Source organism: Streptomyces sp. CC228A, from assembly GCF_021390935.1.
Taxonomy (GTDB): domain Bacteria; phylum Actinomycetota; class Actinomycetes; order Streptomycetales; family Streptomycetaceae; genus Streptomyces.
The window spans coordinates 461,374-519,044 of the sequence record NZ_JAJPUI010000004.1; the positions used below are offsets into that span (position 1 = coordinate 461,374).

At 74.7% G+C, this 57,671-nt stretch carries 44 protein-coding genes, 3 pseudogenes and 1 riboswitch (2 of these 48 only partly in view); of the genes and pseudogenes, 17 read left to right on the top strand and 30 right to left on the bottom strand.

Going from position 1 to position 57,671, the window contains the following annotated elements; all coding sequences use genetic code 11:
* Positions 1-1,330 (bottom strand): annotated as a pseudogene (locus L6E17_RS31490) (hypothetical protein) (its annotated part extends 473 nt beyond the left edge of the window); the annotation flags it as partial.
* A gap of 62 nt (positions 1,331-1,392) precedes the next feature.
* Entirely contained in the window at positions 1,393-2,622 is a 1,230-nt protein-coding gene (locus tag L6E17_RS14950; protein ID WP_236241258.1) for an MBL fold metallo-hydrolase, read from the bottom strand.
* A 191-nt stretch (positions 2,623-2,813) separates the two neighbouring features.
* Between L6E17_RS14950 and L6E17_RS14955 the strand changes: the two genes are divergently transcribed.
* Together L6E17_RS14955 and L6E17_RS14960 are read left to right on the top strand one after the other, a co-directional pair.
* Positions 2,814-3,365: a carboxymuconolactone decarboxylase family protein gene (locus tag L6E17_RS14955; protein WP_236241259.1), complete on the top strand. Its 552-nt coding sequence runs from the start codon at positions 2,814-2,816 to the stop codon at positions 3,363-3,365.
* Positions 3,366-3,530: 165 nt separating this feature from the next.
* Positions 3,531-4,116, top strand: a pseudogene (locus L6E17_RS14960) (TetR/AcrR family transcriptional regulator); the annotation flags it as partial.
* A 388-nt stretch (positions 4,117-4,504) separates the two neighbouring features.
* Here the strand turns inward: L6E17_RS14960 and L6E17_RS14965 are convergent.
* Together L6E17_RS14965 and L6E17_RS14970 are read right to left on the bottom strand one after the other, a co-directional pair.
* Complete coding sequence (locus L6E17_RS14965) at positions 4,505-5,281, bottom strand: SGNH/GDSL hydrolase family protein (protein WP_236241354.1); 777 nt, start codon at positions 5,279-5,281, stop codon at positions 4,505-4,507.
* A gap of 206 nt (positions 5,282-5,487) precedes the next feature.
* Complete coding sequence (locus L6E17_RS14970) at positions 5,488-6,447, bottom strand: LysM peptidoglycan-binding domain-containing M23 family metallopeptidase (protein ID WP_236241260.1); 960 nt, start codon at positions 6,445-6,447, stop codon at positions 5,488-5,490.
* A 4-nt stretch (positions 6,448-6,451) separates the two neighbouring features.
* Positions 6,452-6,610: riboswitch (cyclic di-AMP (ydaO/yuaA leader) on the bottom strand.
* 1,200 nt (positions 6,611-7,810) lie between these two features.
* Between L6E17_RS14970 and L6E17_RS14975 the strand changes: the two genes are divergently transcribed.
* Positions 7,811-8,623, top strand: a complete 813-nt coding sequence (locus L6E17_RS14975; protein WP_236241261.1) for a tyrosine-protein phosphatase — start codon at positions 7,811-7,813, stop codon at positions 8,621-8,623.
* 13 nt (positions 8,624-8,636) lie between these two features.
* Here L6E17_RS14975 and L6E17_RS14980 read toward each other — a convergent pair whose 3' ends face one another.
* The 17 genes from L6E17_RS14980 to L6E17_RS15060 form a co-directional block, all read right to left on the bottom strand.
* Entirely contained in the window at positions 8,637-8,786 is a 150-nt protein-coding gene (locus L6E17_RS14980; protein ID WP_236241262.1) for a DUF6126 family protein, read from the bottom strand.
* Positions 8,787-8,838: 52 nt separating this feature from the next.
* Positions 8,839-9,522 carry a helix-turn-helix domain-containing protein gene (locus L6E17_RS14985; protein ID WP_236241263.1) on the bottom strand — a complete coding sequence of 228 codons (684 nt, stop codon included), beginning with the start codon at positions 9,520-9,522 and terminating at the stop codon, positions 8,839-8,841.
* 65 nt (positions 9,523-9,587) lie between these two features.
* Positions 9,588-10,973: an aspartate aminotransferase family protein gene (locus L6E17_RS14990; protein ID WP_236241264.1), complete on the bottom strand. Its 1,386-nt coding sequence runs from the start codon at positions 10,971-10,973 to the stop codon at positions 9,588-9,590.
* A 400-nt stretch (positions 10,974-11,373) separates the two neighbouring features.
* Positions 11,374-12,396: an adenosyl-hopene transferase HpnH gene (gene hpnH / locus L6E17_RS14995; RefSeq protein ID WP_236241265.1), complete on the bottom strand. Its 1,023-nt coding sequence runs from the start codon at positions 12,394-12,396 to the stop codon at positions 11,374-11,376.
* A gap of 5 nt (positions 12,397-12,401) precedes the next feature.
* On the bottom strand, positions 12,402-13,046 hold the full coding sequence (locus L6E17_RS15000) for a 1-hydroxy-2-methyl-2-butenyl 4-diphosphate reductase (protein ID WP_236241266.1): 645 nt from the start codon (positions 13,044-13,046) through the stop codon (positions 12,402-12,404).
* Positions 13,046-14,914, bottom strand: a complete 1,869-nt coding sequence (gene shc, locus L6E17_RS15005; RefSeq protein ID WP_374109054.1) for a squalene--hopene cyclase — start codon at positions 14,912-14,914, stop codon at positions 13,046-13,048. The genes L6E17_RS15000 and shc overlap by 1 nt, the downstream gene beginning before the upstream one ends.
* A gap of 494 nt (positions 14,915-15,408) precedes the next feature.
* Entirely contained in the window at positions 15,409-16,467 is a 1,059-nt protein-coding gene (locus tag L6E17_RS15010) for a polyprenyl synthetase family protein (RefSeq protein WP_236241355.1), read from the bottom strand.
* A 38-nt stretch (positions 16,468-16,505) separates the two neighbouring features.
* Complete coding sequence (gene hpnE / locus L6E17_RS15015) at positions 16,506-17,903, bottom strand: hydroxysqualene dehydroxylase HpnE (RefSeq protein WP_236241356.1); 1,398 nt, start codon at positions 17,901-17,903, stop codon at positions 16,506-16,508.
* A 23-nt stretch (positions 17,904-17,926) separates the two neighbouring features.
* Complete coding sequence (hpnD, locus tag L6E17_RS15020; protein ID WP_236241357.1) at positions 17,927-18,847, bottom strand: presqualene diphosphate synthase HpnD; 921 nt, start codon at positions 18,845-18,847, stop codon at positions 17,927-17,929.
* A 35-nt stretch (positions 18,848-18,882) separates the two neighbouring features.
* On the bottom strand, positions 18,883-19,800 hold the full coding sequence (gene hpnC / locus L6E17_RS15025; protein WP_236241267.1) for a squalene synthase HpnC: 918 nt from the start codon (positions 19,798-19,800) through the stop codon (positions 18,883-18,885).
* 304 nt (positions 19,801-20,104) lie between these two features.
* The gene (locus L6E17_RS15030) at positions 20,105-20,902 is read right to left on the bottom strand and encodes an ABC transporter ATP-binding protein (RefSeq protein ID WP_236241268.1); all 798 of its coding nucleotides are present in this window, start codon (positions 20,900-20,902) and stop codon (positions 20,105-20,107) included.
* Positions 20,895-21,821 (bottom strand): ABC transporter permease, encoded by a 927-nt coding sequence (locus tag L6E17_RS15035; RefSeq protein ID WP_236241269.1) that lies wholly within the window; start codon positions 21,819-21,821, stop codon positions 20,895-20,897. The genes L6E17_RS15030 and L6E17_RS15035 overlap by 8 nt, the downstream gene beginning before the upstream one ends.
* Before the next feature lie 60 nt (positions 21,822-21,881).
* The gene (locus tag L6E17_RS15040) at positions 21,882-22,754 is read right to left on the bottom strand and encodes a glycosyltransferase family 2 protein (RefSeq protein WP_236241358.1); all 873 of its coding nucleotides are present in this window, start codon (positions 22,752-22,754) and stop codon (positions 21,882-21,884) included.
* A gap of 37 nt (positions 22,755-22,791) precedes the next feature.
* Positions 22,792-23,571 carry a CDP-alcohol phosphatidyltransferase family protein gene (locus tag L6E17_RS15045; protein ID WP_236241270.1) on the bottom strand — a complete coding sequence of 260 codons (780 nt, stop codon included), beginning with the start codon at positions 23,569-23,571 and terminating at the stop codon, positions 22,792-22,794.
* Positions 23,549-24,610, bottom strand: coding sequence for an iron-containing alcohol dehydrogenase family protein (locus L6E17_RS15050; RefSeq protein WP_236241271.1), 1,062 nt, complete (start codon positions 24,608-24,610; stop codon positions 23,549-23,551). The genes L6E17_RS15045 and L6E17_RS15050 overlap by 23 nt, the downstream gene beginning before the upstream one ends.
* Positions 24,598-25,347: a sugar phosphate nucleotidyltransferase gene (locus L6E17_RS15055; RefSeq protein ID WP_236241272.1), complete on the bottom strand. Its 750-nt coding sequence runs from the start codon at positions 25,345-25,347 to the stop codon at positions 24,598-24,600. The genes L6E17_RS15050 and L6E17_RS15055 overlap by 13 nt, the downstream gene beginning before the upstream one ends.
* Positions 25,344-26,846, bottom strand: coding sequence for a DUF5941 domain-containing protein (locus tag L6E17_RS15060; protein WP_236241273.1), 1,503 nt, complete (start codon positions 26,844-26,846; stop codon positions 25,344-25,346). The genes L6E17_RS15055 and L6E17_RS15060 overlap by 4 nt, the downstream gene beginning before the upstream one ends.
* 1,080 nt (positions 26,847-27,926) lie before the next feature.
* On the opposite strand from L6E17_RS15060, the gene L6E17_RS15070 reads away from it, so the two are divergent.
* Both L6E17_RS15070 and idi read left to right on the top strand, forming a co-directional pair.
* Positions 27,927-28,868, top strand: a complete 942-nt coding sequence (locus L6E17_RS15070) for a cation diffusion facilitator family transporter (RefSeq protein ID WP_236241274.1) — start codon at positions 27,927-27,929, stop codon at positions 28,866-28,868.
* A 224-nt stretch (positions 28,869-29,092) separates the two neighbouring features.
* Complete coding sequence (gene idi, locus L6E17_RS15075; RefSeq protein WP_236241275.1) at positions 29,093-29,698, top strand: isopentenyl-diphosphate Delta-isomerase; 606 nt, start codon at positions 29,093-29,095, stop codon at positions 29,696-29,698.
* 365 nt (positions 29,699-30,063) lie between these two features.
* Here the strand turns inward: idi and L6E17_RS15080 are convergent, their stop codons facing one another.
* Both L6E17_RS15080 and L6E17_RS15085 read right to left on the bottom strand, forming a co-directional pair.
* Positions 30,064-30,543, bottom strand: coding sequence for an ATP-binding protein (locus L6E17_RS15080; RefSeq protein ID WP_236241276.1), 480 nt, complete (start codon positions 30,541-30,543; stop codon positions 30,064-30,066).
* A 92-nt stretch (positions 30,544-30,635) separates the two neighbouring features.
* Positions 30,636-31,310: an HdeD family acid-resistance protein gene (locus L6E17_RS15085; RefSeq protein WP_236241277.1), complete on the bottom strand. Its 675-nt coding sequence runs from the start codon at positions 31,308-31,310 to the stop codon at positions 30,636-30,638.
* An 83-nt stretch (positions 31,311-31,393) separates the two neighbouring features.
* Here L6E17_RS15085 and L6E17_RS15090 point away from each other — a divergent pair, with 83 nt between their 5' ends.
* The 5 genes from L6E17_RS15090 (at position 31,394) to L6E17_RS15110 (ending at position 38,122) form a co-directional block, all read left to right on the top strand.
* Positions 31,394-32,137, top strand: a complete 744-nt coding sequence (locus L6E17_RS15090; protein WP_236241278.1) for an enoyl-CoA hydratase/isomerase family protein — start codon at positions 31,394-31,396, stop codon at positions 32,135-32,137.
* A 68-nt stretch (positions 32,138-32,205) separates the two neighbouring features.
* Positions 32,206-33,078: a hypothetical protein gene (locus tag L6E17_RS15095; protein WP_236241279.1), complete on the top strand. Its 873-nt coding sequence runs from the start codon at positions 32,206-32,208 to the stop codon at positions 33,076-33,078.
* A 105-nt stretch (positions 33,079-33,183) separates the two neighbouring features.
* The gene (locus tag L6E17_RS15100) at positions 33,184-35,589 is read left to right on the top strand and encodes a Tex family protein (RefSeq protein ID WP_236241280.1); all 2,406 of its coding nucleotides are present in this window, start codon (positions 33,184-33,186) and stop codon (positions 35,587-35,589) included.
* Between the two features lie 494 nt (positions 35,590-36,083).
* Positions 36,084-37,613 carry a hypothetical protein gene (locus tag L6E17_RS15105; protein WP_236241281.1) on the top strand — a complete coding sequence of 510 codons (1,530 nt, stop codon included), beginning with the start codon at positions 36,084-36,086 and terminating at the stop codon, positions 37,611-37,613.
* Between the two features lie 290 nt (positions 37,614-37,903).
* A complete protein-coding gene (locus L6E17_RS15110) occupies positions 37,904-38,122 on the top strand; it encodes a hypothetical protein (RefSeq protein ID WP_236241282.1) in 219 nt (72 codons plus the stop codon).
* A 94-nt stretch (positions 38,123-38,216) separates the two neighbouring features.
* Here the strand turns inward: L6E17_RS15110 and L6E17_RS15115 are convergent, their stop codons facing one another.
* The 3 genes from L6E17_RS15115 to L6E17_RS15125 form a co-directional block, all read right to left on the bottom strand.
* Positions 38,217-39,857 (bottom strand): ABC-F family ATP-binding cassette domain-containing protein, encoded by a 1,641-nt coding sequence (locus L6E17_RS15115; protein ID WP_236241283.1) that lies wholly within the window; start codon positions 39,855-39,857, stop codon positions 38,217-38,219.
* A 486-nt stretch (positions 39,858-40,343) separates the two neighbouring features.
* Entirely contained in the window at positions 40,344-41,744 is a 1,401-nt protein-coding gene (locus L6E17_RS15120; protein ID WP_374109060.1) for a M14 family metallocarboxypeptidase, read from the bottom strand.
* Entirely contained in the window at positions 41,650-43,884 is a 2,235-nt protein-coding gene (locus L6E17_RS15125; RefSeq protein WP_374109061.1) for a Xaa-Pro dipeptidyl-peptidase, read from the bottom strand. The genes L6E17_RS15120 and L6E17_RS15125 overlap by 95 nt, the downstream gene beginning before the upstream one ends.
* A 278-nt stretch (positions 43,885-44,162) precedes the next feature.
* On the opposite strand from L6E17_RS15125, the gene L6E17_RS15130 reads away from it, so the two are divergent.
* Positions 44,163-45,218 (top strand): LacI family DNA-binding transcriptional regulator, encoded by a 1,056-nt coding sequence (locus L6E17_RS15130; RefSeq protein WP_236241285.1) that lies wholly within the window; start codon positions 44,163-44,165, stop codon positions 45,216-45,218.
* Positions 45,219-45,408: 190 nt separating this feature from the next.
* On the opposite strand, the gene L6E17_RS15135 is transcribed toward L6E17_RS15130, so the two are convergent.
* Positions 45,409-48,213: a glycosyl hydrolase gene (locus L6E17_RS15135; RefSeq protein WP_236241286.1), complete on the bottom strand. Its 2,805-nt coding sequence runs from the start codon at positions 48,211-48,213 to the stop codon at positions 45,409-45,411.
* Between the two features lie 259 nt (positions 48,214-48,472).
* Here L6E17_RS15135 and L6E17_RS15140 point away from each other — a divergent pair, with 259 nt between their 5' ends.
* The 4 genes and pseudogenes from L6E17_RS15140 to L6E17_RS15155 all read left to right on the top strand — a co-directional run bounded on the left by L6E17_RS15140 (position 48,473) and on the right by L6E17_RS15155 (position 53,487).
* Positions 48,473-49,777 carry an extracellular solute-binding protein gene (locus tag L6E17_RS15140; protein ID WP_236241287.1) on the top strand — a complete coding sequence of 435 codons (1,305 nt, stop codon included), beginning with the start codon at positions 48,473-48,475 and terminating at the stop codon, positions 49,775-49,777.
* 455 nt (positions 49,778-50,232) lie between these two features.
* Positions 50,233-51,140 (top strand): annotated as a pseudogene (locus L6E17_RS15145) (carbohydrate ABC transporter permease).
* The gene (locus L6E17_RS15150; RefSeq protein WP_236241288.1) at positions 51,137-51,973 is read left to right on the top strand and encodes a carbohydrate ABC transporter permease; all 837 of its coding nucleotides are present in this window, start codon (positions 51,137-51,139) and stop codon (positions 51,971-51,973) included. The pseudogene L6E17_RS15145 and the gene L6E17_RS15150 overlap by 4 nt, the downstream one beginning before the upstream one ends.
* Before the next feature lie 140 nt (positions 51,974-52,113).
* Positions 52,114-53,487, top strand: a complete 1,374-nt coding sequence (locus L6E17_RS15155; protein WP_236241289.1) for a GH1 family beta-glucosidase — start codon at positions 52,114-52,116, stop codon at positions 53,485-53,487.
* Here L6E17_RS15155 and L6E17_RS15160 read toward each other — a convergent pair.
* Complete coding sequence (locus L6E17_RS15160; protein ID WP_236241290.1) at positions 53,459-54,334, bottom strand: oxygenase MpaB family protein; 876 nt, start codon at positions 54,332-54,334, stop codon at positions 53,459-53,461. The genes L6E17_RS15155 and L6E17_RS15160 overlap by 29 nt on opposite strands.
* A gap of 414 nt (positions 54,335-54,748) precedes the next feature.
* Between L6E17_RS15160 and sph the strand changes: the two genes are divergently transcribed.
* The gene (sph, locus tag L6E17_RS15165; protein ID WP_236241291.1) at positions 54,749-55,702 is read left to right on the top strand and encodes a sphingomyelin phosphodiesterase; all 954 of its coding nucleotides are present in this window, start codon (positions 54,749-54,751) and stop codon (positions 55,700-55,702) included.
* On the opposite strand, the gene L6E17_RS15170 is transcribed toward sph, so the two are convergent.
* Positions 55,678-56,466, bottom strand: coding sequence for a GNAT family N-acetyltransferase (locus L6E17_RS15170; RefSeq protein WP_236241292.1), 789 nt, complete (start codon positions 56,464-56,466; stop codon positions 55,678-55,680). The genes sph and L6E17_RS15170 overlap by 25 nt on opposite strands.
* Positions 56,467-56,831: 365 nt before the next feature.
* On the opposite strand from L6E17_RS15170, the gene L6E17_RS15175 reads away from it, so the two are divergent.
* Positions 56,832-57,242: a hypothetical protein gene (locus L6E17_RS15175; protein ID WP_236241293.1), complete on the top strand. Its 411-nt coding sequence runs from the start codon at positions 56,832-56,834 to the stop codon at positions 57,240-57,242.
* Positions 57,243-57,562: 320 nt separating this feature from the next.
* On the opposite strand, the gene L6E17_RS15180 is transcribed toward L6E17_RS15175, so the two are convergent.
* Positions 57,563-57,671 carry the 3' end of a helix-turn-helix domain-containing protein gene (locus L6E17_RS15180; RefSeq protein WP_236241294.1) on the bottom strand. 272 nt of this gene lie beyond the right edge of the window, so the window shows 109 of its 381 coding nt (coding positions 273-381); its start codon lies off the right edge, out of view; the stop codon is at positions 57,563-57,565.

Here is a 57,671-nt window from a genome sequence, read left to right on the forward strand (position 1 = left end):
TGAGCAGGTCGGGGTCCTCCACCTGGTTCTCCAGCTCGTCGAGGAGCTGGATCTGGCGGTGCACGAGGGACTGGAGTCGGCGTGCGAGGTTGGCGAAGACCTCGGCCTTCTGCTCGTTGCCGACGCTGCTGGAGAGCCGGGACGCCTGGACGGCGGCGGCGACGGCGGCGTCGTGGGAGCGGCCGAGCTCGTGGGCCAGCAGGTCGAAGGCGTCGCCGCCGGGGGCGGGCGGCGGGGTGCGCCGTACGGCGGGGCGTTCGCCGCGGCGCAGCTGCTCGACGGTGGTGTGCAGGTCCTGCTGTCCGCGGGCGGCGGCGCGGCGCAGGGCGTGGCAGCGGTCCAGGACGGTGCGGGAGGCGCGGTCGGCGCCGAGCGCCGCGGCGACGACGGCGCTCATGACGATGGCGGCGGAGCAGGCCAGGGCGATCCACAGCGGGGTCGTCGGCCGGGTGTCCGCTGAGCGGAGGGTGAAGAGCACCGCGGCCGCACCGCCGAGTGTCGCCACGACGGTCGGCAGGACGGCGGCCCGCAGCAGCTGCGGCCGTATGCGGGCCTCCGGGGGCGCGGTCGGGGTGTGCTGCGTGCAGGGATCCGGCAGGGGGCCGGCGTCCGGCCGGCCCTGCCGTCCGCCGCCGTCACGGCCGTCGGGTCGCGCGGTGGGTGCGCGGAGTTGAGACATCGGCGTCCTTGGTACGTGGATCCCGGGATCAGGCGGTTGTCGGCGTTCCGCGGGTCGGCCTCGGGGAGGGGTGGCACACCGCTCACCCGATGAACGCACCGTTGATCGCCGACCACACACCGTAGTCGCCCGGGTGGCGTGGGGAGCGTTGTTGCCCGACTTGGCCGCACAGGGTCCCGCTCCGGTGTGAGGAGTCGCACGGGAGGACGAAACCCGGTGCACGGCATGCGGACGCCCCGCGCCCCCGCCGGCACCGGTAGGCCACGGCGCGCCCCGGCGGAGGGGCCGGTCGGCGGGCGGCGGTGTCCCCCGCGGGCCGGGTGCGGGTACGCCGCCGGACCGAGCACGGCCGGGACGCCGGCATGGCGAGTACGGCCCCCGCCGAACGGCGGGCGGCGGCCCCGGGGCACGACGGGTGCGGGCAGACACCGCCAGGCGCAGGTACACGGCGGCGGCCCCGGGGCACGACGGACGCGGGCGGACACCGCCAGGCGCAGACGCACGGCGGCGGCCCCGGGGCGCCGATGTGCGAGGCCGACATCCCGGGCGTGCCGCTACGGGGGCAGACACCCCCTGGCGCCGCGCACGGGCGGCCCCAGACGTCGGCGTGCGGGGCAGGGTCCCCGGAACGCCGATGTACGGGCCGGCCATGCCAGGGCCGCCGGCGTGCCGCCGCGTACGCGCCCGAGGCCGCCCGCGGGCGGCCGGGCGCCTCAGGAGGCCGGCGTGCTCTGGGGAGCCGCGGTGGGCGTCGGATGCGGCGGGTCGCCCGCGGTGGAGCCGTCCGGTGGGGCGGCGCCGTGGTCCGGCCAGCCGGCGGACGGCGGGCGGGCGGCGGCGCGCCACCACAGGTCGTCAGGAAGGGCGGCGGAGCCGGGCTCGAAGGGCTCGCCGGGGCGGGGCAGCGCGATCCGCGACCCTGCCTCGGCGGCAGCCGCGACCGTGCCCTCCCCGGGGTCGGCCCACGGGTGCGGCGCCAGGTTGAAGGTGCCCCAGTGGATGGGCAGCATGACCCCTTCCCCGGCCCGGCCGCGTTGGAGGTCGGCGTGGGCGCGGATGCCCTCGGCCGGGGTCATGTGGGCATCGGGCCACGCCTCCGCGTAGGCGCCGATCTGGATCATCGTGGCGTCGAAGGGCCCGTAGGCGGCGCCGATGTCCCCGAAGCCGGAGAAGTACCCGGTGTCGCCGCTGTGGTAGATCCGGTGCCGGGGGCCCGCCACCACCCAGGACGCCCACAGGACCTGCTGCGTGTTGCGCAGTCCGCGCCCGCAGAAGTGGCGGGCGGGGGTCGCCGTGAGCGCGAGGTCGGCGATCCGGGCGGTCTCGCCCCAGTCGAGCTCCCTCAGCCGGGACGGGGCGACGCCCCAGCGCTCCAGGTGGGCGCCCACGCCCAGCGGTACCGCGAACAGGGTGCCGGTGCCCGCCAGCGCCCGGACCGTGGGCAGGTCGAGGTGGTCGTAGTGGTCGTGCGAGATGACCACGGCGTCCACGGGCCCCAGGGACGCGAGGGGCAGCGGCACCTCGTGCAGCCGGCGGGGCCCGACGAAGGAGAACGGCGAGCAGCGCTCGCCCCACACCGGGTCGAAGAGGACGCGGCGGCCGTCGATCTCGGCGAGGACGCTGGAGTGCCCCATCCAGGTGAGCCGCAGCCCCGAGGCGGGCGGCCGGGCGAGGTCCGCCGCGGTGTCCCGGTGCACCGGGACGGGCAGCACCGGGGCGCGCCGCAGCCGCTCCTCCTTGCGGAGGTAGACCTTCGCCAGGTCCAGGGCGGAGCCGGAAGGTCTGTGCCGTTCGCCGCCCGGGTTGCGGAACGCCCCGTCCACGAAGTTCGGGGAGCGGCGGATGCGCTCCAGCCGGGCGCCGGCGGGGTCCGCGCCGAAGGCGGCCGGACGCAGGGAACGCAACCGGGCACGCACCGCACCGAGAGGGTCGACGCCGGTCACAGCACCTCCAGGTGTCTCGGGTCATTCCATTATGGGCGGGGCCATGAACGGGGCCACCGACGGGCCGCTGTCACATCCGCGGCGGCTGTCCGGTCCAAGGGGGTGAGGCGCCGTCCCGGGGCGGCGCCCCACCGACCGATGTCCGATCCCACCGGTCCGGTTCGACCGGTCCGCTCCAGGAGGTGGCCGCCATGGCCCGTGTGTCCCTCACTCCCCCGCGTACCCTCGTCGTCCGCTGCGTCGAGTGGTACGCCCGGCGTACGTACGGGAGGGTCCTCGACCCGGTGGCCGCGCTGGGCCACCACCCGCGTGCGCTGCTCTCCTACCTGCGGTTCGAGCTGGGTGTGGCGCGCTGGAAGGGCCTGGACCCCGATCTGAAGGCGCTGGCCGTGATGGCCTCGTCCGCGGTGGTCGGGTGCAGCTGGTGCATGGACTTCGGGTACTGGGAGAACGTCCGGCGCGGCATGGACGCCCGCAAGATCCGGGATGTGCCGGTGCGGCGGGACAGCGACGTGTACACGCCGCTGGAGCGGGACGTGCTGGAGTACGCCGAGGCGATGACCGCGACGCCGCCCGACGTCACCGACGAGCTGTCCGGGCGGCTGCGGACGGCGCTGGGCGAGCGCGGCTTCGTCGAGCTCACTCTGATGGTTGCGGTGGAGAACCTGCGGTCGCGGACGAACTCGGCGCTGGGGCTGACCAGTCAGGGCTTCAAGGACCAGTGCGAGGTGGCCCGCGGGTGACGTCGCGGTGATCCTCCGCGGACGCCTCCGGTGAGGCAGCCGGAGTGCCTCCCGGGGTGTGCGCCGGGCCTGTCACGGGGGTGCGGGCCCGGCGCTGCGCGTCCGGGATACTGGCACGCGCGCCACGGCGCGTGGCGCGCGTACGACCGGAACGGCGGGGTGGCGGTGGCGAGGACGCGGCTGGGGGCGGCCGAACGGCGGGAGGAGCTGCTGCGGGCGACCGTCGCGCAGATCGAGGCGCGGGGGCGGCGGCGGTGCGGATCGCGGATGTGGCGGGCGAGCTGGGCGTGAGCGCCCCGCTGGTGCTGTACCACTTCTCGACCAAGGAGAAGCTGGTGGCGGCGGCGTTCTCGTACGCCGCCGAGGGGGACCTGGCCGAACTGCGCCGGATCCTGGGCCGGCCGGGGCCCGCGGCGCACCGGCTGCGCGCGGCCGTCCGCTGGTACGCGCCGAGCGGGCGGGCGAAGGGCTGGCGGCTGTGGATCGACGGCTGGGCCGCGGCGCTGCGGGAGCCGGCGCTGCGGAGGCTGGCCGCCGGGCTGGACCGGCAGTGGAAGGCGGCGCTGGCGCAGGTGTTCGCCGAGGGCGCGGCGGCGGCGAGTTCCGCTGCCCCGATCCCGAGGCGGCGGCCTGCCGGCTGACCGCGCTGCTCGACGGACTGGCCGTGCAGGTGGTGGTGTACGGGGGTTCGCTGTCCCGTGCGGCGCTGCTGCGCTGGGCTGACGAGGCGCTCGCCCGGGAGTTGGGCGTGCCCGTCGGCGGTGCGGCGGCGCTCGCGGGGGCGGACGCCGCGGCGCGCCCTGACCGGTCCGGCGGCGGCGGTGCGCAGGCGCCCGGGCAGCCGGACGGGGGTGCGGCTCGGAGCGACCCGGCGGGGCGCCCCGTCGGCCGTCAACGCGGGAGCGGGCGACCGCGCCTCCGTCCGAGACCTGACCCGGCCTCCGGGGCTGCGCGGGGCGGCTCCCTGCGAGCACGGCGGCCGAGGCGGCGCCAGTGGCGGGCGGCGGCCCGGCGTCACCTGGCCGCCCGCCCGTCCTGGCGCGCCCACCGGTGGTCCGCACCGGCGGGGCCGGGCTGAGCGCCGCCGCCTGCGGCCGCTCGACGGACAACGCGTGCGGCGGCCCGTGCCGGTGCACGGGCTACAGCGGCATCAGATCCGGGCGCTTGGCCGTCACGTGGTCGCCGGACGACTCGCCCCGCAGGCGGCGGCCGATCCACGGGACGAGGTACTCGCGGGCCCAGTGGATGTCGTCGCGACGCACGTCGAGGGTGCCGCGGGGCGGCAGCGGCGGCCAGGGCTGCTCGGGGTCGGCGGGCACGTCGATGCCGAGGACCTGGGCGGCGCGCAGGGCGACGCGGGTGTGGCCCTCGGGTGACAGGTGCAGCCGGTCCTCGTCCCAGGCGCGCCGGTCCTGGACGCTGCGCAGCGACCACAGGTCGAGTACGGGGCAGCCGTAGCGGTCGGCGACGGCCCGTACGTGCCCGTTGTACGTGGCGATCTTGCCCCGCAGGTGCTTGAGCAGGGTCACGCCCCGGGTGTCGAAGCCGGTGGTGACGACGAGGGTGCCGACGGCGGGCCGGAGGTCGGCGACGGCACGCTCGAAGCGGTCCGCCACGTCGTCCGGGTCGCTGCCGGGGCGGATGATGTCGTTGCCGCCGGCGCAGAAGGTGACCAGGTCGGGTGCCAGCTCCTTGGCCCTCGGGACCTGCTCCTCCACGATCTGGTCGAGCAGCCTGCCGCGTACGGCGAGGTTGGCGTAGCGGAACTCCTGGTCTTCGGGGATCCGGTCGGCGAGCAGGACCGCGAGGCGGTCGGCCCAGCCGACGAACCTCCCGTCCGGGCCGGGGTCGCCCACGCCCTCGGTGAAGCTGTCCCCGATCGCCGTGTACGACCCGATCACGTCGTTCTCCCCCATCGTCGAATCGTCTGCCACGGGAGCACATCATTCACCGCGCTATGTGACCTACGCGACCGTAAGGAGGGGTTGACGCGGCGTGATCTTTACCACCGCCATATCTTGGCCATGACCGGAATACGACGCTATGTACAGGCAGTGACGCCGCCGCCCGGCACCGTGGGGGTGCCGGGCGGCGGCGGGTGTGCTCCCGTGCGGGAAGGGCGTCAGATGGAGACGCCGTGGCTGCGCAGGTAGGCCAGCGGGTCGATGTCGGAGCCGTAGCCCGGGGCGGTCCGGATCTCGAAGTGCAGGTGCGGGCCGGTGGAGTTGCCGGTCGAGCCGGACAGGCCGATCTGCTGGCCGCCGCTGACGGTCTGGCCGGCGGAGACGGACAGGGAGGAGAGGTGGGCGTACTGCGAGTAGTTGCCGTCGGTGTGCTTGATGACGACCTCGTTGCCGTAGGCGCCGCTCCAGCCCGCGGAGACCACGGTGCCGGGGCCGACGGCCTTCACGGTGCTGCCGGAGCCGGCGGCGAAGTCGACACCGGTGTGGTAGCCGGAGGACCACATGGAGCCGGAGGCGCGGTACGGGGTGGTCACGCCGGCGGCGACCGGGGAGGTGTAGCCGGAGGCGGCGGGCGCGGCGGCCTTCGCCGGAGCGGTGGTCTTGGCGGCGGACCGCGAGGCACGCGTCTCGGCCGCGGCCTTCGGCTTGGCCTTGGGCTTGGGTGCGGCCTTGGCGGCGGCCTTCGGCGCGGCCTTCTTCTCGGCGCCGTACTTGGCGGAGTTCTTCGCACCGAGGGTGAGCTTCAGGCCCGGGTGGATGAGCGACGGGTCGTCACCGATGACCTGCCGGTTGTCGGCGTAGAGCTTCTTCCAGCCGCCCTTGACGTTCTTGTTGTGCGCGATCTTCGCGAGGTAGTCGCCGGCGACGACGGTGTAGACGCGGGGCGCGGGCTTCGCGGCGCGCTTCGCCTCGGTGGACTGGGCCGCCACCTGGGCGGCCTGCACGGCCTGCGCGAGCTGCTGCGGCGCTGCCGGGGCAGCGGCGGGCGCGGCGGCGTGGGCGCTGGTCGCGCCGAGGAGCGGCAGGGCGAGTGCGGCGGCGCCGCCCGTGCCTGCTGCGACGAAACCGCGGCCGAGGGCGAGGGACTTGGGACGGCGGTGCTTACCCTTCGCGGGCATGGCGAATTCCTCTCCGTCGCCTGCGAGGTGAGCTGTCGGGTTCGGGCTGGAGCTGCCCGGCCGCGCGGTGGCGCGACTTCACCCCGAGCCGTCCGGGAATTCCCGGCCGGCGAACTACCTGGTTCCCCCGCTCCTGCCACACGTGGGTGGGTGGGTGCCATATTCCGGGCGGTGGCAGGATTCGGCGGTCCGCCCGGATGGATCGTGACCGTAAACGAGGGAGGACGACGGGAACAAGCGACGGGTTTCCGCCATCGATTCACATGCGGGAATTCGCCGGGGAATTACGGTCACCCTCCGTGGATTACTGATCATGCATTCCCTTGCCACGCAGGGTATTTCACCCACCGCCGCGGCCACGGACCGTCACCTTTATGACGCTGCTCACGCGGCAGGCCCATCTCGCCCGCTACATGGGCACGTTACCCCCTAAGCGCCTTACCGACCTTAAAACCCATAGGCCACTCAAGCTATAGAATCCGGCAATACGGACAGAAGTGGCACCGTGCCACGAAATCCCCTGATGGCCCGTCACGCGATGGATGGGGCCCGGCGGCTCATGTCGTGACTAAACGCATAGAACCGACACAGAAAGGACAATGACACCCATAGGCGCCCGGTCCCCGGGAGTTCGGGGCTCCGACGGAGGCCCAACCTCCCCTGACGCGGCGTGAGGCACACCGCAGGGCGGCGGCTTCCGGTCGTAGCCCTCCCCGGGCAGCGCCGTCGGGTGCCCGTTCACCGAGCGGCGCCGTCACGTACCCCTTCACCGGGCAGCGGCGCCGGGCGGGCACGGGAAGGGCCGGCCGGTCACCGCGGAGGGTCCTGTGGCCGCGGCGCCCCGCCTTCCCCGCAGGGGCCTCCCACCGGGCAGGACCTCTCCCCGTGCAGGGTCTTCCCCGCCATCCGTCGCCCTGCCTACCGCGCGGGGTTCCCCCCTTCCATGCGGCGCCTGCCCGGCGCGCAGGGCCCCATTCGGCGTCACTCACCATGCAAGATCTCGCCGGTCATGCGGCACCTCGCGCCGTACAGGGCCATCCCCAGCGCCATACCGCGTCACCCCACCGTGCAGGGCCGTCGCCTGCCATGCCGCGCCACCCCGCCGTGCAGGGCCTCCGGCTGCCGTAGGAACGGGTTTGGCACGCCCTCGCCCTCCCGCCGCCCACCCCTCGGCCGCGCGGAGCACCGGCCGGCGGAGACCCCCACCCGGACAGCCGGGCCGCAGGCCGCGGGAGCCTACGCCCACCGGGGCAACGGATGTGCGACCTGCACGGACATGTATGGCCGGGGCAGCGATGTCGTATCGTCGGATCCGCGACATCGTCGGCGGCCGTCGCCGACGGCCGATGCCCTTGGAGCCGCCGTGACGCAGCAGCTGCCGCCCCTCCCGCCGACAGCGGAGCCGGAACTCAGCGGAGTACGCAACTTCCGGGACGTGGGCGGACTGCCTGCCGTGGACGGCCGGCGGGTGCGCCACGGGGTGCTGTACCGCAGCGGACACCTCGCGCACGCCACGGAGGAGGACGCGGTGTTCCTCGCGTCCCTGGACCTGCACACCGTGTTCGACTTCCGCAACGCCGCGGACCACGCGCTGGAAGGCCCCGACGTGGAGCTTCCGGGCGTGCGGAACGTGAACATACCGCTGTCCGACCCGGCCGACGGCGCGGAGTTCTGGCAGATGGTCCGCGACGGCGACATCCGGCAGCTGCGCGACCTGCTCGGCGACGGCAAGGCGGCGGCGCGCATGCGGTACGCGTACCGCCAGATCATGATCGAGCGCACCGCCGAGCACAGCCGTGTGGTGCACGCCCTCGCCGAGGACAGCGTGCCCGCCCTGATGCACTGCGCGGCCGGCAAGGACCGGGCGGGTCTCACCGTCGCCGTCGTGCTGCTGGCGGTGGGTGTGGAGCGGGACGCCATCGAGGAGGACTACCTCAAGTCCAACGCGCCGGGGCGCCGCTACAAGGTGCGGCGCAGCGACTCCTCCCCGGCCGGGATGTCGCCGGAGGTGATGGAGCTGCTGAGCCCGCTGTTCGACGCGCGCCGCGAGTACCTCGACACGGCGTACGCGACGATCGAGGAGACCTGGGGCTCCACCGAGCGGTACCTCACCGAGGGGCTGCGGCTGGACCCGGCGGTGCGGGAGCGGCTGAGCGAGCGGCTGCTGGGCGGCTGAGGCGGCGGGCGGGCTACTGGTTCTTCGCGCCGAACATGAACAGCAGGTAGAGGAAGGCCGCGAAGAGGTGGCCCGCCACGAGGTAGGCGAAGAGCCGCAGGATCAGCCCGCGCGGGAAGCCGCGGGTCTCGGTGTCGGGGTGGGGGACCTGGCGGTCGGACATGGAACCCTCCGGGGTGACGGGCCGGCCGGGCCGGCGCGGGGTGCCGCCGCGGTCAGTGGCGCCGGGCGGGGTCGCCGCCCAGGCACAGGTCGGCGGCGGCGCTCTGCATGAGCGTGTGGACGAACAGCAGCTCCGCCCCGCCCCGCGTCGCCGCGGAGATGCGGTGCGGGGTGAGCGAGTCGAAGTGCGCGCTGTCACCGGGGTCGAGCACGTGCACCGTCTCCCCCAGCGCCAGGCGTACGCGGCCGGTGAGGACGTGCAGCCACTCCTCGCCGGAGTGCACCCGCACCCGGTCGGGCTGCCCGGTGTAGGGGACCCGGACCCGCAGGGCCTGCATGGCCCGTCCGGCGGCGCCGGCCTGGCGGTAGGTCCAGCCGTCGGCCTCGACGGGCTCGGAGCGCCCGGCGCGGACGATCGGGTCCCGCTCGGGGGCCGTCTCGCCGAGCAGCTCGGAGACGGTGGTGCCGTACGTCCTGGCCAGTCCGAGCAGCATGGGCAGCGACGGCTGGCGGCGCGCGGTCTCCAGCCGGGAGAGGTGCGCGGGGGAGAGCCCGGCACGGGCGGCGGCGGCCTCCAGGGTGAGACCGCGGCGGCGGCGCAGCTCGCGCAGCCGGGGCGCGACGTCCGGCAGGGCGTCGGACGCCGGGACGCCCGGACCGGGGGCGCCGGGCGCCGCGTCGTGCGGCCTGGCGTGGACGGGCTCCGCGAGGAAGGGCGTACCTTCGGCGGTGGTCATGTGCCCATTGGGCCAGGAATTTTCCCCCAAGGCAATTTTCTTGCCTGAGAGGCAAAAGTCCCCGGTCAGCGGTTGGCGACCGCCTGCTTCACCAGCGTACGGCCGAAGTCCCACATGAGTCCCCCGCCGCTGTGCGCCTCGTCCATGACCTCGGTGAACGCCCCCACGAAGCGGTCCACGTCGTCCTCGCCGAGGACCAGGGGCGGAATCAGTTTGATCACCTCCAGGCGGTCGCCGGAGACCTGCGTGAGGATCCGGTGCCGCTGGAGCAGCGGCACCACGACCATCTGGGCGAACAGCCCCTTGCGCGCCGCCTGCAGCATGGTCCAGCGGCTGCGCAGTCCCAGCGAGGAGGGCCTGCCGAACTCGATGCCGATCATGAGTCCCCGGCCGCGGACGTCGTGGAGCATCTCGTAGCGGTCCGCCAGCGCGGCGAGCCGCGACTTCAGCAGGCCGCCCACCCGGCGGGCGCGCTCGACGAGTCCCTCCTGCTCGATGACCGCGAGGACGGCGAGGCCCGCGGCCATGGCCTGGGCGTTCGCGCCGAAGCTGGCGGAGTGGACGACGACGCGGTCCATCGAGGAGTAGACCTTCTTGAAGATCCCGTCCTTGCCGACGGTGGCGCTGACCGGCACGTATCCGCCCGACAGCGTCTTGGCCACGCACAGCAGGTCGGGCTCCACACCGTCCTCGTGCTGGTAGGCGTAGAAGTCGCCGGTGCGGCCGAGCCCGGTCTGCACCTCGTCGGCGATCAGCAGGGCGCCCCGCTGGTGCAGCAGCTCCTGGGCGGCCTTCAGGAAGCCCGGCGGGGCCTCCTGCACGCCCTTGCCCTGGATCGGCTCCACGATGAAGGCGGCGACGTCGCCCCGGCGCAGCTCCCGGTCGAGGGCGTCGAGGTCGCCCAGGGCGATCGCGGTGTCGGGCAGCAGCGGGCCGAAGCCCTCACGGAAGCCTGACTCCCCGTTGACGGACAGGGCGCCCGCGGTGAGCCCGTGGAAGGCGTGGCCGCAGTAGAGGACGCGGGGCCGCCCGGTGGCGTGGCGGGCGAACTTCAGCGCCGCCTCCACCGCCTCCGCGCCGCTGTTGCCGAAGTACACCCGGTCCAGGTGGGGCGAGTGGGCGAGCAGCCGCTCGGCCAGCAGGCCGGGCAGCGGGGCGCAGTCGAAGCGGGTCAGGTCGGGCAGCCCGGCGTCCAGGACGTCGTGCAGCGCCTTGCGGACGACGGGGTGGTGGCGGCCGACGCCCATGACGCCGAAGCCGGCGAGCATGTCGAGGTAGTCGTTGCCCTCGGCGTCCCACAGGTGGGCGCCCTCCCCCCGCTCGTACATCTTGTCGAAGCCGAGCGTGCGGAGCATACGGGGCAGTTGGTGGTTCAGGTGGCGGCTGTGCAGGGCGTACCGCTCCCCGCTCCGCTCCGCGAGCAGTCCGGCCAGGTCGAACTCGGTGTTCATGCGTCGCTCCGCACTCCGTTTCCCGCTTCGCTGCGCGGCTCCGCCGGCCGCGGCACGTGGTCCTTCGGGCGGCCGGGGGCCCCGGTGGTCGCTACGGCGGTGCCGGCGGGCCCGGGTCCCGCGGCGGTCGGCGCCCCGCCGGGTGCAACCCCGGGCAGGAGCCGCCGTGGCGGACCGTGCGGGCGCAGCGGTGCGCCGGCCTCGGTGTCCGCGGCCCGCGGTGCGGCCGCGGCCCGTACGGCGGCCGCGAGCGCGCGCCGCCCCGGCTGCCCGGGGGCGGCGCGGCGCACGGGCGCTCTCCGGAGGTGTCACGCTCGGGCCCCTTGTCGTCGTACGGCGCCGGTGCGGCGGACGGTGGTCGGTTCGGGTCCTGCCCGGGGAACGCGGGGGCGGCGCGCGGTCAGCTGCGGGTGCCGGACATGCTCTCGCGGGCGGCGCGCAGGGACTCGCGCAGGGAGCCCATGGTGGCCAGCACGGCGGTCGGCTCGTATCCGCAGTGCGCCATGCAGTTGGCGCAGCGTGGGTCCTTGCCGCGGCCGTACTTCTCCCAGTCGGTGTCCTCGACGAGTTCCCGGTACGTGGGGACGTAGCCGTCGCTCATCAGGTAGCAGGGCCGCTGCCAGCCGAAGAGGGAGTAGTTGGGGATGGCCCAGGCGGTGCACGGGAAGTCGGCCCTGCCTTCGAGGAAGTCGAGGAACAGCGGCGAGTGGTTGAGCCGCCAGCGCCGGCGGTTCCCTCCGGCGAAGGCCTTGCGGAAGAGTTCGCGGGTCTGCTCGACCCCGAGGAAGTGCTCCTGGTCGGGGGCTTTCTCGTAGGCGTAGGCGGGCGAGATCATCATTTCGTCCACCTTCAGGTCGTCGTTGAGGAAGTCGAGTACCTCGACGACGGTCTGCGGGGTGTCGGTGTTGAAGAACGTGGAATTCGTGGTGACCCGGAATCCGCGCCGCTGGGCTTCCTTGATGGCGGCGACGGCCTCGTCGAAGACGCCTTCCTTGGCGACGGATTCGTCGTGGCGTTCGCGGAGCCCGTCGATGTGCACGGCGAAGGCGAAGTACGGGGACGGGGTGAACTCGTCGAGTTTCCTGCGCAGCAGCAGCGCGTTGGTGCAGAGGAAGACGTACTTGCGGCGGGCCACCAGCTGGCGGACGATCTCGCCGATCTGGGGGTGCATCAGGGGTTCGCCGCCCGCGATGGACACCATGGGCGCGCCCGACTCCAGGACGGCGCCGACGGCCTGGGCGACGGGCATCCGCTGCTTCAGGACTCCGGCGGGGTGCTGGATCTTCCCGCAGCCCTCGCAGGCGAGGTTGCAGGCGTAGAGCGGTTCCAACTCGACGATGAGGGGGAACTTCTCACGCCTGCGGAGCTTCTGTCCGAGCAGATAGGTCCCGACCCGGACGGTCTGGCGAAGCGGCATGGCCATCTGGCTCACCTCCTGGGGAGCAGCAAAGAACGGTGCCATTCAAGGAATACGGGGCGTACGGCACGAAGAACACGGAAGGCCGATATTCCCCCGCGTACCGTCCCGATCCGGACCAGTTCGTGCTGCGGGGCGTCCACGACCACCCGGACGGCGGCAACCGGACGGGGGCCCGCGGTGAGCGCGGCGTGCAGGGTGGCGGCGGACTCCATGTCCACCGCGAGGGCGCCGGTGGCGTGCAGGGCGGCCCGCTCCCGGCCGCGGACCACGTGGTCCGTGCCGAGCAGGGGGCCGGTGTGGACGGTGCGGCCGGGCAGCGCACGGGCCACCGCCGCCGCCAGCGGCCCGGTGGCCGTACAGGGGGTGGTGCCGAGCGGCCCGCGGGTCTCGTCGGCGACGACCAGGTCCCCGGGGTGCATGCCCGGCGCGAGGCCCGCGCAGAACCCGGAGGCGATCACGGCGGCGCCGCGCAGCGGCCCGTCGGCGCGCAGCGCCTCCGCCACGGCCCGCCGGGCGTGGGCGGGTCCCATGCCGGTGCGCAGCACGGTGGCCGCTCCTGCGTCGGAGCCGCCCCGCAGGGCGAGCCGTTCGATGCCGAGCGCGCAGGCGACCAGGAGGGGCCCGGGCCCGGCGGCGTTCGGTTCCCGGGGCATCAGTCCTCCTTGCCGAAGGACGGCTCCCCGTGGAGGTACCGGCCCAGCGCGGTGAGCGGGAACACCTGCCGGTACAGGTGGTAGTTGATGGAGAAGTCCCAGGGGAAGCCCGTGCCGGTGAACTGCGGCTCGTCCCAGGAGCCGTCGGCGCGCTGGGTGCCGGCGAGCCAGCGCACGCCGCGCTCCACCGCCCGGGACTCGCGCTCGCCCGCCGCGAGCAGCGCCATGAGCGCCCACGCGGTCTGCGAGGCGGTGGAGGCGCCGCGGGCGATCCAGCTGCGGTCGCGGTAGGAGCGCAGGTCCTCACCCCAGCCGCCGTCCTCGTTCTGCACCGACTCCAGCCAGGCGACGGCGCGCCGGATCGCCGGGTGGGAGACGGGCAGCCCGGCGGCGGTGAGGGCGGGCACGACCGAGCCCGTGCCGTAGACGTGGTTGACGCCCCAGCGGCCGAACCACGAGCCGCCGGGCTCCTGCTCCGCGAGGAGCCAGTCGATGCCGCGGAGGGTGCGCGGGTCGCCGGCGAGGCCCTCGTGGGCGAGCATCTCCACGACGTGGGCGGTGACGTCGGCGGACGGCGGGTCGACGACCTCGCCGAAGTCGCAGAACGGCAGCTTGTTCGGCAGGGTGCTGGTGTTGTCGGCGTCGAAGGCGCCCCAGGCGCCGTCGCGGGACTGCATGCCGACGGTCCAGCGCACGGCCCGGGCGAGGGCGGCCTCCATCCGCGCCGGGTCGGGGTGCCGCACCCGGCGCAGCGCGAGGACGACCTCGGCGGTGTCGTCGATGTCGGGGTAGGTGTCGTTGTGGAACTCGAACGCCCAGCCGCCCGGCGGGAGGTGCGGGCGGCGTACGGCCCAGTCGCCGGGGCGGACGATCTGCTCGGCTAGCAGCCAGTCGGCCGCCCGGACGAGGGCCGGGTGGTCGGGGGGCAGTCCGGCGTCGGCGAGCGCGATGACGGCGAGGCCGGTGTCCCAGACGGGCGACTGGCACGCCTCGATCATGCGGACCCCGTCCTCCGGCCAGACGGCGAAGCGGTCGAGGGAGGCGAGACCCGCGCGCATCACGGGGTGGCCGAGGTCGTAGCCGAGCAGGTGCAGGGCGATGAGGGAGTAGACGGCGGGCGGTTGGATGCCGCCCCAGCAGCCGTCGTTCTCCTGCCGCTCGACGATCCAGCGGGCGGCGGCGTTCATGGCGGCCCGGCGCAGCGGCCGCGGGGCGACGCGGCGGTAGGCGTGCAGGGCCCGGTCCAGCCGCTGGAAGGCCCCCTCCCAGGTGGTGGCGGGGGCGAGCGGGCGGGGCGGGGCGGGGCGGCTGGGGTCGGTGTGCAGCTCGTCCAGCGCGAAGGGCGCGGGGCGCACGGGGCGCTTGGCGGACACGATGGTGAGCGGCACGATCGTCTGCCGGGCCCACTGGCCGAAGTCGTAGATGTTGAGCGGGAACCAGGGCGGCAGGTAGATCAGTTCGGGTGGCAGCTCGGGCAGGTCGTCCCACTTCCACCAGCCGAACAGCGCGAGCCAGATGCGGGTGAAGACGCGGCTGGCGGCGATGCCCCCGCCGTCGCGGACCCAGGCGGCCGCGCGGGCCATGTGGGGCGCGTCGGGCGGGTCTCCGGCGAGCCGCAGCGCCACGTACGCCTCGACGGTGGCGGACAGTTCGCCGGGCCCGCCGTGGAAGGTGGCCCAGGTGCCGTCCTCGCGCTGCCGGGAGCGGATCCAGCGGGCCGCGGCCGCGGTGGTGGGTCCGTCCCGGACGCCGAGGAACTCCCGCAGCAGCAGGTCCTCGGCGTCCATGGTGACGTTGGTCTCCAGGTCGCCCTTCCACCAGCCCTCGGCGTCCTGCAGGGCCAGCAGGTGCGCGGTGGCCCGCCGCACCGCGCGCTCGGCGGCGCCGCGTACGCCCCTGGCGGGCCCGTGGCCGGGGGTTCCGTGCGGGGCCGGTCGCCCGCGGACCGGTCCATGCCGTCGGTGGCGGCTGCCGGCTCGTCGCCCCGGGAGGCCGGCGCGGCGGTCCGGGCGGTCCCGGTGCCGCGGGCGGCGCCGGCCGGCCGCGGATCCGGGGAGGTCGGGTGCGGGTCCCCCGGCCGTGCCGCCGCGGGCGGGCCCGAGGTCGCGGGGCGCCGGCGGGAGCGCGGGGTCCCCGGCGGGGCGGGGGTCGAGGTGGTGTCGTCCGCTTCGGCGGCGGGCGCGGTCCTGGGGCGGGTGGCCCCGGCGCTGCCGTCGGTCGTCGCTGTCATGGCTTCCCCTTCGTGCAGTGAGTGCGCTGCTGCTACGGGTCTGCCGTCGGCCGGTGCCGCCGACGTACGTGGGCACCGGCCGCCGACCGCGAACTCATATGCGCGGGGACGTCATCCGCATCGCGATGGTGATCATCTCTTCCGTACGACGACGAAGTCGGCGAGCGCGGTGAGCTGCGCCCGCACCCGGGCCGGCATGTCGACCCGGTCCAGCGCCTCGATGGCCACGGTGTGCTGGCGGCGCGCCTCCTGGGCGGTCCAGTCGCGGCCGCCGGCCTCCTCGATGAGGGCCGCGCGGGTGGCGAACTCCTCCTCGGAGAAGCCGTCGAGGTCGGGGTTCTTGGCGTCCGCGGCGAGCAGTTCACCCAGCCGCTCGGAGGCGGGCCCGCCCGCGGCGAGCGCGGCGACCACGGGCAGGGACTTCTTGCGCTGCCGCAGGTCGCTCCACGTCTGCTTGCCGGTGGCGCCGGGGTCGCCCCAGATGCCGAGCAGGTCGTCGACGGCCTGGAACGCGAGGCCGAGGTGGTGGCCGTACGCCTCCAGGGCGTCCGCCGTGCGGTCGTCGGCACCGCCGAGGACGGCGCCGATGGACGCGGAGCAGGCGAGCAGGGCGCCGGTCTTGTTGCCCTCCATCTCCAGGCACTCCTCGACGGTGACCCGCTCGCGGTGCTCGTAGGAGATGTCCTGCGCCTGTCCGTCGATCAGCTTCCGCGTGGCGACGGTCAGCCGGCGGGTGGCGCGGCCCGCCTCGACCGTGCCGAGCTCAAGCAGGATCTCGTTGGCGAGGGCGAACAGCGCGTCGCCGACCAGGATGGCCTGCGCGGGGCCGTGCACCTTCCACACGGTGTCGCGGTGGCGGCGCTGCTCGTCGCCGTCCATCAGGTCGTCGTGCAGCAGGGAGAAGTTGTGCACCAGTTCCACGGCCACCGCGCCGGGGACGCCCGTCTCGGCGGGGGCGCCGGCCGCTTCCGCGGAGAGCAGGGCGAGGGCGGGGCGTACCGCCTTGCCTCCGTCGCCGTCGGCGGGCCGCCCGAGGGCGTCGATCCAGCCGAAGTGGTAGGCGGCGACGGTGTCCATGGGCTGCGCGAGCCGGTCGACGGCCGCGCGCAGCACCGGGGTGGCAAGGGTCCGGCCGCGCTCCAGGAGCGCGGTCACCTCCTCGGTGTCGACGGCGGGACTCGCCGGGGGCACAGTCGGCACGGTTTCTCCTCTGGTTGCGGTTCTCGGTCTCATACCGCCTCCTCAAGCGGGTGTACATGGGGGCGGCCGAGGGCCGAGAGGGCGGCGGACGCGGCGGTGAGGCCGCTGCGCACCGCTCCTTCCATGGTGGCGGGCCAGCCGGTGGCGGTCCACGCGCCGGCCAGGTAGAGGCCGGGGGCGTGCGTGCGCGCGCCCGGACGCAGCCGCCCGACACCGGGGGCGGGAGCGAACGTCGCCGTCCGCTCCCGTGTGACGAAGAAGTCCAGCACGCGGGCGCCGCGGGTGGGCGGGAGCAGCCGTTCGAGCTCCGGCAGGTAGCGCGCGCGCAGTTGCGCCACGGAGGCGTCGATCTCGTGGCCGGCGGCCGACTGGGACAGGGCGAGGTACTGCCCGCCGCCGCGGAGGCCGGAGGCGTCGGTGCGGTCGAAGACCCACTGGACGGGCGAGCCGAGGGCGGCGAAGAAGGGGCGGCGCAGCACGGTCCTGTCGTACAGGACGTGGATGTTGAGGATGGGCGCGGTGCCGATCCGCAGGAGTGCGCCGGGGTCGTCGACGGCGCCGGGCGGGAGGAGGTCGTGGGTCTCGCGCTGCGGGACGGCGAGGACGACGGTGTCGGCGTCCAGGGTGTCGCCGGGCACGGCGACGGTCCAGCCCCCGCCCGCGGGGCTGATGGTGCGCGCCTTGGTGCGGGTCAGGACGCGGACGCCGCGGGCTTCGAGGGCGGCGCGGGCCAGGGTGTCGTGGAGGTGGCCGAGGGGGACGCGGGCCCAGCCGAGGTCGGCGGCGCCGGGGTCGGACAGCAGTCCGGTCCTGAAGACCATGGCGGCCAGGCCGAGGGAGCTGTCCGCCGCCGGGGCGTTCAGGGTGGCGACGCCGACGAGGTCCCACAGGGCTTCGACGGCGCGCGGCGACTGGCCGTGCCGGGCCAGCCAGGTGGCGAAGTCGGTGCCGTCGAGTGCCGGGTCGGCGGGGTCGAGGGCCTTGAGGGCGAGGGCGGCGCGCCCCGCGCGGGCCCGGTCGGCGAGGGAGAGGTGCGGATAGGTCGCGAGGCCGGCGGCCAGGTGCAGCGGGGTGGGCAGGGCGGTCCTGCGGAGCCGGCCGAGGCGGCGGCCCTCGGGCCGGGCCGCGTCGACGACCGGTACGTCCAGCCGGTCCTGCAGCGGGGCGAGGTCCGCGCCGCCGACCTCGTCCAGGAACCACCGGTAGGCGGTGCAGCAGCGCATGTAGACGTGCTGGCCGTTGTCGACGGTGAGCTCGCCGCGCCGGAAGGAGAACGCGAGGCCGCCGAGCCGGGGCCGCCCCTCCAGCAGGGTGACCCGTACCCCGGCGTCGGCGAGCCGCAGCGCCGCGGTGATGCCGGCGAGGCCGCCGCCGACCACGACGGCGCTGCGGCCGGGGGCGCGCCGGGCGCCGGTCGGGCACCGCAGCCGGGTGCGGGCGGGGAGGCCGGTCACGCGCGCCCCCTGACGAGGTGGCGGGAGACCGTGCGGGCGTCCAGGCCGGACAGTCCCCGTACGGCGACGTACGCCTTCTCGCGGCCGGGCAGGGAGACGCGGCCGCGCAGGACGGCGTGCGGGTCGCGGGCGATGCGGTCGAGGAGCCGCCGGTAGATGCCGGCCATGGCAGCCACGCAGGCGCCGCTGCGCCGGTCGAGCATCGGCAGCAGCCGGTAGCCGGAGGCGAAGAGGGAGCGGGCGCGCCGCACCTCGTGCTGGACGAGTCCGGCGAAGTCGCCGCCCTCGGGCGGGGTGTCGGTGCGGAACCCGTCGGCGCAGCCGAAGGCGGCGAGGTCCTTGGCGGGCAGGTAGCTGCGGCCGTTGCCGGCGTCCTCGCGCAGGTCGCGCAGGATGTTGGTGAGCTGCAGGGCGAGGCCGAGGGTGTCGGCGTACTCGGGGGCGCGCGCGGCTTCGGGCGCGCCGGGGGCTGTGCCGAAGACGCCGAGGGAGAGGCGGCCGATGGCGCCGGCGACGCAGCGGCAGTACTCGCGCAGGTCGTCCCAGGTGTCGTAGGTGCGGCCGCGGACGTCCATGAGGACGCCGTCGATGAGTTCGTCGAGCCCTTCGAGGGGCAGCGGGAAGCGGCGGGCGGCGTCGGCGAGGGCGACGGCGACCGGGTCGGTGTCGTCGTCGGCGACGGCGCCCCGGCGGACCCGGTCGAGCAGGTCCCGGGTGTCTTCGAGGCGGCTCTGCTTGGCGTCGGGGCCGAGGCCGCCGTCGCCGATGTCGTCGACGCGCCGGGAGAAGGCGTAGAGGGCGGACATGGCCTGCCGCTTCTCGGCGGGCAGCAGGCGGATGCCGTACGCGAAGTTCCGGGCCTGCGTGGCGGTCACGGCCTCGCAGTAGGTGTAGGCGGCCTGCACCTGGGCGGGCATGCGGGTGGTCCGGGTCGTCGTCTGCACGTGCCCGCTCACCCCTCTCTGCGCGTGGTTCGCAGCACCGCCGCCAGTCGGCGGAGCAGTTGGGGCCGGGTTGCCCTGGGCGGTCCCGGCAGGACGTCGTAGCGGGCGGCGGCGATGGCGTCGAGGGCGGCGTGGCCGCCGGCGACGAATCCGGCGAGGAGCAGCCGGAGCCTGCCGTGGACGCTGCCGACGAGGGGGCCGCCCTCGTCCAGCAGCCGGCGGGCGCGGTCCGCCTGGTACGCGATGAGGGCGCGCGTCGACGCGCCGGCGGTGGGGAGGGCCAGGTCGGCTTCCGTGACGCGGAACCGGTCGAGGTCCTCGGCGGGCAGGTAGACGCGGTCGCGGCGGAGGTCCTCGGCGACGTCCTGGAGGTGCTCGACGATCTGCAGGGCGGTGCAGACGGCGTCGGAGCGGCGGACGCGCTCGGGGCTGGTGGTGCCGGTGATGCCGAGGACGAGCCGGCCGACGGGGTCGGCGGACAGCGCGCAGTAGTCGACGAGCTCGGCGTACGTGCCGTACCGGCTGACGCGCTGGTCCTGCCGGTTGGCCTCGATCAGCGCGAGGAACGGCTCGGGGCCGAGCCCGTGGCGGTGGACGGTCGGGGCGAGCCGGCGCAGCAGGGGGTGGCCGGGGCTGGCGCCGTCGAAGACGCGGCGCAGGTCCGCCTCGAAGGCGTCCAGGAGGGTCAGCGGATCGGCACCGGGGTCGGCGCCGAGGAGGCGGGCGTCGTGGCCGCCGGGGGCGAGGTCGCTGTCGCCGATGTCGTCGACGAGCCGGGCGAAGCCGTAGACCGCCATGAGGTCGCCGCGCCAGGCGCGGGGCAGGAAGAAGGGGGCCACGGGGAAGTTCTCGTCCGCAGCCTTGTCGAGGGTCGCGAGGGGGGCGCGCGCCGAGGCGTCCGAGTGCGCCTGCCGGACACCCGTCACTGCCGGCTGCCCGGAGCGGGGACGGCGGGACCCTCGGCGAGTTGGAGATCTTCCGTCATGGCCGTCACGTCTCCCGTTCTACACTGCTGACCCAATACAACCCATTTCGGACACGCCGCCGGATCCATGACGCTATGCCCCTGGCTGGCCTGGAATATAACCGGTCCAGCTTACGGCGCCCCGTGCACGGGCGGCCGACCGGTACTCCATGCGGAGGGCTCCGGTTCCGGCGTCCCGGCCGCCGCGCGCACACCGCCGCACGGCGCAGGGCCCGGTCGGCCCCCGCCGTGCGGCCGCGTACCGGCTACTTGCCGGTCTCCTTCTCGTACGCCTTGAGCACCTCGTCGGTCGGGCCGTCCATCAGCAGCTCGCCCTTCTCCAGCCACAGGACGCGGTCGCAGGTGTCGCGGATCGACTTGTTGCTGTGGCTGACGAGGAACACCGTGCCGGCCTCCTTGCGCAGCTCCCGGATCCGCTGCTCGGAGCGGATCTGGAACTTGCGGTCACCCGTGGCCAGCGCCTCGTCGATCATCAGCACGTCGTGCTGCTTGGCAGCGGCGATGGCGAAGCGCAGCCGCGCCCCCATGCCGGAGGAGTAGGTCCGCATCGGCAGGGTGATGAAGTCGCCCTTCTCGTTGATGCCGGAGAAGTCGACGATGTCCTGGTAGCGCGCCTTGACCTCCTCACGGGACATGCCCATGGCGAGCCCGCCGAGGATGACGTTGCGCTCCCCCGTCAGGTCGCCCATCAGGGCGGCGTTGACCCCGAGGAGGGAGGGCTGGCCGTCGGTGTAGACGCGGCCTCGCTCGCAGGGCAGCAGTCCGGCGATGGCGCGCAGCAGCGTCGACTTGCCGGAGCCGTTGGTGCCGATGAGGCCGATGGCCTCGCCGCGGTACGCGACGAAGGAGACGCCGCGCACGGCGTGCACTTCCCGCATGCCGCGGTTGCCCTTGTCGCGGCGCAGTATGCGGTTCAGGGCAGCGGTGGCGCTGCCCTTGCCGCCGGAGCCGCCGTTGACGCGGTACACGATGTGGACGTCGTCGGCGATGACGGTGGGCACCCGCGCCTCGGCCGCCCCCGCCCTGTTGGTCTCGTCAGCCACGGCCGTACCGCTCCTCAGCCTTCCAGAAGAACACGAAGCCGGCGACACCGATGCCGACCGCCCACAGCAGTCCGGCGAGCCACACGTGCGGGGGCAGGTTGGCGGAGGTGTAGCCGTCGATCAGCGCGAACCGGACGAGGTCCATGTAGATCGCCGGGGGGTTGTAGCTCAGCACGTCGGCGATCCACGCCGGCTTGCCCTCCAGCATGATGCGGATGGAGAACATCACGCCCGACGCGTACATCCACGTCCGCAGGATGAACGGCATGAGCTGCGCCAGGTCCGGGGTCTTCGCGCCGAGCCGCGCCATCACCAGCGCGAGGCCCGTGTTGAACACGAACTGGAGGGCCAGCGCGGGCAGGATGAGCAGCCAGCTCGGCGACGGGTAGCTGCCGAACGCCACCACGATCACGAACAGCACGATCATCGAGTACAGCAGCTGCTGGAGCTGCTGGAGGGCCAGCGAGATGGGCAGCGCGGCGCGCGGGAAGTGCAGCGCGCGGACCAGCCCGAGGTTGCCGGAGATCGACCGCACACCCGACATGACCGAGGTCTGAGTGAACGTGAAGACGAAGACGCCGGTCACCAGGAACGGGACGTACACGTCCTGCCCCATGCCGCGGTCCGCGCCCAGGATCAGGCCGAAGATGAGGTAGTAGACGACCGCGTTCAGCAGCGGCGTCGCGACCTGCCACAGCTGGCCCAGCTTGGCCTGGCTGTACTGGGCGGTGAGCTTGGCCCGGGAGAAGGTGAGGATGAAGTGGCGCCGTCCCCACAGCTGGCGCACGTACTCCAGCAGTCCTGGCCGGGCACCGCTGACCGTCAGCCCGTACTTGGCGGCCAGCTCGGCCGGGGTGAGCCCGTCGTCTGGCGAGGGCGGGGCGACGGTGACCGCGCGGTCGTGGGTTGTCTCACTCACAGGTCGAAACTTTCGTGTTCACCGATGCGGGGGCGGGGGTTGCTCTCGGGGCCGAGCCTGTCAGATGACGGGTGGACGGCCCAGTCTCGTCAGCCGCCACACCGTACGCCAACTCATGGGCCTTCGGGGCCCGCAAGGAGTGGTCCAGCCCTCCTTGAAACCGCCGAACCACGCCTTGAGGCCGTCCGACGACGGCCGCCGTACGAGGGTGAGCAGCAGCCACACCCCGAGGTACAGGGGCACGAGCGGGGCCGGCAGGTTGCGGCGGGCCAGCCACACCCGGTTCCTGGCGATCATCCGGTGGTAGACGGCGTGCCGGGAGGGCGGGGTGGTGGGGTGGTGCAGCACCATGTCGGCGCGGTAGTCGATCAGCCAGCCCGCGTCCAGCGCGCGCCAGGCCAGGTCCGTCTCCTCGTGCGCGTAGAAGAACTCCCCGGGCAGCGGCCCGACCTGCTGGAACACCTCCGTGCGGACGGCGTTGGCGCCGCCGAGGAAGGTCGTCACACGGGAGGAGCGCATCGGGTCGGAGGCCCGCAGCCGGGGCACGTGGCGGCGCTGGGTCGCGCCGGTCTCCGGGTCGGCGATCCGGAAGCTGACGATGCCGAGCCGCGGGTCCGCCTCGAACGCCCGGCGCACCCGCTCGGCGGTGTCCTTGTCCGGCAGCAGCCCGTCGTCGTCGAGGAACAGCAGCACGTCGACCTCGCGGCCGTTCGGGCCGAACGCCTCGATGCCGACGTTGCGGCCGCCGGGGATGCCCAGGTTCTCGGGCAGGTCGACGGTGCGGACGCCCTCGGGGACGCCGGTGACGGGTGCGCCGTTGCCGACCACGACGACCTCGATCGGGTCGCCGTCCTGGGCGGAGACGGAGTCGATGAGGGCGCGCAGGTCGTCGGGGCGGTTGCCCATGGTGATGATGACGGCGCCCAGTCTCAGGGGTTTCACGGGGGTGCTCACCTCGGTCGGCCGGGGGTTACCGGAGCCTGCTGGACGCCAGGACGGACACCAGGTGCAGCAGGGTCTGGAGGAGCGCGATCCCGGCGAGGACCGCGACCCCGAGGCGGGTGGCGTACAGGTCGCCGCGGACCTGGTCGACGACCGCCAGCAGCAGGATGAGCAGCGATGCCTCGATGCCCAGGATCAGCCGGTGGAACTTCAGCGCGGCGGCGGCCCTGCGGGCCAGCGCCATGCCGGACGAGCGCGGCTCCGACGCGGACTCCTTGACCGGCGGCAGCCCGCCCTGGTGCCGGGCGACGCCGACGAGGTCGGTCTCCGCCTTGATCAGGATCGCGCCGAGGGCGGCGAGGGTGCCGAGGAACGCCCACAACCAGTCGATCCGGCCGCCGCCCCACAGGTCCGCGGCCCGCAGGCCGAAGCCGACGAGCACGGCCGCGTCGCACAGGTAGGCGCCGACGCGGTCCAGGTACACCCCGCCGAGCGAGAACTGCTTCTTCCAGCGGGCCACCTCCCCGTCGACGCAGTCGAGCAGCAGGTACAGCTGGACCATGAGCACCCCGAGCAGGGCGCCCGGGATGCCGGGGACCAGCAGCGCCGGGGCGGCGAGGACACCGGCCGCGGTCATCACGTACGTGAGCTGGTTCGGGGTGACCCGGGTGCCGACCAGGAGGCGGGTGACGCGCAGCGAGACCTCGCGCATGTACAGGCGGCCGCCCCAGTGCTCGCCGCTGCGCCGGTCCTTCACCCCGGCCGGGTGGACGACCGGGCGGAGTTCAGCAATGGATGGTCTTGGCATAGTCGGCGTACGCGTCCCTGATCTGATCGGCGGACAGGTCGAGGTGTTCGAGGATCGTGAAGCGCCCGGGGCGGGTCTGCGGCGCGTACGCCACGGTCGCGGCGAACTCGTCCGCGGTGAACCCGATCTCCTCGGGCAGCACCGGGAGGCCGTGCCGGCGCAGCACCTCCGCGAAGAGGCCGGCCTCCTCCCGGGCACCGCGCAGGTGCATGGCGAAGGCGGCGCCGAGGCCGCACTGCTCGCCGTGGAGGGCGCGGCGCCCCGGGTGGAGCAGGTCGAAGGCGTGGCTGATCTCGTGGCAGGCGCCGGAGGACGGCCGGCTGTCGCCGCTGATCGACATGGCGATGCCGCTCAGCACGAGGGCCTCGGCGAGGACGGTGAGGAACTCGTCGTCGCCGACGCCGCCGGGGTGGCGGAGCACGGACTCGCCCGCGGTGCGGGCCATGGCGGCGGCCAGGCCGTCCACGTGCTCGCCGTTGACCCGGTGGGCCAGCTCCCAGTCCGCGAGGGCGGACAGGTTCGAGACCGCCTCCCCGATGCCGGAGCGGACGAACCGGACGGGGGCGTCCCGGATCACGTCCAGGTCGATGACCATGGCGATGGGCGAGGGCACCCCGTAGGAGCCGCGCCCGTTGTCGTTGTCGAGCGTGGAGATCGGCGAGCAGACGCCGTCGTGGGAGAGGTTCGTCGCGACGGCGACCATGGGCAGGCCGATGCGCGCCGCGGCGTACTTCGCCACGTCGATGATCTTGCCGCCGCCGAGGCCGACGACCGCGTCGTACCGCTTGCCGCGGATGGCGTCGGCCAGCCGCACGGCGGAGTCGATGGTGCCGTCCTCCACGGTGTACCAGTCGGCATCGGGCAGCACCGGCGCCAGCTTGCCGCGCAGGGCGCGCCCCGAGCCGTTGCTGATCGCCATCGCCAGCCGGCCCGAGGCGGAGATCCGCTGGTCGGCGAGGAGGCCGGCCAGCCGGTCCGTCGCCCCGCGGCTGATGTCGACGACGACCGGCGAGGGGATGAGCCGGGTCAGTACAGGCACGCGATCTCACGGCCCTTCGCGAGGTCGTCGTGGTTGTCGATCTCCACCCAGCGGACGTCGCCGATGGGTGCGGTGTCGATGCGGAAGCCGCGGTCGACGAGCTCCTGGTAGCCGTCCTCGTAGTAGAGGTCGGGGTCGCGCTCGAAGGTGGCCTTGAGGGCGTCGGCGAGGTCGGCGGCGGCGGCCGGCTCGATGAGGGTGACGCCGATGTACTCGCCGGTCGCGGCGGCCGGGTCCATGAGCTTGGTGATGCGGCGCACGCCGAGGCCGTCCTCGGCGACGACCTTCATCTCCTCGTCCGCGAGGGACTTCACCGTGTCGAGCGCGAGGATGATCCTCCGGTCGCCGCCGCGGGCCGCGAGCAGGGTCTGCTCGACGGAGACGGGGTGCACGGTGTCGCCGTTGGCGAGGATGACGCCCTCCTTGAGGAGGTCGCGGGCGCACCACAGGGAGTAGGCGTTGTTCCACTCCTCGGCCTTGTCGTTGTCGACGAGGGTGAGCTTCAGGCCGTACTTCGCCTCCAGCGCGGCCTTGCGCTCGTAGACGGCCTCCTTGCGGTAGCCGACGACGACGGCGGCCTCGGTGAGGCCGACCTCGGCGAAGTTGCCGAGGGTCAGGTCGAGGACGGTGGTGGAACCGCTTCCGGCGGGGTCCACGGGCACGAGGGCCTTCGGGAGCGTGTCGGTGTAGGGGCGCAGACGCCGTCCGGCACCGGCTGCCAGTACGAGGCCGATCATGCGGTTTCTCCTTCGTCGTGTACGGCGGGTGCTCCGGCGGACACCCAGAAGCGGACGGACTCCGCGAGGCCCACCAGGGCGAGGGCGCCGGCGAGGGCGGTGAGCGCCAGGGTGAAGCGGTCACCGCCGTCGCCGGGGCCGCCCGTCGCGAAGAGGACCGCCAGGACCACCACGAGGAGGGTGCGTCCGTCGTGCCCGCCGAGGGCACGCACCAGCCAGGCGGGCGGCGCCCCGGTGCCGCCGCGGATGCGGTAGACCGTGTCGTAGTGATGGTAGGCGACCGCCGCGACCAGCCCGAACGCCGCGGGCAGCGCGCCCGGGGCGCCCGACCGGGCGGCGAGGACGAGGACCGTGAGGTACTCGGCGGCCCGGAACAGCGGGGGCACCAGCCAGTCCAGCGGTCCCTTGAGGGGGCGGCCGACGGCACTGGCGGACGTCAGCACGTACACCGCGGCGCCGAGGAGCACGGCGTTGCCGAGGGGGGCGAGGGTCGCGCCGATCAGCAGCCAGGCGGCGCCCGCAGCGGCGATCAGGGGGCGGGCGGCGGCCGGCGGGAAGGAACCGCGGGCCGCCTTGGAGAGCAGCTCGGCGAGGGGACCGGTGTCGGCCAGGTCGGCGAGGGCCTGGGCGGCGCGGTCGGTCCTGCGGGCCTTGCGGGTCAGCGAGCGCAGCACCCGCCCGGCGGTGGTGTAGCAAGCGGCGAAGGCGCAGCCGACGAGCAGGGCGTAGAAGACGGTGCGGGGCGTGGTCAGCGCGGTGAGCACCGCGATCATCGCCCAGCGCTCCCCGATCGGCAGGATGATCATGCGGCGGACCCAGACGGTCCAGCCGACGCTGTCGAGCCGGTCGGAGAGGGCCGCGGTGGGGCTGGTGTTGGCGGTGGCGTCGTGGTTGGCCTCGTTGAAGGAGAAGTCCACGATGTGCCGGCAGGTCTGGAGCACCATCGCGCCGAGGGCGAGCGCCCAGACGTCGTCCCCGCCGCGGGCCGCCCCGAGGGCGAGACCCGCGTAGTAGGCGTACTCCTTGACGCGGTCGAAGGTGGCGTCCAGCCAGGCGCCGAGCGTCGAGTACTGGAGTGAGTAGCGGGCGAGCTGGCCGTCGGCGCAGTCCAGGACGAAGGAGAGGAGGAGCAGGACGCCGGCCGCGACGAATCCGCCGCGCGTCCCGGTCGCCGCGCAGCCGGCCGCCGCGAGCGCGGTCAGCAGGGAGGCGGTGGTGACCTGGTTCGGGGTGAGGCCCCGGCGTGCGCACCAGCGGGCGAGGTGGCGGGAGTAGGGGCTGATGAAGAACGTGGTGAAGAACCCGTCGCGGGACTTCACGGCGGCCTTGAGCCGGACGGCCTCGTCGTCGACGGCGGCGACGGCGTCCCGGGTCTCCTTGCGGGCCTGCGGGTCGGTCGGTACGGCGGCGACGAGCGAACCGAGCACGGGCCGGTGCACGGCGGTGCCGTCGGCGTCGAGGCGCGCGGCGAGCAGGTCGGGGAGGGAGTCGCCCGGCACCGGGGGCGGGCGCCCGTGCCGTCCGGGTCGCCGCCGGTGAGGCCCGTGGACGGGAGGCCGGTGCTGGAGGCACCGCTGTCGGCGCGGGCCGGGGCGCCTGTCCCGGCGGCCTCGCCCGCACCGGTCCCGGCGGGCGGGGTGGCGGCCGCGCCGGTGCCGGTCCCTGCGGGCCGGGTCGCGGCCGCCTCGTCCGTGCCGGTGGCGGTCGCCAGGCCGGTGCCGGCCGCCGTGGCCCCTGAGCTGCCGACGGCGGTGTCGGCACGGGTCGCGGCGTCCGCACCGGTACCGGTCCCGGCGGGCCGGGTCGCGGTCGCCCCGTCCGTGCCGGTCGCGGTCGCCCCGTCCGTGCCGGTCGCGGTCGCCCCGTCCGTGCCGGTGGTGGCGGGGTCCGAGCCGTCGGCGGTGCTGCCGGCGCGGTCCTGCGGACCCGGCCCGGACGCCGTGGCGGCACCGGTCCGCCGCCGGGCGCGTCCGCCAGGGCGGCCAGGGCGCGGCCGAGCGCGGGGCGGGCCGCGGGCTGGGCCGTGAGGGCGCCGGGGGCGGCGGCGGCCGGGAAGCGGGGGTCCGTCAGGGCGAGGCGCAGGGCGTGGACGTGGCCGACGAAGCGCGGGTCCACGAGCGCGACCCGCTGCCCGGCCGGTACGGAGGCGAGCAGAGCGGCCGCGCTCTCGGCGCCGTCGGCGGTGCGGACGTCGAAGCCCAGCGACCGCAGATCGCCCTCAAGCGGCGATCCGGGGACCGGAGGACCGGTGAGGATGGCGGTCGACAGACGAACTCACTCCTTGGAGCAGAAAGGGCCGGGCGCGCGCAAGGGCGCGTCGGCAGAGGCTATCGGATGCCCGGAAGCCGGAGTTCACCGAGGTTTGGCCGCCTCGACGGCGGGCGGGGGCGGCGCGATCATCATCGTCGATCAGCCGCCCGGGCGACAAACCGTGATCGTCACCCCATCCGACCTGGACACGTATCCGCAGGTCAGAGCATATGACAACGGTGTTCAGCATCAGCTTGCACATACCCCCCACCCGTAGTTGACTGACCGGCGACCCGGACCGGGACCGACCGAGGTGGAGGCGACTTCTCATGGGCGCTGGGCACGATCACGGGCACGTGCACGGAGGGGCGCCGCCCACGGGGACCGCGGGGGCCGCACACCGGTGGCGGCTGCGGATCGCCCTGTCGATCACCCTGTCCGTGATGGTGGTGGAGATCATCGGCGGCGTCCTCGCGAACTCACTGGCGCTGATCGCCGACGCGGCGCACATGGCGACGGACGCCGTCGGCCTCGCCATGGCGCTGGTCGCCATCCACATCGCCAACCGCCCGCCGACCCCGAACCGGACGTACGGGTACGCCCGCGCCGAGATCCTGGCGGCCCTGGCGAACTGCCTGCTGCTGCTCGGTGCGGGCGGCTACGTCCTGTTCGAGGCGGTGCAGCGGTTCATCACCCCGGCGGAGACCCAGGGCGGCCTGGCGATCCTCTTCGCCGCGGTCGGCCTCGTGGCGAACGTCGTCTCGCTGTCGCTGCTCATGCAGGGCCAGAAGGACAGCCTGAACGTGCGCGGCGCCTATCTGGAGGTGCTCGCGGACACCCTGGGCTCGGTGACGGTGATCGTGGCGGCGGGGGTCATCCTGCTCACGGGCTGGCAGGCCGCGGACCCGATCGCGTCCCTGGTGATCGGCCTCATGATCGTGCCGCGCACGGTGAAGCTGCTCCGGGAGACGCTGGACGTGCTGCTGGAGGCCGCGCCCAAGGGCGTCGACATGACCGAGGTGCGCTCGCACCTGCTGGCCCTGCCCGGGGTGCGGGACGTGCACGACCTGCACGCGTGGACGATCACGTCCGGGATGCCCGTGCTGTCGGCGCACGTCGTCGTCGACGCGCCGGTGCTGGACGGGGCGGGGCACGAGAAGATGCTGCACGACCTGCAGGAGTGCCTGGTGGGCCACTTCGACGTGGAACACTGCACGTTCCAGCTGGAGCCGACCGGCCATGCCGCCCACGAGGCGCACCTCTGCCACTGAGGCCCTCGGCCGGGGCGGTCCCGCCCCGGCCCGACGCGGTACCGGTGCGCGCGCCGGACCGCACGTGCCGAGGCCCCGCACGCGTGGCCGTGCGCGCGGGGGTCGTGCGTGCGGGGGGCGCGGCCCTCGCGGGTGAACGGCGTGTGAGGTGTGCCGACAAACCGCTTATGTGCGGCAGACTGTGGAATGCCCCACAGGGCCGAGAACCGATGCGAAGGATGGTTATGCCGACCACACCTGCCACCGCGACGCACAGCTCCCCGGACGGGACGCCGGACGGAGCAGCGCCCGCGATCATGCTCGAACTGGTCGACGAGAACGGCAGCACCATCGGTACCGCCGAGAAGCTCTCCGCCCACCTGGCGCCCGGGCAGCTGCACCGGGCGTTCTCGGTCTTCCTCTTCGACGAGGAGGGCCGGATGCTGCTGCAGCGGCGGGCGCTCGGGAAGTACCACTCCCCCGGCGTCTGGTCGAACACCTGCTGCGGCCACCCCTACCCCGGCGAGGCGCCGTTCGCGGCCGCCGCCCGGCGGGTGCACGAGGAGCTGGGGGTGTCGCCGTCGCTGATGGCCGAGGCGGGCACGGTGCGCTACAACCACCCGGACCCGGCGTCCGGGCTGGTCGAGCAGGAGTACAACCACCTCTTCGTCGGCATGGTGCAGGCCCCGCTGAGGCCGGACCCCGAGGAGGTCGAGGAGACGGCGTTCGTGACGGCGCAGGAGCTGGCGGAGCGGCATGCCTCGGCTCCGTTCTCGGCGTGGTTCATGACGGTGCTGGACGCGGCGCGCCCGGCGGTCAAGGAGCTGACGGGGGCCGCGGGCGGCTGGTGAGCCTGCCCGCACCTGCACTGCACCGGCACCCGCCGCGCCCCGGAGTCCGGGGCACGGCGGGTGCCGGCCGTCCGTCGGGTGGTTCCCGCGGGCGGTCGTCCGGCGGGCGCCTTCAGGGCGCCGCGGTTCGGGCGCGCCGCGGTTCGGGCGCTGCGGTTCGGGCGCGCCGCGGTTCGGGCCCTGCGGTTCGGCGCTGCGGCAGGCGACCCGCGCCGCCGCGGCCGCCGTGAGGGATCGGCGCGGCGGGGGTCGGCCACCGCGTGCTGCCCGCAGGGCGACGCCCTGGTGCCGTACGCGGCGGCGGAGCCGGTCATCGCCGGGCACGGACCGCGGGGCCGCCCCACGTCCGCCCGGGGTGGCGGCCGCTACAGCGGGAGCGCCGCCCAGATGATCTTGCCGCCGGTCGCGGTGTGCTGGACGTCGCAGGTGCCGCCCGCCTCGCGGGTGATCTCGCGGACGAGGAGCAGCCCCCGCCCGCCCGTCTGCGCGGAGTCCGTCTCCAGCGCTTTGGGGCGGTACGGGTGGTTGTCCTCCACGGAAACGCGAATCCACTCGGCGCCGATCGCGACCTCCACGGCGAGCTGCGGGGAGAGCAGCGCCGCGTGCCGCACCGCGTTGGTCACCAGCTCGGAGACGATCAGCAACAGGCCCTGGACCATGTCGTCGCGGGCCGGGACCCCCTGCCGGTGCAGCAGCTCCCGTACGGCGTGCCGGGACTGCGGCACGGAGGCGTCCACCGCCGGAGCGGTGAAACGCCAGACCCCTTCGTACGACGGTGGCCCGGCCGGGACGCCTCCGTGGCCGTCCCCGGACCGACGCTCACCCTCGTGCTCGATTGTCGCCACGGGTCGAGTGTTGGGCCAGGGGCGCCAGGGCCGGGCGGCCGACCACAAGTGTCACGCTATTGAAGGACTGCGACCGTTTCTGATCGGAGCCTCTACCCTTTCGACCGGTCATTGCCGGGTCCCGGCGCCGGGCCGCCGCCCGCACCGCCCCGTCCGCCCGCGGCGCCGCCGTCGCCCTCCTGCCCGGCCATCTGCTCGGAGACCAGCCCGACGATCCGGCGCCCGCCGACACCCATGGCGATCAGACCGAGCCCGTCGAAGAGCAGGGCCAGCGAGAAGAAGGTGCCCAGCACGTACAGGCTGCTCTCCGGCCAGTCGAACAGGACCAGCAGGCCCAGCAGGACTCCGAAGGCGCCCTGCAGCAGCGTCCAGCCGAACTGCGGGCCGCGCACCACCACACTGCCCACCAGGCGGAACAGACCGCCCGTCAGGAACAGCAGGGCGGCGAACATGGTGAACGCCTCCGCCGACTCCTCCGGGTGGCGGATGACGACGAAGCCCGCGGCGATGTTCAGCGCCGCCACCACCACCGCCAGCCAGAAGAAGCTCGTGCCCCGGGACTCCAGGGCGTGCAGCAGCCCGACGACGCCGCCGACCAGCAGCAGCCACCCGAAGAGCAGCATCGACGTGAGGGTGGCGAGCCCGGTGTACACCAGGCCGAAGACGCCGCCGATCGCCAGGATGACCCCGAGCAGTGCCAGCCAGCCGAAACTGCGGCTCAGCCTCCGGCTCGCACGGGCCGGGTCGTCGCGGGTGGTACGGGCCATCAGAGCGCCTCGCTTCCTCGGTCGTTGCTCGCGGCGCCCCCTTCTTGATCGTACGGTCGCGGTCCCCGGATAGCATCCGGCGCATGGAGCCCCAGCTCGCGCACCGCGTCGCCGACGGCGTCGCCACCGTCGTCATCGGCAACCCCGCCAAGCGCAACGCCATGACCGCCGCCATGTGGCGGCGGCTGCCCGCACTCCTCGCGGAACTGGCCGCCGACCCCGGGGTGCGGGCCCTGGTACTCACCGGGGAAGGCGACACGTTCTGCGCCGGGGCGGACATCTCCACACTGCGCCGACCGGGCGACGAGCAGCAGGCCCTCGCCGTGCGGGCCGAGGAGGCGCTCGCGGCGTTCCCCAAGCCGACGCTGGCCGCCGTGCGCGGCTACTGCGTGGGCGGCGGGTGCCAGCTCGCGGCCGCCTGCGACCTGCGGTTCGCCGAGGAGGGCGCGCGCTTCGGGATCACACCCGCCAAGCTGGGCATCGTCTACGGCGCCTCGTCCACGCGGCGGCTCGTCTCGCTGGTGGGCCCCGCCACCGCCAAGTACCTGCTGTTCTCCGGCGAGCTCGTCGGCGCGGAGCGGGCGCTGCGCACGGGTCTGGTGGACGAGGTGCTGCCGCCCGGGGAGCTCGACGCGCGGGTGGCGGAGTTCGTCCGGGTGCTGCTGTCCCGGTCCCTGCTGACGCAGATGGCCGCCAAGGACTTCGCGGAGGGCCGTACGGACCGGGCGGGGCACTGGGCGGAGGAGGCCCGTCGGAGCGGCGACCGCGAGGAAGGCGTCGCGGCCTTCCTGGAGCGGCGCCCGCCGCGCTTCACGTACCGGGGCTGAGCCGCGCGCGGCGGCCGGGTGGCCGGAACCCTACTGGCTCGTACCGACCAGTCGGTAAGGTGCCGGGCATGACCACACCGACGCTGCCGCAGCCCTCAGTGCGCCGCTGCCACCACGCCCTCAACCTCTTCCACGCCGCCGTCTACTTCTCGCCCGAGACCGCGAAGGAGCTGGCCGCCCTCGGCATCGAGGACGGGCACGCCGCCTACCTGGCCGCGCGCTCCGCGCCCATGGGGGCCGTGGGGCCCGGCCCGGTCACCGCCGCGTTCAACAACTTCAACCCGGCCCTCATAGCGCGCCACCTGCCCGCGGTCTGGGAGACCGCCCCGCCGCAGGAGGTCACCGCGGCGCGGCTGCGGGCGGCCGAGGCGACCGTGCGGCGGCTGCTCGGCGACGCGGTCGCGGCGTCCGACGACATGGCGGAGGCCGCCGAGCTGGCCCTGCGCGCAGCGGAGGGCTGCACCCCGCACGCCCGCCCGCTGTACGCGGCGCACGCCGACGTGCCGGTTCCCGAGGGGCCCGCGCACCTGCGGTACTGGTGGGCGGCCACGCTGCTGCGGGAGCACCGCGGCGACGCGCACGTGGCCGCCCTGCTGCACGCGGGGCTCGACCCGCTGGAGGCGATGGTCACCCACACCGCCTCCGGCAGCGGCATCTCGCCCCGCTGGGCCCTCGGCATCCGCGGCTGGGGCCGGGCCGACTGGGACGCGGCGGGCGCACGGCTGCAGGAGCGCGGCCTGCTGGACGCCGGAGGCGGGCTGACGGACTCCGGCCGGGCCCTGCGCGAGGAGGTGGAGGCGCACACGGACCGGATGGACGCGGCGCCATACGCGCGCCTGGGAGCGGACGGGGTGGCCCGGCTGGCCAAGCTGGCCATGGGCTTCCTGTCCGCGGCGGTCGCGGCGGGCGCCTTCCCCGCCGAGGTCGGGGCCCGCGACTGACCGACGGCGCGGCGGCGCATCGGGGCGGGATGCCGCACCTCCCGCCCCGAGCAGGCAGAATGCGAGCGCAACCCTGAAGGCACGAGAAGGCGGGTCGGACACACCGTGACGACGTCCATCGAAGGCAGGATCGCCGAGGAGCTCGGCGTACGGGAGCGACAGGTCAAGGCGGCCGTGGAGCTGCTGGACGGCGGCTCGACCGTGCCGTTCATCGCCCGCTACCGCAAGGAAGCGACCGGGATGCTCGACGACACCCAGCTGCGCACGCTGGAGGAGCGCCTGCGGTACCTGCGGGAGCTGGAGGACCGGCGGGCCGCGATCCTCGAATCCGTACGCGAGCAGGGCAAGCTGACGGACGCCTTGGAGGCGCGGATCCGGGAGGCCGACACCAAGGCCCGCCTGGAGGACGTCTACCTGCCGTTCAAGCCGAAGCGGCGCACCAAGGCGCAGATCGCCAGGGAGGCCGGACTGGAGCCGCTGGCCGACGGGCTGCTGGCCGACCCGTCCGCGGAGCCGCTCGCCGCGGCGGCCGCGTTCGTGGACGCGGACAAGGGCGTCGCGGACCCGGCGGCGGCGCTGGAGGGTGCGCGGGCGATCCTCACGGAGCGGTTCTCCGAGGACGCCGACCTGATCGGCGAGCTGCGCGAGCGGATGTGGACGCGGGGGCGCCTGGTCGCGAAGGTCCGGGCGGGCAAGGAGGAGGCGGGCGCGAAGTTCGCCGACTACTTCGACTTCGCGGAGGGCTTCACCGAGCTGCCCTCGCACCGCGTGCTGGCGATGCTGCGCGGTGAGAAGGAGGACGTGCTGGACCTCGTGCTGGAGCCGGAGGAGCCGGTCGACGGCCCTTCGGCGTACGAGGGGATGGTGGCCCGGCGCTTCGGGATCGAGGACCGGGGCCGCCCGGGCGACCCCTGGCTGAAGGACACCGTCCGCTGGGCGTGGCGCACCCGCATCCTGGTGCACCTGGGCATCGACCTGCGGCTGCGGCTGCGCACCGCCGCCGAGGACGAGGCGGTGCGGGTGTTCGCCGCCAACCTGCGGGACCTGCTGCTCGCGGCTCCGGCCGGGACCCGGCCGACGCTCGCCCTCGACCCGGGCTACCGCACGGGCGTGAAGGTCGCCGTCGTCGACGGGACCGGGAAGGTCGTGGCGACCGACACGGTCTACCCGCACGTGCCGCAGAACAAGTGGGAGGAGTCGCTCGCCGCGCTGGAGCGGCTGGCGAGGGCGCACCGGGTGGAGCTGGTCGCGATCGGCAACGGCACCGCGTCCCGCGAGACCGACCGGCTGGCCGCGGACCTGATCGCCCGCCACCCCGAGCTGGGGCTGACGAAGGTGCTGGTGTCGGAGGCGGGGGCGTCGGTGTACTCGGCGTCCGCGTTCGCCGCGCAGGAGCTGCCGGGGCTCGACGTGTCGCTGCGCGGCGCGGTGTCCATCGCACGGCGCCTCCAGGACCCGCTGGCGGAGCTGGTGAAGATCGATCCGAAGTCGATCGGCGTCGGCCAGTACCAGCACGACCTGTCCGAGGTGAAGCTGTCCAGGTCGCTGGACGCGGTGGTCGAGGACTGTGTGAACGGCGTGGGCGTGGACGTCAACACGGCGTCGGCGCCGCTGCTGTCGCGGGTGTCGGGCATCGGGCCCGGCCTCGCGGAGAACATCGTGGCGCACCGGGACGCGAACGGCCCGTTCCGGTCCAGGAATGCCCTGAAGGACGTGCCGCGGCTGGGTCCGAAGGCGTTCGAGCAGTGCGCGGGCTTCCTGCGGATCCGGGGCGGCGACGACCCGCTGGACGCGTCGGCGGTGCACCCGGAGGCGTATCCGGTGGTGCGGCGGATGGTGAAGACGACGGGCGGCGAGGTCGCGTCGCTGATCGGCAACACGGGTGTGCTGCGGTCCCTGCGGCCGGACGCCTTCGTGGACGACACCTTCGGCCTGCCGACGGTCACGGACATCCTGCGGGAGCTGGAGAAGCCGGGCCGCGACCCCCGTCCGGCGTTCCGTACGGCCACGTTCAAGGAAGGCGTGGAGAAGATCGGCGACCTCGCGCCGGGGATGGTGCTGGAGGGCGTCGTGACGAACGTGGCGGCGTTCGGCGCGTTCGTGGACGTCGGTGTCCACCAGGACGGACTCGTGCACGTGTCGGCCATGTCGCGGACCTTCGTCAAGGACCCGCGGGACGTCGTGAAGTCCGGTGACGTGGTGAAGGTGAAGGTCCTCGACGTGGACGTGCCGCGCAAGCGGATCTCGCTGACGCTGCGGCTGGACGACGAGGCGGCCGCGGACGGCCCGGCCGAGGGTTCCGGGCCGCGCCGCGAGCGCGGCGGGCGCCCGCCGCGGCAGCGCCAGGGCGGCGGTGGCGGTGGCAAGGGCGGCCAAGGCAGCGGTGGCAAGGGCGGCCGGGGCGGCGCCCGCGGTGGCGACCGGCAGGCACCGCCGCCCGCCAACAGCGCGATGGCCGACGCCCTCCGCAAGGCGGGCCTGCTGGACGGCGGCGGCGACCGGCGGCGCTGAGCCGCGGCCGGCCGGGAGCGGGCGGGGGTGCGCCCTCCTCCGCCCCGGCTGCCGCGGGCCGGTCCACTCGTGAGCCTGAAGCCGGTCCACTCGTGAGCCTGAAAACCACCGCCCGGTGCGCGATATGACGGCGCGGAGCTCGCAGCGCGGGGTAACTTGGCGCGGGGCCGGGCGCTTCGAGGCGCCGGGGCGTGCCCGTTTTCGCGGCGTTCCCGCTTCGGGGCGTTCCTGCTTCGGGGGCGGCGCTGCTGCTTCGGGGGTTGCCGCGGCACTGCGGGATCCCGGAGCGCGGGGCGTTGCGTCGGGCGCGCCGGTCGGCCCCCGGTGGGGCACGGGGTGACGGTCCTTCCGGGCGGGACGGTCCCGCCGGTCCTCGCAGCGCCGGTGGCCCGCGCGCCCGCCTGCCGTGCACGGCGGGGCCGCCGCGGCCGCGCCGGTCGGCGCTGTGCGGGGCTCGTACGGGCAGCGGGTGGACGTAGAGGAGGAAGTGCGGGATGACGGAGGCCACGGCCAACGAGCTGGACGAGCGGGTCCTCGGACGCAGGTGGACGGTCCGGCTGGACGCCGCAGGGCGTGGCAGCGCGGCCGTACGCGTCTCGTGCAGCCGCCCCACATGCGCCGAGCAGCGCCTGCCGTCCACGGCGGCGGGCCGTGCGGCCGCGGTCGCGCACCTCAAGGCCCACCTGAAGGCGGCGCCCGCGCCCCGTGCCGACGCGTACTGCGCGTGCCGGTCCGACAGCTGCCGCACGCACATCCGCCCCGACGAGCGGGAGGGGCGGGGGCAGCCCTGGCGGTGCGGCGGAGCGGTCGTCCTGGCCGTCGTCGCCGACCGGGAGGGCCGCTGGTGGCAGGCGCTGGAGTGCTGTTCCCGCTGTGCGGCCGCCATGCCCGCGGCGAGGGTCGTCGCCACGGCGCAGCCCGCGCCGGGGCCGGTGGCCGCCGCCGAGCGGCCCCCGGCCGCACCGACCGGCACCCCCGGTTCTCCGACCGCTCCGCCGCCGCGGCCGGTGCGCGGGACGTGCCGGGCCCCGCTCCGCGCCCGCGCGGCACCGCCCCCGCAGAAGAAGATCGCCCAGCGGGTGATCCCCCACGACCTGCATCCCACATCGCTGCGGGACGAACTCGTCGAGCTGGGCGACCTCTTCCGCGCCTACCAGCAGCGCCCCGAACCGGACCTGGCGCTGCTCGCCGACCTCCACGAGCGCAAGGCCCGCGCCTTCGGCAGCTGGGCCGACGTCACCTGCGACGGCGCCCTGCGGTGGGAGGCCCGGCGCGCCGAGCAGGCCGCTGCGGCCATCCGCCTCCAGCACCTGCAGCGCACCGGCGGCGTGCCCGCCGGCGACGGCCCGGCCGTCGCGCGGCTGCTGACCGCGCCCGCGCAGTGGGAGCACGCGCGCTCCGTCCTCGCGTACGCGGCCGACCACAGCCCGCTGCCCGGGGCGGAGGCCCGGCTGCTGGTGCTGATGCTGACCCTTCGCACCGCGCACACCGGGACCGGCAACGTCGTCGGGCAGGACCTCACCTCGCTGGGCCTGAGTGATCCGGAGGACCTGGTCGCGCAGTTGGCGGCCTGCGGCTGGCTTGCCCTGCCCGGCACGCCCGGCGACCTGCTCGCCTCCCGTCCGGAGAGCCCCACCCCGATCACCGTGCCGTCCCTCGTGCCGCCCGAGGACGGGGCCGGGCCGTTCACGTTCGGCAGGAAGATGCGGCCCAGGCTCTCCGGCTGGGCCCAGAAGGTCGTCGGGGACAAGAAGCTCCGCAAGGCCAAGGCCGCCGCCGGGACCCGTCTCCTCGCCCTGGCGCTGGCCACCCGCACCGACGCCTCCGGGCGCCTCGGGCCCGACGAGCAGGGCGTCGCCCTGACCGCCCTGACCGCCCTCGTCCCGGTCGGCTCCGCAGAGCTCCCGTCCCTGGTCGACCAGTTGACGGGGGCGGACTGGCTCACGGAGGCCGCCCTCACCGACAGCCACCTCGCCGGGCAGCTGTCCGAACGCGTCCTCCCCTTCACCTGCCCGCTCCCGTAGTCAGGACCGGTCGGCTCCGCTCGGTGCGGACCGCGGCCGGGGCGGGGGCGTTCGCCACCGGCCGTCCGCGTCACCATCGCCGGACCGCTGCGCGGCGGCGGACGGACCGGGAGCCCGGCGAGGCGGACCGGGGGTGTGCGGGGGAGGCAGCGGGGCGATGCGGGGGCGGCGGCCGAGGTGCGGGGGTGGCGGCCGAGGTGCGGGGGTGGCGGCCGAGGTGCGGGGGTGGCCGGGGCGTGTGAGTCTGGCCGCGTCACCGGACACACCGACGAGGGACCACGGAGACGGTCATGAACCAGATCGGGGACAAGCCCGAGGAAGTCCGCAGGCACCGCGAGCAGGAGAAGCGGCAGGCGGAGCGGCAGGCGGAGCGCAGGCAGCGGGGCGGCGCCGCCGGAGCGTCGGACGCCGAGCGCGACCGCGAGCGCGAGCGCGTCGAGCACGCCGCCCCCGATGAGGAGGCGTACAGCACGTTCGACGCCTACGAGGAGCCGGAGGACCGACCCTAGCGGCGGCACCCGGCGGCCGTGGCAGCGGCAGTGGGGCCGCCCGGGGCGGGATCGGCGCGGGCCGGGGCGGACGTGGAGCCGACGGCCCGGTCGGTCAGAGCTCCGTGACCTTGCCGCCCGCGACCTCCAGGCGGCGGGTGACCCGGACCTCGTCCAGCATGCGGCGGTCGTGCGTGACGAGCAGCAGCGTGCCTTCGTACGCGTCGAGGGCGGACTCCAGCTGCTCGATCGCGGGCAGGTCGAGGTGGTTGGTCGGCTCGTCGAGGACCAGCAGGTTGACGCCCCGGCCCTGCAGCAGGGCGAGGGCCGCGCGGGTGCGCTCGCCCGGGGAGAGCGTCGTCGCCGGGCGGAGCACGTGCGCGGCCTTCAGGCCGAACTTCGCGAGCAGGGTGCGGACGTCCGCCGGTTCCGTGTCGGGCACGGCCGCGCCGAACGCGTCCAGCAGCGTCTCGGAGCCGTGGAAGAGGCACCGCGCCTGGTCCACCTCGCCCACGAGCACGCCCGAGCCCAGCGCCGCGTGCCCGGCGTCCAGCGGCAGCCTGCCGAGCAGGGCGGCGAGCAGGGTGGACTTGCCCGAGCCGTTCGCCCCGGTGACGGCGATCCGGTCGGCCCAGTCGACCTGGAGCGAGACCGGGCCGAACGTGAAGTCCCCGCGGCGCACCTCCGCGTCCCGCAGGGTCGCCACGACCGCTCCGGAACGCGGTGCGGCGGCGATCTCCATCCGCAGCTCCCACTCCTTGCGGGGCTCCTCCACTTCGTCGAGGCGCTCGATCATGCGCTGGGTCTGTCGGGCCTTCGCGGCCTGCTTCTCGCTCGCCTCGCTGCGGAACTTGCGGCCGATCTTGTCGTTGTCGCCGCCCGCCTTCCGGCGGGCGTTCTTGACGCCCTTGTCCATCCAGGAGCGCTGCATGCGGGCGCGCGCCTCCAGGGCCGCCTTCTTGTCGGCGTACTCCTCGTAGTCGTCGCGTGCGTGGCGCCGGGTGGTGTCGCGCTCTTCCAGGTACGCCTCGTAACCGCCGCCGTACAGGGTGGTCGTCTGCTGCGCCAGGTCGAGTTCGAGGATCCTCGTGGCGGTGCGGGCGAGGAACTCGCGGTCGTGGCTGATGACGACGGTCCCGGCGCGCAGGCCCCGGACGAAGCCCTCCAGCCGTTCCAGGCCGTCGAGGTCCAGGTCGTTCGTCGGCTCGTCCAGCAGGAACACGTCGTAGCGGGACAGGAGGAGGGAGGCGAGGCCCGCGCGGGCGGCCTGGCCGCCGGACAGCCCGGTCATGGGCTGGTCGAGCCCGACGTCCAGGCCCAGCGCCGCGGCGGTCTCCTCGGCGCGCTCGTCCAGGTCCGCGCCGCCCAGGTCCAGCCAGCGCTCCAGGGCCGCGGCGTACGCGTCGTCCGCGCCGGGCGCGCCGTCGACGAGGGCCTGCGTGGCGGCGTCCATGGCGGACTGCGCGGCGGCGACCCCGGTGCGGCGGGCGAGGAAGTCCCGCACGGTCTCCCCGGCGCGGCGCTCGGGCTCCTGGGGGAGGTGGCCGACGGTCGCGGCGGGCGGCGACAGCCGGATCTCGCCGTGCTCGGGGGTGTCGAGCCCGGCGAGGAGCCGGAGGAGGGTGGACTTCCCCGCGCCGTTGACGCCGACGAGGCCGATCACGTCCCCGGGGGCGACGACGAGGTCGAGGCCGGAGAAGAGGGACCGCTCGCCGTGCGCGGCGGCGAGGTGCTTGGCAACGAGTGTGGCAGTCATCAGGAGCCCGATCCTAGCCAGCGGGCGTCGACCCGCGGGCACGAGGCGGTGGCGCGACTGCCGCCCGCGGCGGTGCGGGGGCGGGGGCGTGGCGGTCGGGGGTGGTGGAGCGGTCGGGGGTGGTGGAGCGGTCGGGCTGCGCGGCGGTGCAGCCGGGCAGGGGCTGCGGGGTGGCCATGGGACCGCCTGTGCCGGGGCCGACCGCGCCGCCCCGCCGCGGGTGCGCGCGGCGCGCATCCGGCGGGGCGCGGCGCCGCGCGGGCAGCGCCGCGCGGGCAGCGCGGGGAGGCAACCCGGCAGGGGCCGCAGAGTGGGGCAGCGCGGCGGGAGCCGCGGGGTGGGCGGAGGCAGCCCGGCAGAGGCTGCGGAGGGGGCAGCCCGGCCAGGGGCCGCGGAGTGGGGCAGCCCGGCCAGGGGCCGCGGAGTGGGCGGGCCGCCTGTGCCGGGGCCGACCGCGCCGCCCCCGCCGCGGGGTGCGCGCGGCGGTCAGCAGCGCCGTACGGGTGTGCCCTCGGCGATCGGGTGCGCGGCGCGTGTGTCCAGCAGCAGGGGTACCAGCGCCCGCAGGGACTGCCGCAGCGGTACGAGGACTCCGCCGTCCCGTGCGGGCACCGTCCGCAGTCCGTGCAGGGCCAGTTCGTCACGCGCCTCGGCGGGGGCGGCCGGGCCGAGCCGGTAGGCGCAGGGCGGGTCCGCGAGGACCTCCCCTGGTTCCGGCGGTTCGTTGTCGGCGCCGCCCAGCATCACCGGCCCCCGGTCCGCGTAGCCGGTGAGGCGCGCCACGGCAGCGGCCGCCCCGATGCGGGCGCGCCGCTCGTCGATGAAGGCGAAGGCCCCGTCCAGCGCGGCCAGTTGGGTGTCGACGCGGCGCCGGTGGTCGCGGGCGGGGTCGTCCCGCCCCGCGGGCGCCGCGGGCTCGACGCGGGTCTCGACGAGGAGGCCGACCGCGTGCTTGAGGCCCGTGGTGTTGCGCAGGATGCGCTCCTGGCCGTCCCCGGCGACCTGCCGGACCGGTTCGCCCGTCACCGGGTCCGTCCAGATGCCGTACACGCCGCTGCTGAAGCCCGCGCGCTCCGCGGCCGGGCGGACGTACTCCTCGGAGAGGGTGCGGGCCTCGCGGTGGAGGCGGGGGTGGGTGTTGGGGTTGCGGGGCCAGAGGGACAGCAGGTCCTTGGCGTAGTAGGGCGGTGTGCCGCTGTACTCGTGCAGGTCGAGCACCACGTGCGGGCGGTGGTCGCGCAGCACGGCCGCCAGGGCCCGGGCCTCGGCGGTGCGCAGGGCCAGGTGGTCGCGGTTGACGTCGATGCCGTCGGCGTTGCCGCGGGTTCCGGCGGCGCGGCCGTCGGGGTTGGCGGTCGGCACGACGAGCAGGGTGGTCCGGGCGAGGAAGCGCCGGGTGCCGGGGTCCCGGGCGTAGGCGAGGTCGCGGATGGTGGTGAGGCACGCCTCGCGGCCGGACGGCTCGTCACCGTGCTGGCTGCACACGAGGAGGACCGTCGTGGGGGCGGGCCCTGGCCGGTCGGCGGCGATCCGCACGAGGCGCAGGGGGCGGCCCTGGCCGGTCGTGCCGATGGTGGCGGTGGCCATCCGGTCGCTGCCCCGGTCGACGGCGGCGAGGAAGCGCTGCTCCTCGTCGAGTCCGGTCCAGCGGGCCCCTCCGCTGTCCTCGAATCCGGTGCGGGGCGGCCCGGGCGGGGGCGGTGCCGCCTGGGCGGAGGCTCCGGTGGCGGCCAGGGCGGCCGCGCAGGCCGTCAGGGCGAGGGCGCGCAGCAGGCCGGGGGTCGGCGGGGGCTCACCGGGCGGCTCCCGGCGCGGGGACCGCCTGGGGCGGGCGCGGTGCGGCCACTCCGCGCAGCGGGGCCGCCTCCGTGCCGGGCGGCGGAGCAGCAGCACCGGGCGGGCTTTGCGCCTCTGGCGGCGCCGAGCCGGACGGCGGGACCGGCGCCGGGCCGGACTGCGGGGGCTGCGCCGCACCGGACTGCGGGTTCGACGCCTCGGGCGGGGCCGTCGCCGTCCCGTCGGGCGGTGCGGTGGCGGAGGCGCCGGGGCGCGGCAGGGTGGCCAGGGCGTAGGCGAGGGTGCCGCCGACGACGGGAAGCCTGGCGGTGGTGCGGGCCAGGTCGAGGGTGAGCGTCGGCGTGGAGGGGGGCGGCGTGACGAGGTACCGGTCGGTGCCGCCGATGATGAGGGCGAGGCGGTGTCCTGCCGGGACGACGTGGTCGGTGGCGTGCAGGTCGATGGTGAGCGTGTGCGGCCGGCCGGGGGTCAGCGGCCGCCCCCGGTGCGGGTCCGCCCAGGTGCCGAGGTCGGCCCAGCCGCGGCTGATGACGGTGTAGTCCACCTGCGCCGTGTCGGCTCGGGTCTCCTGGTAGCAGGCGCTGTCGCCGTCCCGGTCGGCGCCCCAGCAGGTGCGGTGCGGCAGGGTGGTGATGCCTTCGCCGTCGCCGGTGTGGTTGCGGATCACGGCCGGGCCGAGGTCGACGAGGACGGCCGTCAGATGGGCGCTCGTGGTGGACGGGGTGGCGGTGACCGTGACCTTCGGGGAGCCCGCGAGGCGCAGGTCGCGGCTGAGGGGCCGGGTGGTGAAGCCCGCCTTGGCCGGGGTGGTCCGGTCGATGTGCGCCGCCCAGTCGGTCTCGCCGAGGAGCGGGTCGTCGGTGAACGTCTCGGTGGCTCCCGGCGGTGCGGGCAGCAGTCCGAGCGTGCCGACGCCGGGCGCGCGGCCGGGGGCGGGGCGCAGGGTGGTGGTGGCCGTCCGGGACGGCGGCCAGGTCCGGTCGGTGGTCCACCGGTCGGGTGCGCGTTCGATGTCGGCCATGGGCTCCCGTTCGACTCCGTTGTCGTATCCGAGGAGATAGTGGTCGAACCAGCGATGCAGGGTGCGGACCCACGCGGCGCGGCGGAAGTCGAAGGGGTCGACGTGCCCGGTCTGGGACAGCCAGATCTTGCGCTCCACGCCGTGCGCGGCCAGGGCCTGCCACCACGTGCCGAGGTGGCCGCTGCGGACGTTGAGGTCCTGCATGCCGTGGACGGCGAAGACGCTGGCGCGGACCCGGGAGGCGTCGGGCACGTAGTCCCGCTCGTCCCACAGCGGGGTGCGGTCGCCGGAGCGCGGGGCGCCGTCGACGAGGCGCTGCTGCACGGCCTGGCAGCGGGTGCGGGCCTCGGGGCTGTTGACGTAGTGGGACAGCCGGTCGGGGCCGGAGCCGTAGAGCGGGGCCCCCTGCGAGAAGTAGTAGTCGTACCAGGTGGAGATGGCGCCGATCGGCACGATCGTCTTCAGACCGCGTACGCCCGTGGCGGCGACGCCGTTGGCGATGGTGCCGTCCCAGCTCTTGCCGATCATACCGGTGGCGCCGGTGGTCCAGCCGGTGGCGCGGGCGGGCCGGGTGCCGGTGCGGGTCGTGTAGCCGCGGGCCCGGCCGTTCAGCCAGTCGACGACGGCCTTGGCGGAGAGGATGTCGGAGCGGCCGCCGACGTCGACACAGCCGTCGGAGCGGTTGGTTCCGGCGAGGTCCACGGCGACGAAGGCGTAGCCGCGCGGCACGAAGTAGTTGTCGTAGAACAGCGGGAACTGCACGGGAGTGCCGTCCGCGGCGTACGTCTTCTTCTGGCTCTCGTTGCCGCGCCCGCAGCAGGAGTAGTACGGGCTGGCGTCCATGATGACGGGGACCCTGCGGCCCTGCTGGGCGGCCTCGCGGGGGCGGATGATGTCGGCCGCGACCCGGTCGGTGGCGCCGTCGCCGTCGCCGTCGAGCCCGGTGTCGACCCAGACGGACTCGCGGATGGCGTTCTCGTACGCGTAGACGGGCGCGGAGGCGCGGGCTTCGGGTGCGGGGGCTCCGGGGGCCTCGGCGGCGGGCGCCGCTGCGCGGGCGGCGGCGGGCGGCGGGGCGAGGACGGTCGCGAGGGTGGTGGCGAGGGCGGCGGCCGCCGTCGCCAGGATGCGGCCCGCGGGGAGGCGGCTGCTCGAAGGGCGGGGTCTGCTCGAAGGGTGGGGTCTGCGCGCGCGGAGGGGCGTCAGCATCGGCATGGGCGGACGGTACTGCGCCCAACTCGTGCTCGAAAGAGGGCCCTTGAGGCGACCGAGGGGATATCCCAGGTGGCGGGGCCTGCCGCGCGTCGCGCGGCGGCGGCCGGGGCGCTGCTCGGCCGGGGCGGCCGCGCACGTCGCGCGGCCCCGGCCGCCCCGGCGGGCAGGACCGGGCTTGGCGCCGGACAGAGGGGTGAGAGCGCTCTCAGAGCGCGTCCGACCGGATATTCTGACTGGTGTACGCCCTGCCGCAGCGTTCCGAGGAGTCTGTCTTGCCCGATCCGACCCCTGGGGTCCGTCCCACCCTGGAAGCCGTCGCCGCCCGCGCGGGGGTGTCCCGGGCAACGGTCTCCCGTGTCGTGAACGGCGGGGCGGGCGTGCGCCTGCCCTTGGTGGAGCGGGTGCGCAGGGCCGTCGAGGAACTCGGCTACATCCCGAACCACGCGGCGCGGACCCTGGTGACCCGGCGCAACGGCGCGGTCGCCGTCATCATCGCGGAGCCGGAGTTCCGGGTCTTCTCCGACCCGTTCTTCGAGCAGCAGGTGCGCGGCATCAGCCGCGAGCTGACCGCGCACGACTCGCAGCTGGTGCTGCTGTGGGTGGAGGGGCCGGGCGAGTACGACCGGATCGCCCGCTACCTGGGCGGCGGCCACGTCGACGGCGCGCTGGCCTTCTCGGTGCACGACGACGACGAACTGCCGTCGATCATCCGCAGGATGCACGTGCCCACCGTGTTCGGAGGGCGGCCCGGCTGGTCCGGTCCGCACGGCGCCCCCGCGGTGCCGTACGTGGACGCGGACAACCGGGGCGGGGCCCGTGAGGCGGTGCGCCACCTGGTCGCGCTGGGGCGGCGGCGCATCGCCCACATCGCGGGGCCGCGCGACCAGACGTCCGCCGTGGACCGGCTGGACGGCTACCGCGACGTGCTGATGCTGGACGCCGACCCGGGGCTGGTGGCGCAGGGCGACTTCACCGTGGAGAGCGGCGCCCGCGCGATGGCGGAGCTGCTGGAGCGACGGCCCGACCTGGACGCGGTGTTCGCGGGCAACGACCTGATGGCGTCGGGCGCCCTGCGCGTGCTGCGGGAGCGGGGGCTGCGGGTGCCGCAGGACGTGGCGCTGGTCGGCTTCGACGACATGGCGTCGGTCGCCGAGATGACGGACCCGCCGCTGACGACGGTCCGCCAGGACATCGAGGGCATGGGCCGCCTGATGGTCCGACTGCTGATGCGCTCCATCGACCAGGACGGCGGCGGGCCCGGGGCGGCGGAGACCGCGCCGGGCTCGGTGATCACGCCGACGGAGCTGGTGCGCCGGGCGTCGGCGTGACTCCCCGGGCCGCGGCGCCGCCCGCCACCGCCCCGGAGCCGCCGAGCCCCTGAGCCGCGTGCGGTGCTGAGCGCCTGAGCCGCGTGCACCCCGGACGCCGCCGGACCGCGCCCGCCGCGGCGAGTCCGTCCGCGCACCCGGGACCGCGCCCGCCGCGGCCCCTTCCGCAGGGACCGCGGCGGGCCGTTCCCTACGCGTACGGGATGACCAGCACCGACCGGTCCGTGCCCGTCTGGAGCCGGGCGGTGCCGTCGCCGATGGCGGCCCACACCTCCAGGCGGACCGTGCCGCCCCGCAGGTCGCCGAGGGTGCCCGCCGCCGATTTCAGGCCGCGGGTCTGGTTGTACTCCTCCCACCCGGCCACCGGGTCCGTCGCGAAGTAGTGGTAGGTCTCGGTCCGTTCGAAGGTGCCGTCACCCGTCAGGTCGTAGCTGACGCGGGCCTGCTGGCCGAGGGCGACCGCGGTACCGGCGTCGACCTGGAGCCGGAACGCCGTGGCGGCCCCGGGCTTCAGCGTGCCGTGCACGTTCCTGGCCTCGTACACCAGGGGCTGGTGCGGGGTGCCGTCGTGGTTGGCCCCGCCCGCCGAGGCGATGGTGTCGCTGCCGGGCGTGCCGCCGGTGGCGGTGGTGAGGGAGCCGCCGCTGCGCAGCTCGAAGGTGCTCCCGGTGGACGGGTCGGTGCCGCCGGTGCCGGTGCCGGTGGCCGTGGAGCGGGCCGGGACGGTGAGCTTGGCACCGTCGGAGAAGGTGACGGTACGGGGCGCGGAGCCGTGGTTGTGGGCCGCGTACGTCCGTGTCGTGCCCTTGGTGAAGACCGCCGACGCCGCAAGGTCGCCGGTCACCGACGGGTCGGGGGCGCCGAGCGTGTCGAGGGTGGTGAGCCAGTGGTAGGTGTGCGCCTTCGACTCGCCCTGCTCCGGGGTGTACGCGGCGTGGCCGGCGTCCCACTTCGCCTTGGCCGCGGCCGGGTCGGCGAGGGCCTGGAACTCCCACAGGATGTCCCGCCACTCGACGGCGGGGCCGCCGTTCTCCCGCTCCAGCTCGGCGATGTTGCGGCGGATCGCGTCCTTGCGGGCGGCGAGGTGGAGGGAGCTGCCGGCGGTCACCGGCAGGACGTTGATGCCGTGGATCTCCTCCGGGTTCGCGGTCCACCAGGTGGCGTAGGCGGCGCCGCTCCCCCACACCATGCCGGCCGTGTCATGGCCGAAGGAGGCGGGGAAGACCTGCTGGTCGGCGTCGAACCAGTACTGGGCGACGGCCTCGGACTCGGTGGTCAGGAGGTAGCTGCCGAGGTCGCGCAGGGCGGCGTCGCCGGTGGCGGCGCCCCACAGGACGAGTCCGGCGCTGAGGTTGGTCGACTCGGACGAGGACTCCTGGTTGTTGCCGGCGGCGAAGCCCTGGTGGCCGGAGGCCCAGCTGTGGCCGGCGTAGACGTCGAAACCGCGCAGGAAGGGGAAGGCGGCGTCGGTGCGGCTGGGGTTGGCGGCGTCCCGGATGAGGGTCTTCACCATGCCGCCCCAGGCCGAGTCGGCGGCCCACGCGGGGTCGTACTGGGCGACGATGGCCGCGGCGTGGACGTAGTACGAGTAGTGGAAGTGGTGGTCGTTGAGTTCGGTGTCGCTGCCGAAGGAGGCGGGGTAGCCGGTGAGGGTGCGCCAGGTGCGGTCGTAGCTGAACTCGGAGGCGCCGCCGGCCGTGAACCACTCCTGCAGGCGGCCCTTGACGAGGGCGAGCAGCCGGTCGCGGGTGCCCGTCTCACCGATCTGGTCGGCGAGCGGGACGAGTTGGGCGAGCCGGCCGAGGGCCTTGCCGGTCCAGTAGGTGTCGGTGGCGCCGGAGAACGGGTCGGCGGCGTTCACGACCGCGTCGAGGTGGCCGCGCAGCCGGGCCGCGTCCGTGCCGGACGCCCTGGGCAGCGCCGGGAGCACGGGGGCGGCCGGCTGGCTGGTGGTGAAGGTCCGCGACTCGCGGACCTTCATGGTGCCGCGCGGCGAGACGTAGGTGTACGGGGTGAGCGCGTCGGAGGTGTGCAGCCACTGGTGGCGGTAGAGGGCCTGCAGCGTGCCGGTCTCGGTGCCCTCCTGCGGCTGGGTGGTGAGCGTGTAGGTGGCGCGGACGGTGCCGCCGGTGACGGACCAGTCGGCGCGGGAGCCGGTGACGAAGCTGTACGCGTACTTCTGGTACGTGGTCAGGGCGCTGGTGGAGGGCAGGACGGCGAGCGAGAAGTAGTCCTTGCCGCCGAGGCCCGCGGTGATCGTGGAGCCGGAGACGTTCCAGTCGGTGCCCGTGGGTGCGAAGAGGGCGTAGTGGTGGCCGGCGACGGTGATGCCGAGGACGTTGCCCCGGTCGGCGAAGACGGTGGGCGCGGAGGCGGTGGTGACGCGTGCGCTGCCGCCGGTGCCCTTGGCGTACACGAAGGGCAGGCCGTGGCCGATGGTGGCCCGCAGGGTGCGGGTGCCGTCGGACCAGTACGGGGTGACGGTCCAGTCGGACCAGGAGTCGGCTTTGGTGTCGGGCGAGTTGAGGCCGGTGAGCCCCAGGGTGAGGTCGCGCTTGTGGGCGTACTCGTACTGGCGGCCGTCCCCGACGATGGCGGGGGTGGTGGGGTAGCCGATGTCGAGGCCCGCGGAGGTCGCCTGGTAGGTGAGGGGGTGGCCGTACATGGGGGTGGAGTACGGGTTGTCGCCGTAGCGCTGGAAGGCGAGGCTCGACCACCAGTCGTTGGTGGGGACCGGCTTGCCCTGTGCGGCCGCGGTGACCTTGGGGGTGACGGGGGTGCCGGTGTTGGTGGTGGGGCCCGAGGTGCCGGGCGGGCGGGTGTCGGAGTAGCTGCCGGAGCCGACGGGGACGGTGGCGGCGGAGGCGGGGGCCGCCGCGGGTCCGGTGAGGCCGACCGCCGCGAGGGCGGTGGCGAGGGCGGCCAGGGCGGCTCTTCGGGGTTTCCCGCGGAGGGATCGGCGGGGGTGGCTGCGGGGGGTGCCGGGGGTTCTCATGGGTCACCTCAGGGGGGATGAGAGCGGCGGGAGAGCGGCGGGACTCGTTTTCGAGAGCGCTCTCAGACGTCCTGGAACGTAAAACTCCTGAAACAGGGCTGTCAATACACGCGACACGGAGGGGAGTTCAGGCCCCGGTGCGCCGTTATCCGTTCGAGTCTTGACGGGGACCGGGCCGCCGGGGCACCCTCCAGGCAAGTTCTTTGAGAGCGCTCTCAGACGCGGTCTCACGCTCGATCGAAGCCAAGGGAGGCTTCTCATGCCCATCGCCCGAGCCGCCAGAAGGGCCGCCGTACGAGTCGGGGCGGTCGCGCTCGCCGGTTCCCTGCTCGCCGCCTGCGGATCCGGCGGTACGGACGCGTCGTCCGACGCCGCGGGAGGCGACATCACGCTGACCGTCGACCTGTTCGGCTCCTTCGGCTACAAGGAGGCCGGGCTGTACGACGCGTACGAGAAGCTGCACCCCGGCATCACGATCAAGCAGACGGACACCGAGGACGAGCAGGACTACTGGAAGAGCTTGCAGACCCGGCTCGCGGGCGGCGGTGGACTCGCCGACGTGCAGGGCATCGAGGTCGGCCGCATCGCCTCGGTCACGCAGCAGCAGGCCGACAAGTTCGAGGACCTGAACCGGTACGGCGCGGCCGAGCTCAAGGACGAGTTCGCCGAGGCCAAGTGGTCGGCCGCGACGACGCAGGACGGGCGGGTGCTGGGCCTCGGCACGGACGTCGGACCGGAGGCGATGTGCTACCGCAGCGACCTGCTGAAGCAGGCGGGCCTGCCCACGGACCGCGAGGAACTCGCGAAGCGGTGGTCCACCTGGGACGGCTACCTGGAGCTCGGCAAGCAGTACAAGGCGAAGGCGCCCGCGGGCAGCGCGTGGATGGACAGCATGGGCAGCCTGTTCACGATCATGATCGGGCAGGAGGAGGAGCGCTACTACGACGCCTCCGGCGCACTGGTCTACGACACGAACCCGGCCGTCAAGGCCGCGTGGGACGCGGCGGCCGGGGCGGCGGAGGCGGGGCTGAGCGCCAAGCTCGACCAGTGGTCGCCGCAGTGGAACCAGGCGTTCGCGGCGGGGTCCTTCGCCACGCTCCCGTGCCCGGCGTGGATGCTCGGCTACATCAAGGGGCAGGCCGGTGACGCCGGCGCGGGCAAGTGGGACATCGCGAAGCTGCCGGGCGGCGCCGGAAACTGGGGCGGCTCGTACCTCGCGGTCCCGCGGGCGGCCAAGCACAAGAAGGAGGCGTACGAGCTGATCAAGTGGCTGACGGCGCCCGAGCAGCAGGCCAAGCTGTTCGAGAAGCAGGGCAACTTCCCCTCGGCGACCGGGGCGATCGCTTCCGTGGCGGACGCCAAGGACCCGTACTTCTCGAACGCCCCGATCGGGCAGATCTTCGGTGACGCGGCGAAGGCGGCGCCGGTCCAGGTGCTGGGCGTGCACGACAAGAACGTGGCGGACCAGATCACGAACGCGCTGAGCGAGGTCGAGCGCAAGGGCCTGGCGCCGGACAAGGCATGGGCCAACGCGAAGCGGGGCGTGGCCAACGTGATGGGCTGACCGCGCGGGGGTGCGGGGCGGGGGCGCCCGAGGCCGGGACGCGGGGACCTGCCGCGCGCCTCTGCTCGCCGCTCCTCGCGCCTCGCTCCTGCCTGCGGCCCTGGTGGCTCCGGCGCGCCTGCGGCCCCCTGGTCCCCCCGGCCGGTCGGCGCTGCCCGCCGGCCGTCCGGGGGCGCGGGGTCGCAGGGGCGCGGGTGCGCGGGGGCGCGGGGGCCGCCCGCACCCCACCGCCCTCACCCCACCGCCCTCACCCCACCGCCCCCACCCACCGAACCACCCCACCGAACCGGCCCTCGCCCGCCCGCCCCGGAGCCGGCAGGGAACGCCCTCACCGGGCCGGGCCCGCGCGCCGAGGGCGGCCCCGTACAGGGCGCCGGCCGGGCACCGCCTCCCCGAGCCGTGCGCCGGGCCGCACCCCGCTCCTCACCGTCCGCCACGACACGAAGGGCCGCACCGTGACCCTCGCCGCGCGACGCGCCTGGCGCGCCGTCTCGCCGTACGCCTACATCACCCCGTTCTTCGGGCTGTTCCTCGCCTTCGGGCTGTTCCCTCTCCTCTACACCGCGTTCGTCTCCCTGTACCGCGTCGAACTCCAGACGCCCGGCGACATGCAGTGGCGGGGCCTCGGCAACTACGCCGCGGTCTTCACCGATCCGTACTTCTGGACCGCGCTGCGCAACACGTTCACCATCGGCGTGCTCTCCACCGTGCCGCAGCTCGTGATGGCTCTGGGGCTCGCCCACCTGCTCAACTACAAGCTCCGCGGGCGGACGTTCTTCCGCACGGCCATGCTCCTGCCGTACGCCACCTCCGTCGCCGCCGCGACCCTGGTCTTCGCGCAGCTGTTCGGGCGGGACTTCGGTCTGGTCAACTACGTGCTGGGGCTCGTCGGGTTCGGGCCCGTCGACTGGCAGACCGGGACCGTCGCCTCGCAGATCGCCGTGTCCACCATCGTCATCTGGCGGTGGACGGGCTACAACGCGCTCATCTACCTCGCCGGCATGCAGTCCATACCCAGCGAGCTGTACGAGGCCGCCGAGATGGACGGCGCCTCCCGCTGGCGGCAGTTCGTGCACGTCACGCTGCCCGGTCTGCGGCCGACCATCGTGTTCACGGTGGTGGTGTCGACCATCGGGCGACCCAGCTGTTCGGTGAGCCGCTGCTGTACGAGGGATCCGTCTCGGGCGGCATCTCGCACCAGTACCAGACGCTCGGGCTGTACCTGTACGAGCAGGGCTGGGGGTTCTTCCACCTGGGCCGGGCCGCGGCGATCGCCTGGGTGATGTTCCTGCTCATCCTGGTGCTCGTGGGGGCCAACGCCCTGCTCGCGCGCCGTCGTTCCCGTAAGGAGGCCGGCCGGTGACCTCGCGTGCCGGACGTACGCTGCACGGGGGGAAGCTCGCGTACGCGATCCTCGTCGCCGCGGTGCTCGTGTCCGCCTTCCCGTTCTACTGGACCATCGTCGCCGCCAGCCGCTCCAACGCGGACCTGGCGCAGGTGCCGCCCTCGCTGCTGCCGGGGCCGAACCTGCTGCGCAACTTCGAGGCCGTGATGGAGGAGGCCGACATCGGCCTGGCCCTCGTGAACTCGCTGATCGTGTCGGGTTCCATCACCCTGGGCACGGTGCTGTGCTGCACCCTCGCCGGGTTCGCCTTCGCCAAACTGCGGTTCAAGGGCCGGAACGCGCTGCTGGCGGTCACCGTGGGCACCATGATGATCCCGCCGCAGCTCGGGGTCATCCCGCTGTTCATGCTCATCGCCGAACTCCAGTGGGTGAACCAGCTCCAGTCGGTGATCCTGCCCGGCCTGGTCTCCGCCTTCGGGGTGTTCTTCATGCGCCAGTTCCTGGTGCAGGCCCTGCCGGACGAGCTCATCGAGGCGGCCCGCGTGGACGGGGCCTCCACGGCACGGATCTTCTGGTCGATCGTGGTGCCCATCGCCCGGCCGGGCATGGCCGTGCTGGGCCTGCTGACCTTCATGGCCGCCTGGAACGACTTCTTCTGGCCCATCGTGGCGCTGTCCTCGCAGAACCCGACGGTGCAGGTCGCGCTGCGCCAGCTGGGCGGCGGCTACGTCCACGACCAGTCCGTGATCATGGCGGGCACCCTGCTGGGGACGCTGCCCGTGCTGCTCGTCTTCGGTCTGCTGGGCCGGCAGATCGTCGGCGGCATCATGCAGGGCGCAGTCAAGGGGTAGCGCCGCCTCCGCCGCGCGCCGCGCGCCGCGACCGGCAACCGCCCTCCCTCCGAGCCGGCGGGCCGCCCTGCCGCCCCCGCCGCTCGCCCGTTCCGTCTGCTTCGTCTCTCCCGTCCCCGCCTTCGAAGGAGTGTCCGTCCATGACCACCGCGCTGCGCTTTCCCGACGGGTTCCGCTGGGGCACCGCCACCGCCGCCTACCAGATCGAGGGGGCCGCCGCCGAGGACGGCAGGACGCCGTCCATCTGGGACACCTTCAGCCGCGTCCCCGGCAAGGTGCGCAACGGCGACACCGGTGACATCGCCGCCGACCACTACCACCGGATGTCCGAGGACATCGCCCTCATGAAGGACCTGGGCGTGACGGACTACCGGTTCTCCGTGGCGTGGCCGCGGGTGCAGCCCACCGGCCGGGGACCCGCACTGCAGAAGGGCCTCGACTTCTACCGGCGGCTGGCCGACGGACTGCGGAACGCCGGCATCCGCCCCGTGGCCACGCTGTACCACTGGGACCTGCCGCAGGAGCTGGAGGACCAGGGCGGCTGGCCGCGGCGGGAGACCGCCGAGCGGTTCGCGCAGTACGCCGGTCTCGTCGCGGAGGGGCTGGGCGACCGCGTCGCCACCTGGACCACCCTCAACGAACCGTGGTGCACGGCCTTCCTCGGGTACGCCTCGGGGGTGCACGCCCCGGGCCGCACCGAGCCGGCCGCCGCGCTGCGCGCCGCGCACCACCTGAACCTGGCGCACGGCCTGGCGGTGGACGCGCTGCGGGCGGCGCTGCCCCGGGGCGGCGAGGTGTCCCTCACGCTCAACCTGCACGCGGTGCGGGCCCTGACGGAGTCCGCGGAGGACCGGGACGCGGCGCGGCGCGTCGACGCGCTCGGCAACCGGATCTTCCTGGACCCGGTGTTCCGCGGGCGGCTCGCCGAGGACCTCGTGGCGGACACGGCCGCGCTGACGGACTGGTCGTTCGTCCGCGACGGCGACCTGGCGGTCACGTCCCGGGCCGTCGACTCGCTGGGCATCAACTACTACACCCCGACCGTCGTCGCCGCCGGCCGGCACGAGGGGCCCTCGCCGTGGCCGGGGGCCGAGCCGCACGTGCGGTTCGAGCCCGCACCCGGTCCGCGCACGGCGATGGACTGGCCGGTGGACGCGGACGGGCTGCACGAGCTGCTGACCCGGCTGCGGGACGAGCTGCCGGACGTGCCGCTGGTGATCACCGAGAACGGCGCGGCGTACGACGACTACGCCGACCCGGAGGGCGACGTCCACGACCCGGAGCGGGTCGCGTACCTGCGGCAGCACCTGACCGCGGTGCACCGGGCCGTCACGGAGGGCGCGGACGTGCGGGGCTACTTCCTGTGGTCGCTGCTGGACAACTTCGAGTGGGCGTACGGCTACGGCAAGCGGTTCGGCATCGTGCACGTCGACTTCGCGTCGCAGCGCCGCACCCCGAAGGACAGCGCCCGGTGGTACGCCGGCGTCATCGCGCGGAACGGGCTCGCCGACTGAGCCGGTCCCGCCTGCGGGCCTCACGCGCGTACGGGAGGTAGCGCAGCCGCTCGGGGAGTGCGGGCACCACCAGGCGCACGACCCGGGCGAAGCGCCGCAGCTTCCGCTCCTGGGCGTCGGTCCACTCCAGGCCGATCGCGTCGCGGGCCTCGGGCGGCAGGAAGCCGACGGTGAGGAAGGAGCGGAGGCGGGCGACGCGGGGCCAGAGCAGGGGCCAGCAGGCTCGCAGCGCGAGCCGCGGGAGCAGGGGCCCGCGGTCGGGCGGCGGGAGCGGGATGTCGGTCGCCACCAGCTCCCGGACGACGGGCGTCAGCTCGATCTCCTCGGCGAGGACCGTGCGGTAGTACGGCCAGAAGTCCTCGATGGTCCGGGGCATGTCCCGGTCGCGGATGCCGAGGATCCGGCCGACCTGGAGCCACTCTGCGTACAGCTGCCGCTCCTGTGCCTCGGTCATGGGGCGCATGAGGTAGCGGGCGGCGTGGCGCTGGACGGGGAAGCCGGTGGCGTGCACCCAGGCGTAGTGGGCGGGGGTGAGGGCGTGGTAGGCGCGGCCCCGGGTGTCGGTGCCGCGGATGGTGCGGTGCAGGCGGCGGAGCCTGCGGCCCTCTTCGGCGGCCCGCTCGCCGCCGTACACCCAGAGCTGGAGGGAGCTCAGGGAGCGTTCGGCCCGGCCCCAGGGGTCGGTGCGGAAGACGGAGTGCTCGTCGACTCCGGCGCCGACGGCGGGGTGGGCGACCTGGAGGGCGAGGGCCGCGGGCAGCATGAGCAGCGTGCGGAGGTCGCCCGAGAGGGTCCACAGCACGCCGCCGGGAGGCGGGGGTGCGGGGTCGGCGGCTGCCTTGCTCATCGGTGCTCCGGGGCGCTCGCTGCTCGCTGTCGGTTCCAGTATGCGATCACGGGCGGTACGGGTGGTGGGGCGGGTCCGGATGCGGCGGGGCGGGCGCGGCCGGATGCGGCGGGGCGGGCGTGGCCGGATGCGGCGGGGCGGGCGCGGCCGGATGCGGCGGGGCGGGCGTGGCCGGGGTGTGGCGGCGGGTGGCCCGGACGGCCGGCGGCTGGCAGGGGCGGGCGGGAGCCGGCGGCAGCAGGAGGGGCCCGCACGTCCGGCCGGTGACTTCTTCGTGCACGCGCCCTGCGGGCGCAAGATTTTCTCCATCCGGGGTCTACCAGAGAGTAACTGCGGCTGATTTCATGTGCGTCGCCGAGTCCAACCCCCCGCCTCCGTAGGGAGTTTCCCGTGCCACGACCCCTGGCGTTTGTCATGTCCGCAACGTCCGCTGCCGTGCTCGCCGCCGCGTCCCTGACCGCCGCGGCACCGCCGGCGGCCGCCGCCGGCTCGACGCCCGAACTGCGCGTCCTGACGTACAACGTGTTCCTGTTCAGCAAGAACCTGTACCCGAACTGGGGCCAGGACCACCGGGCGCAGCAGATCCCCGCCGCGCCGTTCTTCCGGGGCCACGACGTGGTGGTGCTGCAGGAGGCGTTCGACAACTCCTCCTCGGACGCGCTCCTGGGGAACGCCGCCGCCGCGTACCCGCACCAGACGCCCGTGATGGGGCGCGGCAAGGCCGGCTGGGACGCCACCGGAGGGGCGTACTCCTCGCTCACACCGGAGGACGGCGGGGTGACCGTGCTGAGCAAGTGGCCGATCGTCCGCAAGGAGCAGTACGTCTACAAGGACGCCTGCGGCGCGGACTGGTACTCGAACAAGGGCTTCGTGTACACGGTCCTGGACGTCGCCGGCACCCGGGTCCACGTGGTGGGCACGCACGCGCAGTCGACGGACCCGGGCTGCGCGGCCGGTGAGGCGGCGCAGGTCCGCAGCCGGCAGTTCAAGGAGCTGGACGCCTTCCTCGACCGCAAGGGCATCCCCGCGTCGGAACAGGTCGTCGTGGCGGGCGACTTCAACGTGGACCTGCGCACACCCGAGTACGGGACGATGCTGTCCGACGCGGGCCTGGTGGACGCGGACGCCCGTACGGGCCACCCGTACTCCTTCGACACCCGGGACAACTCGATCGCGGCGGAGCGCTACCCCGACGACCCCCGCGAGGACCTCGACCACGTCCTGCACCGCGCCGGGCACGCCCGGCCCGCGGGCTGGACGAACGACGTGGTGAAGGAGCAGAGCGCGCCCTGGACGGTGACGAGTTGGGGCAGGAGCTACACGTACACGAACCTCTCGGACCACTACCCGGTGATCGCGGGCTCATAGACGTACGGGGTGGTGGTGCCGAGCCGGGCGAAGCCGAGGCGCCGCAGGATCGGCCGGCTCATGTCCGAGGCGTCGACCAGGAGGTGGCGGTAGCCGCGCTCCGCGGCGATCCGCGCCCGGTGGGCGACCAGGGCGCGGTACAGGCCGCGCCCCCGCCACTCGGGCACGGTGCCGCCGCCCCACAGCCCCGCGAAGTCCCCGCCGGGCGTGAGTTCCAGGCGGGCGGAGCTCACCGGGCGCCCGCCGTCGAGGGCGACGACCGCGGCGACGGCGTCGGGCCGGGCGTCGAGCTGCTCCATGAGCCGGACGCGCAGCCGCTCCGCGTCCGTACCGAACGCCTCCTCGTGGACCTCGGTCACGAGCCGCACCTGCGCGGGACGGGTCACGGCGAGGAGCGTGATCCCGTCGGGAAGCACGGGCGGGGTGGCGAGGGCGGCGCTCTCGGCGACCATGAGCGCCTCCTCCGGCTCGGGCCGAAACCCGGCCGCCCGGAGCCGCTCAGCGAGGTCGTGCGGAGCGTCGTGGTCGTGGAGCTTCCACTCGAAGGCCAGCCCGAGGTCCGTGTAGTGGCGGATCTGCGCGGCGATCGCGCCATCCGCGGTGGCGGCCGTCAGGCCGGACCACAGCACGCCGTTCCACGCGTGCGCCGGCCCGGTCTGCCGGACGACGTCCCCGTCGCGCTCCACCCGGGCACCGGGCCCGTCGGGGACCGCGCCCCTGCGCATCGTGCGGTCGTAGAGGGCGAGGACGGTCGCGTGATCCATGCGGGCCACTCCACCAGCGCACCGGCGGGCGACGCAACGCGTTTTGCCGACGAGCGGACCGGCCTGCACTCCCGACCACGGGCCCGCCTGCGCCCCGCCACGGGCCGCGCCCCCGACCACCGGCCCGCGCACCTCCCCAGACCACAACACCCCACCCCAGGCCACCGGCCAGCCCGCGCACACCCCCCGACCACCGGCCCGCCTGCGCTCCCCGACCATCGGCCCGCACCGACCCACCGGCCACCGCCTGCACCCGCACCGGACCGCTCCCCCGCGCCCCTGGAGAGGCGGGTGCCGACCGGCCCGCTACTCTTGAACGCGTTCAACTGAACGAGTTCAAGCGGACGACGGACCAGGGGGCAGCCGTGAGCATCACGACGGACGGCAGGGAGCCGCGGATCCACCGGCAGCAGCAGGCGGCGGTCGCGGTGGCCGCCCTGGCCACCGCGCCGGTCCTCGGCTGGGCGGCGGGCTCGGACATCCTGCAGATCCTCCTGCCCTGCGCGGCGGGGGTGGCAGCGCCGCTCTTCCTGAGCCGCCGCCCGGCCGCCTTCCGGGCGGCCTGCCTCATCACCGGCACCACTCTGCTCGTCCTCGCCCTGCCCCTCGCGGTCCTCGGGGTGTTCCTCTTCGCACCGTCCGCCGTGCTGCTGCTCCTGGCCCCGGCCGCCCACCCCGAGCGGCGCACCACCGCGGGCACGGCCGCGGCCGCCGGCGCTGTGCTGCTGGCGGCGGGCCTGACCCTGGCCGCGGCCTGGCACCTGCTCCCCGCGTAGCAGGGCCCGGCCGCCGCCTCAGCCCGGCAGGCCGTACACCGCCACCGGTATGCCGCGGGACGCGAGGCACTTGCGCACCAGCGGCCGGACACCCTCCCACGTGCCGCCCGCCGGGCCGCAGCCGCTGCGCGGCAGGTGCACCGAGGCGCCCTGCCCGACGGCCCGGTCGGCGGGCGCGCCCCGTGCCGCGTGGACGGCCTCGCAGCGGACGGGGCGGCGCCCCGGCCGCGGACCCGCACACCGTGCTGACCCACCATGTTCGCCACCCGCAGGTCAGGTTGCACCCCGGACCAGTCGGAGGGCGCCCAACGCAGCGCCGTTCAGCCGTCGAAGCTCCGGCGGGCCGCGTCGATGTCGCCGAGGTAGCGGTGCGTCCAGTCGCACATCCCGCCGATCGTCACCCGCAGGGCACGGCCCGGCTCCGTGAGG

Excerpts from the sequence above, each read along its gene's own strand:
- L6E17_RS14955 (WP_236241259.1), top strand. The coding sequence starts at position 2,814 with ATGGCCCGTGTGTCCCTCACTCCCCCGCGTACCCTCGTCGTCCGCTGC.
- L6E17_RS14965 (WP_236241354.1), bottom strand. The coding sequence starts at position 5,281 with ATGGGGGAGAACGACGTGATCGGGTCGTACACGGCGATCGGGGACAGC.
- L6E17_RS14970 (WP_236241260.1), bottom strand. The coding sequence starts at position 6,447 with ATGCCCGCGAAGGGTAAGCACCGCCGTCCCAAGTCCCTCGCCCTCGGC.
- L6E17_RS14980 (WP_236241262.1), bottom strand. The coding sequence starts at position 8,786 with ATGTCCGACCGCCAGGTCCCCCACCCCGACACCGAGACCCGCGGCTTC.
- L6E17_RS14985 (WP_236241263.1), bottom strand. The coding sequence starts at position 9,522 with ATGACCACCGCCGAAGGTACGCCCTTCCTCGCGGAGCCCGTCCACGCC.
- L6E17_RS14990 (WP_236241264.1), bottom strand. The coding sequence starts at position 10,973 with ATGAACACCGAGTTCGACCTGGCCGGACTGCTCGCGGAGCGGAGCGGG.
- hpnH (WP_236241265.1), bottom strand. The coding sequence starts at position 12,396 with ATGGCCATGCCGCTTCGCCAGACCGTCCGGGTCGGGACCTATCTGCTC.
- L6E17_RS15000 (WP_236241266.1), bottom strand. The coding sequence starts at position 13,046 with ATGCCCCGGGAACCGAACGCCGCCGGGCCCGGGCCCCTCCTGGTCGCC.
- hpnD (WP_236241357.1), bottom strand. The coding sequence starts at position 18,847 with ATGCCCGCCCAGGTGCAGGCCGCCTACACCTACTGCGAGGCCGTGACC.
- L6E17_RS15045 (WP_236241270.1), bottom strand. The coding sequence starts at position 23,571 with ATGCCAAGACCATCCATTGCTGAACTCCGCCCGGTCGTCCACCCGGCC.
- L6E17_RS15055 (WP_236241272.1), bottom strand. The coding sequence starts at position 25,347 with ATGATCGGCCTCGTACTGGCAGCCGGTGCCGGACGGCGTCTGCGCCCC.
- L6E17_RS15070 (WP_236241274.1), top strand. The coding sequence starts at position 27,927 with ATGGGCGCTGGGCACGATCACGGGCACGTGCACGGAGGGGCGCCGCCC.
- idi (WP_236241275.1), top strand. The coding sequence starts at position 29,093 with ATGCCGACCACACCTGCCACCGCGACGCACAGCTCCCCGGACGGGACG.
- L6E17_RS15085 (WP_236241277.1), bottom strand. The coding sequence starts at position 31,310 with ATGGCCCGTACCACCCGCGACGACCCGGCCCGTGCGAGCCGGAGGCTG.
- L6E17_RS15090 (WP_236241278.1), top strand. The coding sequence starts at position 31,394 with ATGGAGCCCCAGCTCGCGCACCGCGTCGCCGACGGCGTCGCCACCGTC.
- L6E17_RS15095 (WP_236241279.1), top strand. The coding sequence starts at position 32,206 with ATGACCACACCGACGCTGCCGCAGCCCTCAGTGCGCCGCTGCCACCAC.
- L6E17_RS15105 (WP_236241281.1), top strand. The coding sequence starts at position 36,084 with ATGACGGAGGCCACGGCCAACGAGCTGGACGAGCGGGTCCTCGGACGC.
- L6E17_RS15110 (WP_236241282.1), top strand. The coding sequence starts at position 37,904 with ATGAACCAGATCGGGGACAAGCCCGAGGAAGTCCGCAGGCACCGCGAG.
- L6E17_RS15115 (WP_236241283.1), bottom strand. The coding sequence starts at position 39,857 with ATGACTGCCACACTCGTTGCCAAGCACCTCGCCGCCGCGCACGGCGAG.
- L6E17_RS15125 (WP_374109061.1), bottom strand. The coding sequence starts at position 43,884 with ATGCTGACGCCCCTCCGCGCGCGCAGACCCCACCCTTCGAGCAGACCC.
- L6E17_RS15135 (WP_236241286.1), bottom strand. The coding sequence starts at position 48,213 with ATGAGAACCCCCGGCACCCCCCGCAGCCACCCCCGCCGATCCCTCCGC.
- L6E17_RS15140 (WP_236241287.1), top strand. The coding sequence starts at position 48,473 with ATGCCCATCGCCCGAGCCGCCAGAAGGGCCGCCGTACGAGTCGGGGCG.
- L6E17_RS15155 (WP_236241289.1), top strand. The coding sequence starts at position 52,114 with ATGACCACCGCGCTGCGCTTTCCCGACGGGTTCCGCTGGGGCACCGCC.
- L6E17_RS15160 (WP_236241290.1), bottom strand. The coding sequence starts at position 54,334 with ATGAGCAAGGCAGCCGCCGACCCCGCACCCCCGCCTCCCGGCGGCGTG.
- sph (WP_236241291.1), top strand. The coding sequence starts at position 54,749 with ATGTCCGCAACGTCCGCTGCCGTGCTCGCCGCCGCGTCCCTGACCGCC.
- L6E17_RS15170 (WP_236241292.1), bottom strand. The coding sequence starts at position 56,466 with ATGGATCACGCGACCGTCCTCGCCCTCTACGACCGCACGATGCGCAGG.